The organism is Micromonospora sp. NPDC005237 (assembly GCF_040607775.1).
Lineage (GTDB): Bacteria > Actinomycetota > Actinomycetes > Mycobacteriales > Micromonosporaceae > Micromonospora.
Window position 1 is genome coordinate 1 of the sequence record NZ_JBEXHJ010000011.1, and the last position, 56,976, is coordinate 56,976.

The 56,976-nt window shown below is 70.2% G+C and carries 59 protein-coding genes and 1 riboswitch (1 of these 60 only partly in view); of the genes, 55 read left to right on the forward strand and 4 right to left on the reverse strand.

Annotation, left to right across the window (positions count from 1 at the left end; translation table 11 throughout):
• The first annotated feature begins 126 nt into the window (after positions 1-126).
• The 45 genes from ABZT87_RS27075 (at position 127) to truA (ending at position 36,477) form a co-directional block, all read left to right on the forward strand.
• Positions 127-981 carry an ABC transporter ATP-binding protein gene (locus ABZT87_RS27075; protein ID WP_355139097.1) on the forward strand — a complete coding sequence of 285 codons (855 nt, stop codon included), beginning with the start codon at positions 127-129 and terminating at the stop codon, positions 979-981.
• Positions 978-1,667: a hypothetical protein gene (locus tag ABZT87_RS27080; protein WP_354863131.1), complete on the forward strand. Its 690-nt coding sequence runs from the start codon at positions 978-980 to the stop codon at positions 1,665-1,667. The genes ABZT87_RS27075 and ABZT87_RS27080 overlap by 4 nt, the downstream gene beginning before the upstream one ends.
• A gap of 339 nt (positions 1,668-2,006) precedes the next feature.
• A complete protein-coding gene (gene rplJ / locus ABZT87_RS27085) occupies positions 2,007-2,555 on the forward strand; it encodes a 50S ribosomal protein L10 (protein WP_354863129.1) in 549 nt (182 codons plus the stop codon).
• A 51-nt stretch (positions 2,556-2,606) separates the two neighbouring features.
• Complete coding sequence (gene rplL, locus ABZT87_RS27090; RefSeq protein ID WP_007465324.1) at positions 2,607-2,990, forward strand: 50S ribosomal protein L7/L12; 384 nt, start codon at positions 2,607-2,609, stop codon at positions 2,988-2,990.
• Between the two features lie 573 nt (positions 2,991-3,563).
• Positions 3,564-6,995, forward strand: a complete 3,432-nt coding sequence (locus ABZT87_RS27095) for a DNA-directed RNA polymerase subunit beta (RefSeq protein WP_354863125.1) — start codon at positions 3,564-3,566, stop codon at positions 6,993-6,995.
• An 80-nt stretch (positions 6,996-7,075) separates the two neighbouring features.
• The gene (locus tag ABZT87_RS27100; RefSeq protein WP_354858669.1) at positions 7,076-10,963 is read left to right on the forward strand and encodes a DNA-directed RNA polymerase subunit beta'; all 3,888 of its coding nucleotides are present in this window, start codon (positions 7,076-7,078) and stop codon (positions 10,961-10,963) included.
• Positions 10,964-11,055: 92 nt separating this feature from the next.
• Positions 11,056-11,424, forward strand: coding sequence for a hypothetical protein (locus tag ABZT87_RS27105; RefSeq protein WP_354858666.1), 369 nt, complete (start codon positions 11,056-11,058; stop codon positions 11,422-11,424).
• Between the two features lie 708 nt (positions 11,425-12,132).
• The gene (locus tag ABZT87_RS27110; RefSeq protein WP_355139186.1) at positions 12,133-12,513 is read left to right on the forward strand and encodes a hypothetical protein; all 381 of its coding nucleotides are present in this window, start codon (positions 12,133-12,135) and stop codon (positions 12,511-12,513) included.
• Between the two features lie 479 nt (positions 12,514-12,992).
• The gene (gene rpsL / locus ABZT87_RS27115; protein WP_007465318.1) at positions 12,993-13,367 is read left to right on the forward strand and encodes a 30S ribosomal protein S12; all 375 of its coding nucleotides are present in this window, start codon (positions 12,993-12,995) and stop codon (positions 13,365-13,367) included.
• Position 13,368: 1 nt separating this feature from the next.
• Entirely contained in the window at positions 13,369-13,839 is a 471-nt protein-coding gene (rpsG, locus tag ABZT87_RS27120; RefSeq protein ID WP_007465317.1) for a 30S ribosomal protein S7, read from the forward strand.
• 74 nt (positions 13,840-13,913) lie between these two features.
• Entirely contained in the window at positions 13,914-16,010 is a 2,097-nt protein-coding gene (gene fusA, locus ABZT87_RS27125) for an elongation factor G (RefSeq protein WP_354858664.1), read from the forward strand.
• Positions 16,011-16,223: 213 nt separating this feature from the next.
• Positions 16,224-17,417 carry an elongation factor Tu gene (gene tuf, locus ABZT87_RS27130; RefSeq protein ID WP_007465313.1) on the forward strand — a complete coding sequence of 398 codons (1,194 nt, stop codon included), beginning with the start codon at positions 16,224-16,226 and terminating at the stop codon, positions 17,415-17,417.
• Between the two features lie 350 nt (positions 17,418-17,767).
• The gene (rpsJ, locus tag ABZT87_RS27135; RefSeq protein ID WP_007073037.1) at positions 17,768-18,076 is read left to right on the forward strand and encodes a 30S ribosomal protein S10; all 309 of its coding nucleotides are present in this window, start codon (positions 17,768-17,770) and stop codon (positions 18,074-18,076) included.
• 11 nt (positions 18,077-18,087) lie between these two features.
• Positions 18,088-18,753, forward strand: coding sequence for a 50S ribosomal protein L3 (gene rplC / locus ABZT87_RS27140; protein ID WP_354823900.1), 666 nt, complete (start codon positions 18,088-18,090; stop codon positions 18,751-18,753).
• Positions 18,750-19,400 carry a 50S ribosomal protein L4 gene (rplD, locus tag ABZT87_RS27145; RefSeq protein WP_354858661.1) on the forward strand — a complete coding sequence of 217 codons (651 nt, stop codon included), beginning with the start codon at positions 18,750-18,752 and terminating at the stop codon, positions 19,398-19,400. Before rplC ends, rplD begins: the two co-directional genes overlap by 4 nt.
• On the forward strand, positions 19,397-19,699 hold the full coding sequence (gene rplW, locus ABZT87_RS27150) for a 50S ribosomal protein L23 (RefSeq protein ID WP_088998352.1): 303 nt from the start codon (positions 19,397-19,399) through the stop codon (positions 19,697-19,699). Before rplD ends, rplW begins: the two co-directional genes overlap by 4 nt.
• Positions 19,700-19,711: 12 nt before the next feature.
• Positions 19,712-20,551 (forward strand): 50S ribosomal protein L2, encoded by an 840-nt coding sequence (gene rplB, locus ABZT87_RS27155; RefSeq protein WP_007465301.1) that lies wholly within the window; start codon positions 19,712-19,714, stop codon positions 20,549-20,551.
• 12 nt (positions 20,552-20,563) lie between these two features.
• Positions 20,564-20,845 (forward strand): 30S ribosomal protein S19, encoded by a 282-nt coding sequence (rpsS, locus tag ABZT87_RS27160; protein ID WP_007465299.1) that lies wholly within the window; start codon positions 20,564-20,566, stop codon positions 20,843-20,845.
• Positions 20,846-20,886: 41 nt separating this feature from the next.
• Entirely contained in the window at positions 20,887-21,345 is a 459-nt protein-coding gene (gene rplV, locus ABZT87_RS27165) for a 50S ribosomal protein L22 (RefSeq protein WP_007465297.1), read from the forward strand.
• Positions 21,345-22,214, forward strand: coding sequence for a 30S ribosomal protein S3 (gene rpsC / locus ABZT87_RS27170; RefSeq protein ID WP_007465294.1), 870 nt, complete (start codon positions 21,345-21,347; stop codon positions 22,212-22,214). Before rplV ends, rpsC begins: the two co-directional genes overlap by 1 nt.
• Before the next feature lie 3 nt (positions 22,215-22,217).
• Positions 22,218-22,643, forward strand: coding sequence for a 50S ribosomal protein L16 (rplP, locus tag ABZT87_RS27175; RefSeq protein WP_007465292.1), 426 nt, complete (start codon positions 22,218-22,220; stop codon positions 22,641-22,643).
• Positions 22,643-22,879: a 50S ribosomal protein L29 gene (rpmC, locus tag ABZT87_RS27180; protein WP_007465283.1), complete on the forward strand. Its 237-nt coding sequence runs from the start codon at positions 22,643-22,645 to the stop codon at positions 22,877-22,879. The genes rplP and rpmC overlap by 1 nt, the downstream gene beginning before the upstream one ends.
• On the forward strand, positions 22,876-23,154 hold the full coding sequence (gene rpsQ, locus ABZT87_RS27185) for a 30S ribosomal protein S17 (RefSeq protein ID WP_354858656.1): 279 nt from the start codon (positions 22,876-22,878) through the stop codon (positions 23,152-23,154). Before rpmC ends, rpsQ begins: the two co-directional genes overlap by 4 nt.
• A 101-nt stretch (positions 23,155-23,255) precedes the next feature.
• Complete coding sequence (rplN, locus tag ABZT87_RS27190) at positions 23,256-23,624, forward strand: 50S ribosomal protein L14 (protein WP_007073026.1); 369 nt, start codon at positions 23,256-23,258, stop codon at positions 23,622-23,624.
• Entirely contained in the window at positions 23,621-23,941 is a 321-nt protein-coding gene (rplX, locus tag ABZT87_RS27195; protein WP_007465276.1) for a 50S ribosomal protein L24, read from the forward strand. The genes rplN and rplX overlap by 4 nt, the downstream gene beginning before the upstream one ends.
• The gene (gene rplE / locus ABZT87_RS27200; protein ID WP_354858655.1) at positions 23,941-24,507 is read left to right on the forward strand and encodes a 50S ribosomal protein L5; all 567 of its coding nucleotides are present in this window, start codon (positions 23,941-23,943) and stop codon (positions 24,505-24,507) included. Before rplX ends, rplE begins: the two co-directional genes overlap by 1 nt.
• A gap of 1 nt (position 24,508) precedes the next feature.
• Complete coding sequence (locus tag ABZT87_RS27205; RefSeq protein WP_007465272.1) at positions 24,509-24,694, forward strand: type Z 30S ribosomal protein S14; 186 nt, start codon at positions 24,509-24,511, stop codon at positions 24,692-24,694.
• A gap of 116 nt (positions 24,695-24,810) precedes the next feature.
• Complete coding sequence (gene rpsH / locus ABZT87_RS27210; protein WP_007465270.1) at positions 24,811-25,218, forward strand: 30S ribosomal protein S8; 408 nt, start codon at positions 24,811-24,813, stop codon at positions 25,216-25,218.
• 16 nt (positions 25,219-25,234) lie between these two features.
• Positions 25,235-25,777, forward strand: coding sequence for a 50S ribosomal protein L6 (gene rplF, locus ABZT87_RS27215; RefSeq protein WP_354858653.1), 543 nt, complete (start codon positions 25,235-25,237; stop codon positions 25,775-25,777).
• Positions 25,778-25,841: 64 nt separating this feature from the next.
• A complete protein-coding gene (rplR, locus tag ABZT87_RS27220; protein ID WP_355068567.1) occupies positions 25,842-26,219 on the forward strand; it encodes a 50S ribosomal protein L18 in 378 nt (125 codons plus the stop codon).
• A gap of 33 nt (positions 26,220-26,252) precedes the next feature.
• The gene (gene rpsE, locus ABZT87_RS27225; RefSeq protein WP_007465263.1) at positions 26,253-26,867 is read left to right on the forward strand and encodes a 30S ribosomal protein S5; all 615 of its coding nucleotides are present in this window, start codon (positions 26,253-26,255) and stop codon (positions 26,865-26,867) included.
• Positions 26,867-27,049 (forward strand): 50S ribosomal protein L30, encoded by a 183-nt coding sequence (gene rpmD, locus ABZT87_RS27230; RefSeq protein ID WP_007465262.1) that lies wholly within the window; start codon positions 26,867-26,869, stop codon positions 27,047-27,049. The genes rpsE and rpmD overlap by 1 nt, the downstream gene beginning before the upstream one ends.
• Complete coding sequence (gene rplO, locus ABZT87_RS27235; protein ID WP_007465260.1) at positions 27,049-27,492, forward strand: 50S ribosomal protein L15; 444 nt, start codon at positions 27,049-27,051, stop codon at positions 27,490-27,492. The genes rpmD and rplO overlap by 1 nt, the downstream gene beginning before the upstream one ends.
• 231 nt (positions 27,493-27,723) lie before the next feature.
• Positions 27,724-29,052 (forward strand): preprotein translocase subunit SecY, encoded by a 1,329-nt coding sequence (gene secY / locus ABZT87_RS27240; RefSeq protein WP_354858647.1) that lies wholly within the window; start codon positions 27,724-27,726, stop codon positions 29,050-29,052.
• On the forward strand, positions 29,053-29,706 hold the full coding sequence (locus tag ABZT87_RS27245; protein WP_007465256.1) for an adenylate kinase: 654 nt from the start codon (positions 29,053-29,055) through the stop codon (positions 29,704-29,706). It abuts the gene before it with no gap.
• A gap of 88 nt (positions 29,707-29,794) precedes the next feature.
• Positions 29,795-30,646, forward strand: coding sequence for a type I methionyl aminopeptidase (map, locus tag ABZT87_RS27250; RefSeq protein ID WP_354858645.1), 852 nt, complete (start codon positions 29,795-29,797; stop codon positions 30,644-30,646).
• Between the two features lie 122 nt (positions 30,647-30,768).
• A complete protein-coding gene (locus ABZT87_RS27255; protein ID WP_355139099.1) occupies positions 30,769-31,326 on the forward strand; it encodes a DUF1707 domain-containing protein in 558 nt (185 codons plus the stop codon).
• A gap of 339 nt (positions 31,327-31,665) precedes the next feature.
• Positions 31,666-31,887, forward strand: coding sequence for a translation initiation factor IF-1 (infA, locus tag ABZT87_RS27260; protein ID WP_007073013.1), 222 nt, complete (start codon positions 31,666-31,668; stop codon positions 31,885-31,887).
• A gap of 91 nt (positions 31,888-31,978) precedes the next feature.
• Positions 31,979-32,092, forward strand: a complete 114-nt coding sequence (gene rpmJ, locus ABZT87_RS27265; RefSeq protein ID WP_043965539.1) for a 50S ribosomal protein L36 — start codon at positions 31,979-31,981, stop codon at positions 32,090-32,092.
• 255 nt (positions 32,093-32,347) lie between these two features.
• Complete coding sequence (rpsM, locus tag ABZT87_RS27270; RefSeq protein ID WP_007465236.1) at positions 32,348-32,728, forward strand: 30S ribosomal protein S13; 381 nt, start codon at positions 32,348-32,350, stop codon at positions 32,726-32,728.
• Positions 32,729-32,817: 89 nt separating this feature from the next.
• The gene (gene rpsK, locus ABZT87_RS27275; RefSeq protein WP_030329919.1) at positions 32,818-33,225 is read left to right on the forward strand and encodes a 30S ribosomal protein S11; all 408 of its coding nucleotides are present in this window, start codon (positions 32,818-32,820) and stop codon (positions 33,223-33,225) included.
• A 13-nt stretch (positions 33,226-33,238) separates the two neighbouring features.
• Entirely contained in the window at positions 33,239-33,865 is a 627-nt protein-coding gene (gene rpsD / locus ABZT87_RS27280) for a 30S ribosomal protein S4 (protein WP_354858640.1), read from the forward strand.
• 98 nt (positions 33,866-33,963) lie between these two features.
• Complete coding sequence (locus ABZT87_RS27285) at positions 33,964-34,986, forward strand: DNA-directed RNA polymerase subunit alpha (protein ID WP_007465227.1); 1,023 nt, start codon at positions 33,964-33,966, stop codon at positions 34,984-34,986.
• A gap of 34 nt (positions 34,987-35,020) precedes the next feature.
• Positions 35,021-35,578, forward strand: a complete 558-nt coding sequence (gene rplQ, locus ABZT87_RS27290; protein ID WP_354858638.1) for a 50S ribosomal protein L17 — start codon at positions 35,021-35,023, stop codon at positions 35,576-35,578.
• Positions 35,579-35,646: 68 nt separating this feature from the next.
• On the forward strand, positions 35,647-36,477 hold the full coding sequence (truA, locus tag ABZT87_RS27295) for a tRNA pseudouridine(38-40) synthase TruA (RefSeq protein ID WP_354858636.1): 831 nt from the start codon (positions 35,647-35,649) through the stop codon (positions 36,475-36,477).
• Positions 36,478-36,587: 110 nt separating this feature from the next.
• Here truA and ABZT87_RS27300 read toward each other — a convergent pair whose 3' ends face one another.
• The gene (locus ABZT87_RS27300) at positions 36,588-37,646 is read right to left on the reverse strand and encodes a hypothetical protein (protein ID WP_355139101.1); all 1,059 of its coding nucleotides are present in this window, start codon (positions 37,644-37,646) and stop codon (positions 36,588-36,590) included.
• 102 nt (positions 37,647-37,748) lie between these two features.
• On the opposite strand from ABZT87_RS27300, the gene ABZT87_RS27305 reads away from it, so the two are divergent.
• Genes ABZT87_RS27305 through ABZT87_RS27315 form a run of 3 tightly spaced genes read left to right on the forward strand, consistent with a single transcriptional unit; the run spans position 37,749 to position 41,075 of the window.
• Complete coding sequence (locus ABZT87_RS27305; protein WP_354858630.1) at positions 37,749-38,354, forward strand: methyltransferase; 606 nt, start codon at positions 37,749-37,751, stop codon at positions 38,352-38,354.
• Between the two features lie 41 nt (positions 38,355-38,395).
• Positions 38,396-40,075, forward strand: a complete 1,680-nt coding sequence (locus ABZT87_RS27310; protein WP_355068556.1) for an ATP-binding cassette domain-containing protein — start codon at positions 38,396-38,398, stop codon at positions 40,073-40,075.
• Positions 40,076-40,112: 37 nt separating this feature from the next.
• The gene (locus ABZT87_RS27315) at positions 40,113-41,075 is read left to right on the forward strand and encodes an aldo/keto reductase (protein WP_355068558.1); all 963 of its coding nucleotides are present in this window, start codon (positions 40,113-40,115) and stop codon (positions 41,073-41,075) included.
• Positions 41,076-41,169: 94 nt separating this feature from the next.
• On the opposite strand, the gene ABZT87_RS27320 is transcribed toward ABZT87_RS27315, so the two are convergent.
• Both ABZT87_RS27320 and ABZT87_RS27325 read right to left on the reverse strand, forming a co-directional pair.
• Positions 41,170-41,709, reverse strand: a complete 540-nt coding sequence (locus ABZT87_RS27320) for a hypothetical protein (RefSeq protein ID WP_355139103.1) — start codon at positions 41,707-41,709, stop codon at positions 41,170-41,172.
• A gap of 71 nt (positions 41,710-41,780) precedes the next feature.
• On the reverse strand, positions 41,781-47,627 hold the full coding sequence (locus ABZT87_RS27325; protein ID WP_355139105.1) for a ThuA domain-containing protein: 5,847 nt from the start codon (positions 47,625-47,627) through the stop codon (positions 41,781-41,783).
• A 290-nt stretch (positions 47,628-47,917) separates the two neighbouring features.
• Positions 47,918-48,027, forward strand: a riboswitch (TPP riboswitch).
• Here ABZT87_RS27325 and thiE point away from each other — a divergent pair.
• From thiE to thiC, 7 genes are all read left to right on the forward strand, one after another.
• Complete coding sequence (gene thiE, locus ABZT87_RS27330) at positions 48,022-48,645, forward strand: thiamine phosphate synthase (protein ID WP_355139107.1); 624 nt, start codon at positions 48,022-48,024, stop codon at positions 48,643-48,645. It overlaps the preceding riboswitch by 6 nt.
• Complete coding sequence (gene thiO, locus ABZT87_RS27335; RefSeq protein WP_355139109.1) at positions 48,642-49,868, forward strand: glycine oxidase ThiO; 1,227 nt, start codon at positions 48,642-48,644, stop codon at positions 49,866-49,868. The genes thiE and thiO overlap by 4 nt, the downstream gene beginning before the upstream one ends.
• Positions 49,859-50,059, forward strand: coding sequence for a sulfur carrier protein ThiS (thiS, locus tag ABZT87_RS27340; RefSeq protein WP_234583421.1), 201 nt, complete (start codon positions 49,859-49,861; stop codon positions 50,057-50,059). The genes thiO and thiS overlap by 10 nt, the downstream gene beginning before the upstream one ends.
• Positions 50,056-50,835, forward strand: coding sequence for a thiazole synthase (locus ABZT87_RS27345; protein ID WP_355139111.1), 780 nt, complete (start codon positions 50,056-50,058; stop codon positions 50,833-50,835). The genes thiS and ABZT87_RS27345 overlap by 4 nt, the downstream gene beginning before the upstream one ends.
• Positions 50,832-51,581 (forward strand): thiamine phosphate synthase, encoded by a 750-nt coding sequence (locus ABZT87_RS27350; RefSeq protein WP_355139113.1) that lies wholly within the window; start codon positions 50,832-50,834, stop codon positions 51,579-51,581. The genes ABZT87_RS27345 and ABZT87_RS27350 overlap by 4 nt, the downstream gene beginning before the upstream one ends.
• Positions 51,578-52,363, forward strand: coding sequence for a bifunctional hydroxymethylpyrimidine kinase/phosphomethylpyrimidine kinase (thiD, locus tag ABZT87_RS27355; protein ID WP_354863264.1), 786 nt, complete (start codon positions 51,578-51,580; stop codon positions 52,361-52,363). The genes ABZT87_RS27350 and thiD overlap by 4 nt, the downstream gene beginning before the upstream one ends.
• 17 nt (positions 52,364-52,380) lie before the next feature.
• Positions 52,381-53,973, forward strand: a complete 1,593-nt coding sequence (thiC, locus tag ABZT87_RS27360; RefSeq protein ID WP_355139115.1) for a phosphomethylpyrimidine synthase ThiC — start codon at positions 52,381-52,383, stop codon at positions 53,971-53,973.
• 123 nt (positions 53,974-54,096) lie between these two features.
• On the opposite strand, the gene ABZT87_RS27365 is transcribed toward thiC, so the two are convergent.
• A protein-coding gene (locus ABZT87_RS27365) for a hypothetical protein (protein ID WP_355139117.1) crosses the window boundary here: on the reverse strand, positions 54,097-56,976 show its 3' portion. Its footprint extends 153 nt past the window's final position; only the last 2,880 of its 3,033 coding nucleotides appear in the window; its start codon lies off the right edge, out of view; its stop codon occupies positions 54,097-54,099.

Consider the following 56,976-nt stretch of genomic DNA (forward strand, 5'->3'; position numbering starts at 1 on the left):
CTACTGCCCACGGTAAGTGGTGATCGTCCTCGGCGCAGCGCGGCGGGGATTGTCGGCGCGACCACGGCGGCGCGAGACTCAACGCCGCCCGCCCCGGCGCGTCTGTGGTGTGGCAAGCTCGATCGCATGCGGCTGGAGAACGTCTGGTTGCGGTATCACCGGCGTGGTCCGTGGGTGCTGCGGGGCGTGGATGTGCGGATCGGCCCGGGTGAGGTCGCGGTCGTCCTGGGCCGCAACGGGGTGGGCAAGTCCACGCTGCTCCAGGTGGCCGCCGGGGTGCTGCGGCCGGGCCGGGGTCGGGTCGTCGACCGGCCAGCCCGGGTGGGCTGGGTCCCGGAGCGTTTCCCGGCCGACCAGCCCTTCACCGTCTCCCGTTACCTGACCAGCATGGCCCGCGTTGCCGGGTTGGGGCGGTCGGCCGCCGACGAGGCGGTGACAACCTGGACGCAGCGGCTCGGCCTGGGCGCGTTCAGCTCGGTGCGGCTTCCGGAGCTGTCCAAGGGCACCGCGCAGAAGGTGGGTCTCGCCCAGGCCATGCTGCGACCGCCCGGCCTGCTGGTGCTCGACGAGCCGTGGGAGGGCCTCGACGCCGCGACCCGCGAGCTGGTTCCCGAGCTGATCGACGAGGTGCTGGCCGACGGCGGCACGGTCCTGGTCAGCGACCACCGCGGGGAAACGGTCCGGCTGCCGGGCGCGCGCCGCTGGTCGGTGGCCGCCGGCTCGCTGACCGAGGAGACCGCGTCGACCGACGAGGAGGCCATCGCGGTGGTCGAGGTAGCGGTGCCGGCCGCGCGGGCCGCCAGCACCGTCGCCCGGTTGCGCGCCGAGGGCCACCAGATTCTTCGGGTACGCGCCGACGCCTCCATGACCGCACCGCAGGCCCGGCCCGCGGCTGCACCGCTGCGGCCGGCCGGTGAACCGGCTCTCGACCAGCCCGAGGGCGTGGACGCGGTCGAGCAGGCAGCGGGGGAGGCCCGGTGAGCGCCCTGGTGCGGATGCGACTGGCGGGTTTCCTGCGGACCGGTCGGGCGTTGGCGCCGTTGCTCGCGGGTCTCGTCGTGCTCGGCACGCTCTACGGCGGCGGCCGGTCCCAGCCGGCGGAGGCGTACGGCGTCTCGGCCGTGGTGCTCTTCCCGGTGCTCGCCTGGCAGACCAAGATCCTGCTGGACATCGAGCCGGACGTGCAGCGCCGGCTCGCCCAGGTGACGGTCGGGGTGGCCCGGGAGCGCCTGGCCGGGCTCCTGGCGGCCGGCGTGGCGGCGCTGGTCGCGGTGGCGGTCGCGCTGCTCTTCCCCTGGTTGGTGGGCGGGGTCACCGGCCCGGTCGAGCCGGGGGACCGGTCGGTGCCGGTCGGCATCGCGCTGGGGCTGTGGGCGCACCTGCTGGCCGTACCCGCGGCGGTCGCCCTCGGGGCGCTGGCCAGCCGGGCGTCGGTGGGCGGTGCCGCGTACGGCGTGGCGGTGCTGGCCCTCGGCGGTGTCGGCGCGGTGGCGCTCGGTTTGCGCGGTTCGGTGGCGCCCTGGCTGGTGCCGCCGATCATGGCCACCGCGCGGACGACCGCGGGTGACGCCGCCGCGCTGACCCTGCTCGGGCTCACGCTCTGGGCGTCGGCGTGGAGCGCGGCGGTCACCGCCGGCTATTTGTGGCGGCGGCGGGCCCAGGGCTGACCAGCGACACTGCCCGTGACCCGGCTCACCGGGGGCGATTTGGCGCTGGTGGTGCAGGCGCGTAGTCTTCAACAGTCATCCGTGTTTCCATGGATGAGGAACCACCCAGAGACCGCTGGTCACCGTGCTCCGGCACGGTCGAAGGTCCCGCGACAACGGGCGACCCGCGTAGGGCGGCAAGCGTAACTCGGCAGTGAGCATGGTCCGCCGACCGTGACGATCCGCCGGCCCTCGCCCCGTGCGCCCTGCGCCGGGGCTTTTCGTTGTCGTGCTGCCTCCGCCCCCGCTCCGGCTTCGGCCGTGTCGGGGACCAGCCTCGAGTAACGAGAGAGGAGGGACATGGCGGACAAGCCGATCCGGGCCGACAAGGCCACGGCCGTCGCTGAGCTGACCGAGAGCTTCCGCAACGCGGGCGCCACCGTGCTGACCGAGTACCGCGGTCTGACGGTTTCCCAGCTCACCCAGCTGCGGCGCTCGCTCGGCGCCGAGACCAGCTACACGGTCGCGAAGAACACGCTGGCGAAGCGTGCCGCGACGGACGCGGGCATCAACGGCCTCGACGAGCTGTTCACCGGTCCTACCGCGCTGACTTTCGTTTCGGGCGACGTCGTCGAGGCGGCGAAGGGGCTTCGCGACTTCGCGAAGGCCAACCCGAAGCTCGTCATCAAGGGCGGTGTCTTCGAGGGCAGGGCCATTTCCGCGGCCGAGGTCACGAAGCTCGCCGACCTGGAGTCCCGCGAGGTGCTGCTGGCCAGGATGGCCGGCGCGATGAAGGGCAACCTGAGCAAGGCCGCGGCCCTGTTCCAGGCACCGCTCTCCAAGGCCGCCCGCGCGGCGGCCGCCCTTGCGGACAAGAAGCGCGAGCAGGAGGGCGCCGAGGCGGCCTGAGGCCGCGCGGCGCACCCACGTTCTTAACAACCTTTAGAAAGGACGCCAGACATGGCGAAGCTCAGCACCGACGAGCTGCTCGACGCGTTCAAGGAGATGACGCTGATCGAGCTCTCCGAGTTCGTGAAGCAGTTCGAGGACACCTTCGAGGTCACCGCCGCCGCTCCGGTCGCGGTTGCCGCCGCCGGTGGCGCCCCGGCCGCCGCCGAGGCCGAGCCGGAGAAGGACGAGTTCGACGTCGTCCTCGAGGCTGACGGTGGCAAGAAGATCCAGGTCATCAAGGTCGTGCGCGAGCTGACCGGCCTGGGCCTCAAGGAGGCCAAGGACGCGGTCGAGTCCGCGCCGAAGGCCATCCTGGAGAAGGTCAACAAGGAGACCGCCGAGAAGGCGAAGGCGAAGCTCGAGGGTGAGGGCGCCAAGGTCACCCTCAAGTGACCTGACGTTCCACCTGCGCGTGCCCGGCTCAGTGAGTCGGGACACGATCGCGTCGCGGCGGGCGGTGATCCGACACGGATCGCTGCCCGCCGTGTTTCGTGGATCCAGCGACAACCGTCCTGAGCTGGGCGTCGATGGTCGATGCCGGACCACCGGACGAGGGGCCCCGGTCGCCCTCAGGTGGGAAAGAACCGACGACCCGAATACCGGCCCTTGACGCGGCCCCGGCCTGCCAGGCACGCTGAACACCAGCAAGACACCGCGCTTGCGACGGCCACGACGTGGGTAATGACAGCGGCGGCACCAGCGGCCGCGGCAACCCGAGCGGCCCAGTGGGGACGTTGCGTTCTGAGCGGCCCGGCAGACCCCGGTTTACGGGGGCCGAGGCGCGTTCCGCGAACGACCTGCGGGGTGGGCTGGACAGCGGTTAGCCTCTCGGCTACACTGCTAGTTTGCGCTGCCTTCCGACTTGACCCCTGCTCGGAAATGTCCGTTTACGGATATTTCTGGTGGGGTCATTGGAGTGCACGCGTACCAGCCGTTCTGCAGCACCGGTCCTCGGAAGGACGCATCTTGGCAGCTTCCCGCCCTGCGAAGACCAGTCGTACGTCGAGCGCATTCGCTCCCCGCCGAGTTTCATTCGGCAGGATCACCGAACACCTCGAGGTCCCCAACCTCCTTGCCATCCAAAACGAGTCCTTCGACTGGCTCGTCGGCAACGAGGCTTGGCAGGGCCGGTCGGCGGACGACCCGCACGCACGCTCGGGTCTCGCGGAGATCCTTGAAGAGATCAGTCCCATTGAGGACTTCTCCGGCACCATGTCACTCTCCTTCTCGGCGCCGCGCTTCGACGAGGTCAAGGCCTCGATCGAGGAGTGCAAGGAGAAGGACCTGACCTACTGCGCTCCGCTCTTCGTGACCGCGGAGTTCACCAACAACACCACTGGCGAGATCAAGAGCCAGACGGTGTTCATGGGTGACTTCCCGATGATGACGCCCAAGGGCACCTTCGTCATCAACGGCACCGAGCGCGTCGTGGTCAGCCAGCTCGTCCGGTCTCCGGGCGTGTACTTCTCCAAGGAGCCGGACAAGACCTCCGACCGCGACCTCTCCAGCGTCAAGGTCATCCCGAGTCGGGGTGCCTGGCTGGAGTTCGACATCGACAAGCGCGACACGGTCGGCGTACGCATCGACCGCAAGCGTCGGCAGGCCGTCACGGTCCTGCTCAAGGCCATCGGATGGTCGGCCGAGCGGATCCGTGAGCGGTTCGGCTGGTCCGAGCTGATGATGACCACGCTCGAGAAGGACCACATCGCCGGCGCCGACGAGGCCCTGCTCGACATCTACCGCAAGCTGCGCCCTGGCGAGCCGCCGACGCGCGAGAACGCCCAGACCCTGCTCGACAACCTCTTCTTCAACCCGAAGAGGTACGACGTCGCCAAGGTCGGGCGCTACAAGTTCAACAAGAAGCTCGAAGTCGACGTGCCGATCACCACCGGCACGCTGACCGAGGACGACATCGTCGCCACCGTGGAGTACCTGTGCCGGCTGCACGCCGGTGAGGACGGCTACGAGGCCGACGACATCGACCACTTCGGCAACCGTCGCCTGCGCACCGTGGGTGAGCTGATCCAGAACCAGGTTCGGGTCGGCCTCTCCCGCATGGAGCGGGTCGTCCGCGAGCGGATGACCACGCAGGACGTCGAGGCGATCACGCCGCAGACCCTGATCAACATCCGCCCGGTGGTGGCGGCGATCAAGGAGTTCTTCGGTACGTCGCAGCTGTCCCAGTTCATGGACCAGACCAACCCGCTGGCGGGCTTGACCCACCGGCGTCGGCTGAGCGCGCTCGGCCCGGGTGGTCTGTCCCGGGAGCGGGCCGGCTTCGAGGTCCGCGACGTGCACCCGTCCCACTACGGCCGGATGTGCCCGATCGAGACGCCGGAAGGCCCGAACATCGGCCTGATCGGCGCGCTGTCCACCTTCGCCCGGGTCAACCCGTTCGGCTTCATCGAGACGCCGTACCGGAAGGTCGTCGAGGGTCGGGTAACCGACCAGATCGACTACCTGACCGCGGACGAGGAGGACCGGTTCGTCAAGGCCCAGGCCAACGCGCGGCTGAAGGCGGACGGCACGTTCGCCGAGGAGCGGGTGCTCTGCCGTCGTAAGGGCGGCGAGACCGAGGACGTCGTTCCTGGTGCCGTCGACTACATGGACGTCTCGCCCCGGCAGATGACCTCGGTCGCGACCGCCATGATCCCGTTCCTCGAGCACGACGACGCCAACCGGGCACTGATGGGCGCGAACATGCAGCGCCAGGCGGTGCCGCTGGTCAAGGCCGAGGCGCCGCTCGTGGGTACGGGCATGGAGTACCGTGCCGCGGTCGACGCTGGCGACGTGGTGGTCGCCGAGGTCGGCGGTGTGATCGAGGATCTCTGCGCCGACTACGTCACCATCCACCAGGATGACGGCCACCGCCGGACGTACCTGCTGCACAAGTTCCGCCGCTCCAACGCCGGCTCCTGCGTCAACCAGAAGCCGGTGGTCTTCGAGGGCGACCGCGTCGAGGCCGGTCAGGTCATCGCCGATGGTCCGTGCACCGACGAGGGCGAGATGGCGCTCGGACGCAACCTGCTGGTGGCGTTCATGTGCTGGGAGGGTCACAACTATGAGGACGCGATCATCCTGTCGCAGCGCCTCGTGCAGCAGGACGTGCTCACCTCGATCCACATCGAGGAGCACGAGGTCGACGCCCGGGACACCAAGCTCGGTCCGGAGGAGATCACCCGCGACATCCCGAACGTCAGCGAGGAAATGCTCGCTGACCTCGACGAGCGCGGCATCATCCGGATCGGCGCCGAGGTCGTCCCCGGCGACATCCTGGTCGGCAAGGTCACGCCCAAGGGTGAGACCGAGCTGACCCCGGAGGAGCGGCTGCTCCGCGCGATCTTCGGTGAGAAGGCGCGTGAGGTTCGGGACACCTCGCTGAAGGTGCCGCACGGCGAGACCGGCACGGTCATCGGTGTGCGCACGTTCTCCCGCGAGGACGGCGACGAGTTGCCGCCGGGCGTCAACGAGCTGGTCCGGGTCTACGTCGCCCAGAAGCGCAAGATCCAGGACGGCGACAAGCTCGCCGGCCGGCACGGCAACAAGGGCGTCATCTCGAAGATCCTGCCGATCGAGGACATGCCGTTCCTGGAGGACGGCACCCCGGTCGACATCGTGCTCAACCCGCTCGGCGTGCCGAGCCGGATGAACATCGGCCAGGTTCTGGAGACCCACCTCGGTTGGGTCGCCAAGACCGGGTGGAAGGTCGAGGGTGACGACGCCGACTGGAAGCGCCAGCTCCGCTCGATCGACGCGCACGAGTCCGAGGGTGACACCAACGTGGCCACCCCGGTCTTCGACGGTGCCCGCGAAGAGGAGATCTCCGGTCTGCTCGAGTCGACCCTGCCCAACCGGGACGGCAAGCAGCTGATCGGGCGTACCGGCAAGGCGCAGCTGTTCGACGGTCGTTCCGGCGAGCCGCTGCCGGACCCGATCGCGGTCGGCTACGTCTACATCCTGAAGCTCAACCACCTGGTCGACGACAAGATCCACGCTCGTTCGACCGGCCCGTACTCGATGATCACGCAGCAGCCGCTGGGTGGTAAGGCGCAGTTCGGTGGTCAGCGTTTCGGTGAGATGGAGTGCTGGGCGATGCAGGCGTACGGCGCTGCCTACGCCCTGCAGGAGCTGCTCACGATCAAGTCCGACGACGTGCTCGGCCGCGTGAAGGTCTACGAGGCCATCGTCAAGGGCGAGAACATCCCGGAGCCGGGCATCCCGGAGTCGTTCAAGGTGCTGCTCAAGGAGCTGCAGTCGCTGTGCCTCAACGTTGAGGTGCTCTCCAGCGACGGTGTGGCCCTGGAAATGCGCGAGACCGACGACGAGGTGTTCCGGGCCGCCGAGGAGCTGGGCATCGACCTGTCCCGGCGCGAGCCGAGCTCGGTCGAAGAGGTCTGAGGTGAGCGGTCGGGGGCCGGTTCGCCGGCCCCCGACCCCACCCGAGAATTAGCAGTACAGACGACGACATAGGGGACAGAGTGCTCGACGTCAACTTCTTCGACGAGCTGCGCATTGGTCTCGCCACCGCCGACGACATCCGTCAGTGGTCGCACGGCGAGGTCAAGAAGCCTGAGACGATCAACTACCGCACCCTGAAGCCGGAGAAGGACGGACTCTTCTGCGAGAAGATCTTCGGTCCGCAGCGGGACTGGGAGTGCTACTGCGGTAAGTACAAGCGCGTCCGGTTCAAGGGCATCATCTGTGAGCGCTGCGGCGTCGAGGTGACTCGCTCCAAGGTCCGTCGTGAGCGGATGGGGCACATCGAGCTCGCCGCTCCGGTGACCCACATCTGGTACTTCAAGGGCGTTCCGAGTCGGCTGGGCTACCTGCTGGACCTCGCCCCCAAGGACCTCGAGAAGATCATCTACTTCGCCTCGTACGTCGTGACGAGCGTGGACGCCGAGTCGCGTCACCGTGACCTCTCGACGATCGAGAACGAGATCCTGGCCGAGAAGCGGCAGTCCGAGAACAGCCGCGACTCGGAGATCGAGAAGCGGGCCGCCAAGCTCGAGGCCGACCTGGCCGAGCTGGAGGCCGAGGGTGCCAAGGCGGACGTCCGGCGCAAGGTCAAGGAGGGCGGAGAGCGCGAGATGCGCCAGATCCGCGACCGGGCCCAGCGCGAGATCGACCGCCTGGACGAGGTGCTGGACACCTTCCGCAAGCTGGAGCCGAAGCAGCTGGTCACCGACGAGCTGCTCTACCGCGAGCTGCGCGACCGGTTCGGTGAGTACTTCACCGGTTCGATGGGCGCGGAGGCGATCAAGGCGCTGGTCCAGAACATGGACCTCGACGCCGAGGCCGAGAGCCTGCGGGAGACCATCCGGTCCGGCAAGGGTCAGCGGAAGATCCGGGCGCTCAAGCGACTCAAGGTCGTCGCGGCGTTCCTGAACACCCGCAACTCGCCGCTCGGCATGGTGCTGGACTGCGTCCCGGTCATCCCGCCGGACCTGCGCCCGATGGTGCAGCTCGACGGTGGCCGCTTCGCGACCTCGGACCTCAACGACCTGTACCGGCGTGTGATCAACCGGAACAACCGCCTCAAGCGGCTGATCGACCTCGGCGCGCCCGAGATCATCGTCAACAACGAGAAGCGGATGCTCCAGGAGGCCGTCGACGCGCTGTTCGACAACGGCCGTCGCGGCCGGCCGGTCACCGGCCCGGGCAACCGTCCGCTCAAGTCGCTGTCCGACATGCTCAAGGGCAAGCAGGGCCGGTTCCGCCAGAACCTGCTGGGCAAGCGCGTCGACTACTCGGGCCGTTCGGTCATCGTGGTCGGCCCGAAGCTCAAGCTGCACCAGTGTGGTCTGCCCAAGCAGATGGCGTTGGAGCTGTTCAAGCCGTTCGTGATGAAGCGGCTGGTGGACCTCAACCACGCGCAGAACATCAAGTCCGCCAAGCGGATGGTCGAGCGTCAGCGCCCGGTCGTGTGGGACGTGCTGGAAGAGGTCATCGGCGAGCACCCGGTGCTGCTCAACCGGGCGCCGACCCTGCACCGTCTGGGCATCCAGGCCTTCGAGCCGCAGCTGGTCGAGGGCAAGGCGATCCAGATCCACCCGCTGGTCTGCACCGCGTTCAACGCTGACTTCGACGGTGACCAGATGGCGGTGCACGTGCCGCTGTCCGCCGAGGCCCAGGCCGAGGCGCGGATCCTGATGCTGTCGTCGAACAACATCCTCAAGCCGGCCGACGGCAAGCCGGTCACCATGCCCACGCAGGACATGGTCATCGGTCTGTACTACCTCACCCACCTCACCCCCGGTGAGAAGGGCGAGGGCCGGGTGTTCAGCTCGGACGCCGAGGCGCAGATGGCCTTCGACAACGGTGAGCTGGGCCTGCAGGCGCCGGTGAAGATCCGCCTGCGTGGCGTGGTCGGCGTCGACAACGGCACCGGCGCCGAGGCGTGGACCGCCCCGGAGGGCTGGGTCGAGGGTGACCCGCTGACCGTGGAGACCACCCTGGGCCGGGTGCTGTTCAACGAGACGCTGCCGCAGGGCTACCGCTTCGTGAACTACGAGATCCGCAAGGGTCAGCTCTCCGCGATCGTCAACGACCTCGCCGAGCGCTTCCCCAAGGTGGCGCTGGCCGCCACCCTGGACGGGCTCAAGGAGGCCGGTTTCCACTGGGCCACCTGGTCCGGCGTGACGATCGGCATGGAGGACGTCATCGCTCCGCCGCGCAAGGCGGAGATCCTGGCGAAGTACGAGAAGGAAGCCGACCGGATCGACAAGCAGTACCAGCGTGGTCTGATGACCGCCGAGGAGCGTCGCGGCGAGCTCATCGAGATCTGGACCAAGGCGACCAACGAGGTCGCCAAGGAGATGGACACCGCGCTGCCGCAGGAGAACCCCCTGTGGGTGATGATCAACTCGGGTGCCCGCGGTAACCTGCTCCAGCTCCGGCAGATCGCGGCGATCCGTGGTCTGGTGGCCAACCCGAAGGGCGAGATCATCCCGCGGCCGATCAAGGCCAGCTACCGGGAGGGTCTGTCCGTGCTGGAGTACTTCATCTCCACGCACGGTGCCCGTAAGGGTCTCGCCGACACCGCGCTGCGGACCGCCGACTCGGGTTACCTGACCCGTCGTCTGGTGGACGTCTCCCAGGACGTGATCATCCGCGAGGAGGACTGCGGCACCGACCGGGCGATCCCGATGCAGATCGGCGAGAAGCTGGACGGCAAGCTCGTCATTCACACCCACGCCGAGACCAGCGTGCACGCCCGGACCCTGGCCGACGACATCAAGGGGCCGGACGGCACCGTGGTGGCCGAGCGCGGTCAGGACATCAACTCCATCGGGGTCGACAAGATCGTCGCCGCTGGCGTGGAGACGGTCCGGGTGCGCAGCGTGCTCACCTGCGAGTCGAAGCTGGGCGTCTGCGCGGCCTGCTACGGCCGTTCGCTGCCGACCGGCAAGTCGGTCGACATCGGTGAGGCTGTCGGCATCATCGCCGCCCAGTCCATCGGCGAGCCGGGTACGCAGCTGACGATGCGTACCTTCCACACCGGTGGTGTCGCGGGTGAGGACATCACCCAGGGTCTGCCGCGTGTTCAGGAAATCTTCGAGGCTCGGGTCCCGAAGGGTAAGGCGCCCATCGCCGACACCCCCGGCCGGATCCGGATCGAGGACGGCGAGCGCTCGCGCAAGATCATCGTGGTGCCGGACGACGGCAGCGAAGAGATCGTCTACGACAAGATCTCGAAGCGGGTCAAGCTCCGGACCCACGACGGCGGTCACGTCGCGGTCGGCGAGAAGCTGACCGAGGGCACCATCGACCCGCACGAGCTTCTGCGGATCATGGGTCCGCGGGCGGTCCAGGTCCACCTGACCAGTGAGGTCCAGGAGGTCTACCGCTCGCAGGGTGTGCTCATCCACGACAAGCACATCGAGATCATCATCCGCCAGATGCTCAAGCGGGTGACGGTCATCGACTCCGGCTCGACCGAGTTCCTGCCGGGTGTGCTGGTTGACCGGGCGCTGTTCGAGTCGGAGAACCGCCGGCTCGTGTCGGAGGGTGGCGAGCCCGCCGCCGGCCGTCCGGTGCTGATGGGTATCACCAAGGCCTCGCTGGCCACCGACTCCTGGCTCTCCGCGGCCTCCTTCCAGGAGACCACCCGGGTGCTGACCGACGCTGCGATCAACTCGCGCAGCGACTCGCTGGTCGGCCTCAAGGAGAACGTGATCATCGGTAAGCTCATCCCGGCCGGTACGGGCATCAGCAAGTACCGCAACGTCCGGGTCGAGCCGACCGAGGAGGCCAAGGCCAAGGTCTACTCGATGACCGGCTACCCGGAGACCGACTACGGGTTCGGGCCGGCCAGCGGGCAGGCTGTGCCGCTGGACGACTTCGACTTCGGGTCGTACCGCTAAGCACCGACACCGACGAGGCCCCCGGCACCTGCCGGGGGCCTCGTCGTGTCCGGACCGACCCGGCCGTCGACCGGGTTGGGCATGATGGAGGCATGACGACCGCACCCGGACAGGTGTCCGTCGCGTCTCAGGGCCTGCGCCACCCGCTGGATCCGGACCCGGCCCGTGCCACGAAGGCGCGGGCGGTCTTCGCGCTGGGGCTGCTCGGCATGTTGACCGGGCTCTTCATCGGCGGGGTGGTGCCGGCGACGGTGGCGCTGCAACTGGCCCGGCAGGCCCGCCGGGAGGCGTACGCCTCGGGGGGTTTCCTGACCGGCGGCGTCTGGCTGCGGCGGGGGGAGCGGTTGGCCTGGACCGGCCTGGCGCTGGTCGCGGTCACCGTGGTCGTCGCCGTGGTGATCGGGGTGGTCCGGCTGGCTGACACGCCGTTCGGCCACGACTACCCGGCGAACATGGACTGACCGTTTCACCGGCCACGCCCAGCGCGGACGGCGCCGCTTCCGGCGGTAGCCTGGCCGGTGTCCGCCGCGCGGCGACGGCGGCCCTGTCGACAGGAGGACCTCGTGACGGAACCGGCGCGGCCCCCGGCGGACGAGCCGGCGGGGCATCCTGACGCGCCGGCCGCGAGCCCGGCCCCCTCCGGACCGGACGACCGGGCCCAACCCGATCCGGACGGGCAGCCCGCCCCACCCGCCGACGTCCCCGATCCGGGTACGCCGCCGTCGGGTTGGGGCGCGCCGCCCCCGCCCGGATGGGGTCCGCCCACGGCCGAGTGGGGCGGGGTCTATCCGCCCGGACACGGCCAGCCCCATCCCGCTTCCGGGGCGCCGCTGCCGCACGCCTGGGGTCAGCCGCCGTCGGGCCCGGGTGCGCCGACGGGCTGGGGTCAGCCGTCGGGGCCTGCCGCGCCGTCGGGCTGGGGTCAGCCGTCGGGGCCTGCCGCGCCGTCGGGTTGGGGTCAGCCGTCGTCCGGGCCTGGTGCGCCCGGGGGTTGGGGGCACCCGCCGGCGGGGGTTGGTGTGCCGCCCGGCTGGGGTCAGCCGCCATCGGGGCCCGGCGCGCCAGCGGGTTGGGGCCAGCCGGCGCAGGGCCAGCCGCCCGGTTGGGGCGTGGCTCCCGCCCGACCGGTGCCGCCGCCCACCGACGACCAGCGGCGGCCGCCGAAGCGGGTGGAGGCGGTGCCCGGCACGCCGTTCGGCGTGGTGTACCTGGACGTGCCGCCGGTCACCTCCGGACTGGCGACCGGGGCGCTGGTGGCGGGCATCGCGTCGATCCTGGTCTCGCTCCTGGTGATCTGCTTCGGGGTGGCCTTCGCAGACGACGGCGGCGTCTGGGCCTCCGGCGCCTTCACCGTTCTGGGGGTGCTGGCGGGGGTGGCGGCGATCGTCACCGGTCTGCTCGGCCGGCGGCAGATCGCCCGGCCGGCCGCGCCGTCGGCGGTACGGTTCACCGGGCGAGGGCTGGCGGTGGCGGGCATCAGCTGCGGCGCGGCGGGTGCGGTGCTCAGCCTGCTGGGTCTGGGTCTGGCGTTGCTGATCACCCTGACGTGAGGCCGTGCGCCGGGTCTGCGGTGCCTGCCCGGGGGCGACGGGTGGTCCGGCGGGGAAGCCGGTACACTTGTGTCGGTAGGTGCCCATCGCGGGCGACGAGGCGGGACGAGATCCGGCCGGCGAGTGTGAGACGGTCGCCGACCCATTCCGTTTTGACCTGGGCGGCTGTGGTAGGTACTCTTTCCCCTTGTGCCCGGGCGTGCCCGGGCAACTCGTGCGTGCGCTGGATCCGGAGTCCGGACGGCGGCACGACAAGCCAGAGATCCGGGGCGGGGCGATCCGCGTGCCGGTGACAGAAAACCCGGTACGCCTGCGAAAGCGTCCGCACCGGGACCGTGAGCTGGGCGACACGCCCGACCGCGGGTGCCGGGGCCTCCGCAAGGTGGCCCTGGTCGGAATGTAGGAGAGCCGGTCATCAGGCCGGCTAACGAGCAGACGGCGCGGCCGCGTACAGCGGCCGAAGGGAGCGGAGAAACCCGGTGCCCACCATCCAGCAGCTGGTCCGAAAGGGCCGTCAGGCCAAGACGACCAAGACCAAGACCCCGGCGCTCAAGGGGTCCCCCCAGCGGCGCGGCGTGTGCACCCGCGTGTACACCACCACCCCGAAGAAGCCGAACTCGGCGCTGCGCAAGGTCGCTCGTGTGAAGCTCAGCAGCCAGATCGAGGTGACCGCCTACATCCCGGGCGTCGGTCACAACCTGCAGGAGCACTCGATCGTGCTCGTTCGCGGCGGCCGGGTGAAGGACCTCCCCGGCGTGCGTTACAAGATTGTCCGCGGCTCGCTGGACACCCAGGGTGTCCGCAACCGCAAGCAGGCGCGCAGCCGTTACGGCGCGAAGAAGGAGAAGAGCTGACATGCCGCGTAAGGGACCCGCTCCGCGGCGGCCACTGGTCGCTGACCCGGTGTACAACTCGCCGCTGGTCACCCAGCTGGTGAACAAGATCCTGCTCCGCGGCAAGCGTCAGCTCGCCGAGTCGATCGTGTACGCGGCCCTCGAGGGCTGCCGCGAGAAGTCCGGCACCGACCCGGTCGTCACCCTCAAGCGGGCGATGGACAACGTCAAGCCGACCCTCGAGGTGCGCAGCCGTCGTGTCGGTGGCGCCACCTACCAGGTTCCGGTCGAGGTCCGCCCCACCCGGGCGACCACCCTGGGCCTGCGCTGGCTGGTCACCTACTCCCGCGCCCGGCGCGAGAAGACCATGGTCGAGCGGCTGATGAACGAGCTGCTGGACGCGAGCAACGGCCTCGGTGCCGCCGTCAAGCGGCGCGAGGACACGCACAAGATGGCCGAGTCGAACAAGGCCTTCGCGCACTACCGCTGGTAACACCCTGGTTCCGGCGCCTCCGGGCGCCGGAACCGCCACCAGTTGAGTCGAGACGACGATAAGTAGGGATTGAAGTGGCCGCCGCAGACGCGCTCGCCAAGGTACGCAACATCGGCATCATGGCGCACATCGATGCCGGTAAGACCACGACCACCGAGCGAATCCTGTTCTACACCGGCATCACGTACAAGATCGGTGAGGTCCACGAGGGCGCTGCCGTCATGGACTGGATGGAGCAGGAGCAGGAGCGTGGTATCACCATCACCTCCGCTGCTACCAAGTGTGAGTGGAAGGGCCACACGATCCAGATCATCGACACGCCTGGTCACGTCGACTTCACGGTCGAGGTCGAGCGGTCGCTGCGTGTCCTGGATGGTGCGGTCGCGGTTTACGACGGTGTCGCCGGCGTGGAGCCGCAGACGGAGAACGTCTGGCGGCAGGCCGACAAGTACAACGTCCCGCGCATGTGCTTCGTCAACAAGCTCGACCGGACCGGCGCCGACTTCTTCCGCTGCGTGCAGATGATGATCGACCGGCTGAACGCCACCCCGCTGGTGCTCCAGATCCCGATCGGGCTCGAGGGCGACCACATCGGTGTCGTCGACCTGATCGGCATGCGCGCCCTCACCTGGCGTGGGGAGACCCAGAAGGGTGAGGACTACGCGGTTGAGGAGATCCCGGCCGACCTGGCCGACTCCGCTGCCGAGTGGCGCGAGAAGCTGATGGAGACCCTCGCCGACGTCGACGACTCGGTGATGGAGAAGTACCTGGAGGGCGAAGAGGTCTCCGTCGAGGAGATCAAGGCCGCCATCCGGCGTGCCACCATCGCCGGCAAGGCCAACCCGGTGCTCTGCGGCTCGGCGTTCAAGAACAAGGGCGTCCAGCCCATGCTCGACGCCGTGGTCGACTTCCTGCCGTCGCCGCTGGACGTTCCGGCGATCGAGGGTACGGCGACCGACGGCGAGACCCCGCTGCTGCGTAAGCCGTCCAACTCGGAGCCCTTCTCCGGCCTGGCCTTCAAGATCCAGACGGACAAGCACCTGGGCAAGCTCACCTACGTGCGGGTCTACTCCGGCACGCTCGATTCCGGTTCCCAGGTGGTCAACTCCACCAAGGACCGCAAGGAGCGCATCGGCAAGATCTACCAGATGCACGCCAACAAGCGGGAAGAGCGTCCGTCGGCGCAGGCCGGCGACATCATCGCCGTGCAGGGTCTCAAGCAGACCACCACCGGCGACACGCTCTCCGACCCGGCGAACCCGGTCATCCTGGAGTCGATGACCTTCCCGGAGCCGGTCATCTCGGTGGCGATCGAGCCGAAGACCAAGTCCGACCAGGAGAAGCTGGGCACTGCCATCCAGCGCCTGGCCGAGGAGGACCCGACCTTCCGCGTCCAGCTGGACGAGGAGACCGGTCAGACGGTCATCTCCGGCATGGGTGAGCTGCACCTGGACATCCTGGTCGACCGGATGCGCCGCGAGTTCAACGTCGAGGCCAACGTCGGCAAGCCGCAGGTGGCGTACCGCGAGACCATCCGCCGCAAGGTGGACAAGGTCGAGTACACCCACAAGAAGCAGACCGGTGGTTCCGGCCAGTACGCCCGCGTCATCGTGAGCGTCGAGCCGCTTCCGCTGGACAACGACTCGCCGACCTACGAGTTCGCCAACGCCGTCAGCGGCGGCCGCATCCCCCGGGAGTTCATCCCCTCGGTGGACGCCGGTGCGCAGGACGCGCTGCAGTACGGCATCCTGGCGGGCTTCCCGCTGGTCGGCGTGAAGCTGACCCTGCTGGACGGCCAGTACCACGAGGTCGACTCGTCGGAAATGGCATTCAAGATCGCCGGCTCGATGGTGATGAAGGACGCGGCCCGCAAGGCCGACCCCGCACTGCTCGAGCCGATGATGGCCGTTGAGGTCACCACTCCTGAGGAGAACATGGGTGACGTCATCGGCGACCTCAACTCCCGCCGCGGCATCATCCAGGCGATGGAGGAGCGCAGCGGCGCCCGCATCGTGAGGGCTCTGGTGCCGTTGTCGGAGATGTTCGGCTACGTCGGCGACCTGCGGTCGAAGACCCAGGGCCGGGCTAGCTACAGCATGCAGTTCGACTCCTACGCCGAGGTTCCGCAGAGCGTCGCGAAGGAGATCATCGCGAAGGCAACGGGCGAGTAACTTCCCCGAGCAGGTGATTCGTGGTCGGTCGCGGGTGGTTTCACCCGCCCGCGGCCACCACGATCGGATCGCGTGAGACCGGGCCTGTAGGCTTCATCGCCGCAGAACCCACAAAAGCTCTCCGGCCGCCAGGCCGGAAAGGCTGTCGACAGAGTCCTAAGCGCCGACCGGCGCGCCGGGCGTACGAACCAAGAAGTCCACAGGAGGACACCAGTGGCGAAGGCGAAGTTCGAGCGGACTAAGCCGCACGTCAACATCGGCACCATTGGTCACATCGACCACGGTAAGACGACGCTGACGGCGGCCATCACCAAGGTCCTGCACGACCAGTTCCCGGACCTGAACCCGTACACGCCGTTCGACGAGATCGACAAGGCGCCGGAGGAGAAGGCCCGCGGCATCACGATCTCGATCGCGCACGTCGAGTACCAGACCGAGGCGCGGCACTACGCGCACGTCGACTGCCCCGGCCACGCGGACTACATCAAGAACATGATCACCGGTGCCGCGCAGATGGACGGCGCGATCCTGGTGGTCGCGGCGACCGACGGCCCGATGCCGCAGACCCGTGAGCACGTGCTGCTCGCGCGTCAGGTTGGCGTGCCGTACATCGTCGTGGCGCTCAACAAGAGCGACATGGTCGACGACGAGGAGCTCCTGGAGCTCGTCGAGCTCGAGGTCCGTGAGCTGCTCTCCTCGCAGGAGTACCCGGGTGACGACCTGCCGGTCGTCCGGGTTTCGGCGCTGAAGGCCCTCGAGGGTGACCCCGAGTGGACCGGCAAGCTCCTGGACCTGATGACCGCGGTCGACACCGCGATCCCGCAGCCGGAGCGTGAGACCGAGCGGCCGTTCCTCATGCCGATCGAGGACGTCTTCACGATCACCGGTCGTGGCACCGTCGTCACGGGTCGCGCCGAGCGCGGCATCCTCAAGCCGAACGAGGAGGTGGAGATCGTCGGTATCCGCGAGAAGTCGCAGAAGACGGTCTGCACCGGCATCGAGATGTTCCGCAAGCTGCTCGACGAGGCCCGCGCGGGCGAGAACGTCGGTCTGCTGCTGCGTGGCATCAAGCGCGAGGACGTCGAGCGCGGCATGGTGGTCGTCAAGCCGGGCACCACGACCCCGCACACGGAGTTCGAGGCGACGGTCTACATCCTCTCCAAGGAGGAGGGCGGCCGGCACACCCCGTTCTTCCAGAACTACCGTCCGCAGTTCTACTTCCGGACCACGGACGTCACCGGTGTCGTCACCCTCCCCGAGGGCACCGAGATGGTCATGCCGGGCGACAACACCACCATGTCGGTGAAGCTGATCCAGCCCATCGCCATGGAGGAGAACCTCAAGTTCGCGATCCGCGAGGGTGGCCGCACCGTCGGCGCCGGGTTCGTCACCAAGATCATCAAGTGAGCTAGGTAACCCCGATTAGACCCGCCGCCGGTCGTGCGGCATACTAGTCAGGTTGCGTAACGACAGTTCGTCGCCTGTGTTCGGCTTTCGCTGAACCTCCGGGTGGCGAGACAGTCGAGCGTGGGGTGGTTGGCGGCCCAGTCGCCAACCACCCTCGCACGGCGTTCAGGTCGCGGTAATGCGATCGGCGCCTTGACCCACCGCGCGGTCAGCACCACTCCGGAACCACGGGGCGGAGCCCGGCCCGAGGGCGCGACACGCCCGACCGCGGGGGTCGGCGAAGTGGGCCTGTGCCAGCCGGTACAGGCGCCCGCAACACAGCGGCATCGAGAGAAGGAACAGAAGCCACCATGGCGGGACAGAAGATCCGCATCCGGCTCAAGGCCTATGACCACGAGGTCGTCGACTCCTCGGCTCGGAAGATCGTCGAGACGGTGACGCGCACCGGGGCGCAGGTCGCGGGCCCGGTGCCGCTGCCCACGGAGATCAACCGTTTCTGCGTTATCCGCTCGCCGCACAAGTACAAGGACTCGCGCGAGCACTTCGAGATGCGCACGCACAAGCGGCTGATCGACATCATCGACCCGACCCCGAAGACGGTCGACTCGCTCATGCGCCTCGACCTGCCGGCTGGCGTCGACATCGAGATCAAGCTGTAGGGACCGGACAAATGGACAGGCAAGTCAAGGGGATCCTGGGCGCCAAGCTCGGCATGACCCAGGTCTGGGACAACAACAAGGTTGTTCCCGTGACCGTGGTCGAGGCCGGCCCGTGCGTCATCAGCCAGGTTCGTAGCGCCGAGAAGGACGGTTACTCCGCGGTCCAGCTGGCGTACGGCACGATCGACCCGCGCAAGGTCAAGAAGCCGATCAGCGGGCACTACGCGAAGGCGGACGTGGCGCCGCGCCGGCACATCGTCGAGCTGCGCACCACGGACGCCGGGGAATACTCGCTGGGCCAGGAGGTCACGGTCGAGGAGTTCCCGGCAGGCGTCACGATCGACGTCACCGGCAAGACCAAGGGCAAGGGCTACGCCGGCCCGATGAAGCGGCACGGCTTCCACGGCCTGGGTGCCGGTCACGGCGTCGAGCGCAAGCACCGCTCGCCGGGCTCCATCGGCGCCTGCGCCACTCCGGGTCGTGTCTTCAAGGGCACCCGGATGGCCGGCCGCATGGGTGGCGTGCGCTACACCGTGCAGAACCTCACCGTCCAGGCGGTCGACACCGAGAACAACCTGCTGCTCGTCCGGGGTGCCATTCCTGGTCCCAAGGGCGCGCTGGTTCTGGTCCGTACCGCGGCCAAGAGCAAGGTGAAGAAGGGCGGTGCGGCCAAGTGACCACCGTTGACGTGCGCACCGTCGAAGGCAGCACCAGCGGCTCCGTCGAGCTGCCGGCTGACATCTTCGACGTGCAGGCCAACGTCGCGCTGATGCACCAGGTCGTGGTGGCCCAGCTCGCGGCGGCCCGACAGGGCACGCACAAGACCAAGACCCGCGGCGAGGTCGCCGGTGGCGGCAAGAAGCCGTACAAGCAGAAGGGCACCGGTCGCGCCCGGCAGGGCTCGATCCGCGCGCCGCAGTTCGCCGGCGGTGGCGTGGTGCACGGTCCCGTGCCGCGCGACTACAGCCAGCGGACCCCGAAGAAGATGAAGGCCGCCGCACTCCGCGGTGCCCTCTCGGACCGGGCCCGCGCCGGGCAGGTGCACGTCGTCGAGGCGTTCGTCTCGGGCGAGAAGCCGTCGACCAAGGCCGCACTGGCCACGTTGACCACGCTCACCGAGGCCCGTCGGGTTCTCGTCGTGCTGAGCAGCACCGACGAGCTGAACTGGGTGTCGCTGCGCAACGAGCCGCGGGTGCACCTGATCGAGTCCGGCCAGCTGAACACGTACGACGTGCTGGTGGCCGACGACGTGGTCTTCACCAAGGACGCCCTGGACGAGTTCCTGGGCGTGCCCGCCGAGACCACCGAGGAGGGTGGCAAGTGAGCACGATCGCCGACCCGCGCGACATCATTGTGGCGCCGGTCGTCTCGGAGAAGAGCTACAGCGAGCTGAACCGGAACTGGTACACCTTCCTGGTGCACCCGGACGCGAACAAGACCGAGATCAAGATCGCTATCCAGCAGATCTTCGACGTCCGCGTCCTGACGGTCAACACGCTCAACCGCCAGGGCAAGCGCAAGCGCACCAAGACCGGCTTCGGTCAGCGCAAGGCGACCAAGCGGGCGATCGTGAAGCTGGCTGACGGTGACCGTATCGAGGCCTTCGGCGGCCCGGTCAGCTGAGGGGTGTAGACAATGGCTATCCGTAAGTACAAGCCGACGACGCCGGGCCGACGTGGCTCCAGCGTCGCCGACTTCGCCGAGATCACCCGGTCCACGCCGGAGAAGTCGCTGCTGGCTCCGCTGCCGAAGAAGGGCGGGCGTAACGCCCACGGCCGGATCACCACGCGGCACCACGGTGGCGGTCACAAGCGCCAGTACCGTCTGATCGACTTCAAGCGGGTCGACAAGGACGGCGTGCCGGCGAAGGTCGCTCACATCGAGTACGACCCGAACCGCACGGCGCGCATCGCGCTGCTGCACTACGCCGACGGCGAGAAGCGGTACATCATCGCGCCGAAGGACATGAAGCAGGGCGACCGCGTCGAGTCCGGTCCGGGCGCCGACATCAAGCCGGGTAACAACCTGCCGCTGCGCAACATCCCGGTCGGTACCACGATCCACAACGTGGAGCTGCGTCCGGGCGGCGGGGCCAAGCTGGCCCGTTCCGCCGGCGTCGGCATCCAGCTGCTCGGCCGTGAGGGCGCGTACGCGACCCTGCGTATGCCGTCCGGCGAGATCCGGCGGGTGGACGTGCGCTGCCGCGCGAGCGTCGGCGAGATCGGCAACGCCGACCAGTCGAACATCAACTGGGGTAAGGCCGGCCGTATGCGGTGGAAGGGCAAGCGCCCGACCGTCCGTGGTGTCGCCATGAACCCGGTCGACCACCCGCACGGTGGTGGTGAGGGTAAGACCTCCGGTGGTCGCCACCCGGTCAACCCGCAGGGTAAGCCCGAGGGCCGCACCCGCCGTAAGGGCCAGCCGAGCGACAAGCTGATCGTCCGCCGCCGCTACGCCACGCGTAAGCGCGGCTGAGGGAGATAAGACATGCCTCGCAGCCTCAAGAAGGGCCCGTTCGTAGACGACCACCTGCTCAAGAAGGTGGAAGTGCAGAACGACAAGGGCTCGAAGAACGTGATCAAGACCTGGTCGCGGCGCTCGACGATCATCCCGGAGATGCTCGGGCACACGATCGCGGTGCACGACGGACGCAAGCACGTCCCGGTGTTCGTGACCGAGGCGATGGTCGGGCACAAGCTCGGCGAGTTCGCGCTGACCCGCACGTTCAAGGGTCACGAGAAGGACGACCGGAAGAGCCGTCGGCGCTGACGCCGCGGGCATACGGATAGAGGGAACAAGGGGTTACAGCGATGCCAGGAAAGGGCGACGCTCCGGTGCTTCCGGGCGCGCGGGCGGTTGCGCGGCACGTGCGCATCTCGCCGATGAAGGCGCGCCGGGTGGTCAACCTCGTCCGCGGCCTGCCCGCGAAGGAGGCGCTCACGGTGCTGCAGTTCGCGCCGCAGGCTGCGAGCGAGCAGGTGTACAAGGTGCTCGCTAGCGCGATCGCCAACGCGGAGAACAACGAGCGGCTGGACCCCGACGCGCTGCTCGTCAGCGAGGCGTTCGTGGACGAGGGCCCGACGATGAAGCGGTTCCAGCCGCGGGCACAGGGTCGGGCGTACCGGATCCGCAAGCGCACCTGCCACATCACCGTGGCGGTCGAGGCGGTCGCGCCGGCAGCGCCGAGGAAGGCCGCGGCGAAGAAGGCCGCCCCGGCCACGGAGGCCGCACCGGCCGAAGCGCAGAGCAAGACGGAGGACGCCGAGTAATGGGTCAGAAGGTTCACCCCACTGGGTTCCGGCTCGGCATCTCGACCGACTGGAAGTCCCGTTGGTTCGCGGACAAGCTCTACAAGGACTACATCGGCGAGGATGTCAAGATCCGCCGCATGATGTCCAAGGGCCTCGAGCGTGCCGGGATCTCCAAGGTCGACATCGAGCGCACCCGCGACCGCGTCCGCGTCGACATCCACACCGCCCGGCCGGGCATCGTCATCGGCCGTAAGGGTGCGGAGGCCGACCGGATCCGCGGCGAGCTCGAGAAGCTCACCGGCAAGCAGGTCCAGCTGAACATCATCGAGGTGAAGAACCCCGAGTCGGACGCTCAGCTCGTCGCGCAGGGCGTGGCCGAGCAGCTGTCCAGCCGGGTCAGCTTCCGTCGGGCGATGCGCAAGGCCATGCAGTCGGCCATGAAGAACCCGGTCTGCAAGGGCATCCGGGTTCAGGTCTCGGGTCGCCTTGGCGGCGCCGAGATGAGCCGGACCGAGTTCTACCGCGAGGGCCGGGTTCCGCTGCACACGCTGCGGGCCAACATCGAGTACGGCTTCTTCGAGGCCCGTACCACCTTCGGCCGGATCGGCGTGAAGGTCTGGATCTACAAGGGCGACGCGGTTCCGGGCCGGGAGGCTCCGGCCGAGGCCGGTCCGTCGCGCCCGCGTCGTGGTGAGCGCGGCGACCGTCCCGAGCGTCCGCGCCGTGGCCGGTCCGGTTCGTCCGGCACGACCGCTGGTGGCACCGAGGCCGGCCGGGCTGCTGCGACCACCATCGCGCAGCAGGCCGAGACGCCGAGTGGCGAGCCGGTCGACAGCGCTGCTGTCGCCGCGGCGGCTGCTCCGGCAGAAACGCAGCAGGAGGGCTGACAGATGCTGATGCCGCGCAAGCCCCCGAAGGGCTTCCGCAAGCCGCACCACCCGGACCGCAGTGGCGCGTCCAAGGGTGGTAACCGGGTGGTGTTCGGCGAGTTCGGGATCCAGGCTCTCGAGCCGGCGTACGTGACCAACCGCCAGATCGAGTCGGCGCGTATCGCGATGACCCGTCACATCAAGCGTGGCGGCAAGGTCTGGATCACGATCTTCCCGGACCAGGCCCTCACCAAGAAGCCTGCCGAGACCCGGATGGGTTCCGGTAAGGGTTCGCCCGAGTGGTGGGTCGCCAACGTCAAACCGGGGCGGGTTCTCTTCGAGATGTCCTTCCCCAACGAGCAGATCGCGCGAGAGGCCATGCGTCGCGCGATCCACAAGCTCCCGATGAAGTGCCGCATTGTTACGCGCGAAGTGGGTGAATCCTGATGGCAGCGGGCGTTAAGGCGACCGAGCTGCGTGAGCTCTCCGAGGAGGAGCTGGTCACGAAGCTGCGGGAGGCCAAGGCGGAGCTGTTCAACCTCCGCGTGCAGGCCGCAACCGGGCAGCTGGACAACAACCGGCGGCTGCAGGTCATCCGTCGGGAGATCGCCCGGATCTACACGATCATGCGCGAGCGCGAGCTGGGGCTCTCGGCCGCGCCGACTGAGGTGACTGCATCATGACCGAGAACACCACCACTGACGCCACCCGCGCGCGCCGCAAGGTCCGCGAGGGCCTGGTGGTCAGCGACAAGATGGACAAGACCGTCGTGGTCGAGGTCGAGGACCGGGTTCGGCACGCGCTGTACGGCAAGATCATGCGCCGTACACGCAAGCTGAAGGTGCACGACGAGCAGAACGCCGCCGGCATCGGCGACCGGGTCCTGATCATGGAGACCCGGCCGCTGAGCGCCACCAAGCGTTGGCGGATCGTGGAGATCCAGGAAAAGGCCAAGTAGCGAAGGCTCGATCTCGCCCGGCGTTGCGTCGGGCGTAGGTTCCGCCAGGCTCCGGCCGGCCGCTACGGCGGCCGGAGAACCGGCAGACATAGGAGATAGACGTGATTCAGCAGGAGTCGCGACTGCGCGTCGCCGACAACACGGGTGCTCGGGAGATCCTGTGCATCCGGGTTCTCGGTGGCTCCGGTCGGCGCTACGCGAGCATCGGCGACGTCATCGTGGCCACGGTCAAGGACGCGATCCCGGGTGCCGGTGTGAAGAAGGGCGACGTCGTCAAGGCGGTCGTCGTTCGCACGGCCAAGGAGAAGCGGCGGCCGGACGGCTCGTACATCCGCTTCGACGAGAACGCCGCCGTCATCATCAAGGACGGTGGGGACCCGCGCGGTACCCGCATCTTCGGCCCGGTGGGCCGGGAGCTGCGGGACAAGCGGTTCATGAAGATTATTTCCCTCGCGCCGGAGGTGTTGTGACCGTGAAGGTCAAGAAGGGCGACACGGTCGTCGTCATCGCCGGCAAGGACAAGGGTGCCAAGGGCAAGGTCATCGCGGCCTACCCGCGGCAGGACAAGGTCCTGGTCGAGGGCGTGAACCGGGTCAAGAAGCACACCCGCATCAGCACCACCCAGCGTGGCGCCAAGACCGGCGGCATCGTCACCCAGGAGGCCCCGATCCACGTCTCGAACGTGCAGGTCCTGGACTCCGACGGCAAGCCGACCCGCGTCGGTTACCGGATCGACGACAACGGCCAGAAGGTCCGCATCGCGCGTAGCACCGGTAAGGACCTGTGATGACCACGGCTACCGAAAAGACCATGCCGCGCCTCAAGGAGCGGTACCGCAACGAGATCGTGGCCCAGCTGCGTGAGCAGAACAGCTACGGCAACCCCATGCAGGTGCCGCGGCTGGTCAAGATCGTCGTCAACATGGGTGTCGGCGAGGCTGCTCGCGACGCCAAGCTGATCGACGGCGCGGTCCGCGACCTCGCCACGATCACCGGCCAGAAGCCGCAGGTGCGGCGGGCGACCAAGTCCATCGCGCAGTTCAAGCTCCGCGAGGGCATGCCGATCGGCGCGAAGGTGACCCTTCGTGGCGACCGGATGTGGGAGTTCCTGGACCGGCTGCTGTCCATTTCGCTGCCGCGTATCCGCGACTTCCGCGGTCTGGACGGGCGCAAGCTGGACGGGCACGGCAACTACACGTTCGGTCTGACCGAGCAGTCCGTGTTCCACGAGATCGACCAGGACCGGATCGATCGGCAGCGGGGTATGGACATCACGGTGGTCACGACCGCCACGACTGACGACGAGGGTCGGGCGCTGCTCAAGCTCCTGGGCTTCCCGTTCAAGGAGAACTGAGATGGCCAAGAAGGCGCTGATCATCAAGGCGGCCGCGAAGCCGAAGTTCTCGGTTCGCGCGTACACCCGCTGCCAGCGGTGCGGGCGTCCGAAGGCGGTCTACCGCAAGTTCGGGCTCTGCCGGGTCTGCATCCGGGAGATGGCCCACCGCGGTGAGCTGCCGGGTGTGTCCAAGGCTTCCTGGTAAGGGCGACCGCGTCCCGGCTGTCAGCCGGGAACTCCTGCACCGATTAGGTATTGCTCTTCGCCGTAGGCCCGGGGCTGATGCCCCGGGAACCCCGGCGAGAAAGGCTGACGAAATCCATGACGATGACCGACCCGATCGCAGACATGCTCACGCGTCTGCGTAACGCCAACCAGGCGTACCACGATCAGGTGAAGATGCCCTACTCCAAGATCAAGGCGAACATCGCCGAGGTCCTGAAGGCCGAGGGTTACATCGCCACCTGGTCGGTCGAGGAGCCCGAGGAGGGCGCCGTCGGCAAGCGACTGGTCGTCGAGCTGAAGTACGGCCAGAACCGGGAGCGGAGCCTGGCCGGCATCAAGCGCGTGTCCAAGCCCGGTCTCCGGGTGTACGCCAAGTCGGACGGGCTCCCGCGGGTGCTCGGTGGGCTGGGCGTGGCGATCATTTCGACGTCCCAGGGGCTGCTGACCGACCGGCAGGCCCGCAAGCGGAGTGTTGGCGGGGAAGTCCTCGCCTTCGTCTGGTAACGGGAGACTGGTAGAAATGTCGCGAATTGGACGTAAGTCGATCCCGGTACCAGCCGGCGTCGACATCACGATCGACGGGCAGACCGTCAAGGTCAAGGGCCCGAAGGGCGAGCTCCAGCACACGATCGCCGACCCGATCACGATCGAGCGCGCGGAGGACGGGCAGCTGAACGTCAACCGCCCGAACGACGAGCGCAAGGCCAAGGAGCTGCACGGCCTGAGCCGTACCCTGGTCGCCAACATGATCGTCGGCGTGACCGAGGGCTACCGCAAGAGCCTGGAGATCGCCGGCACCGGTTACCGGGTCACCGCCAAGGGTTCGGACCTCGAGTTCGCGCTCGGGTTCTCGCACCCGGTGGTCGTTCCCGCGCCGGCGGGCATCACCTTCACGGTGGAGCGGCCGACCCTGTTCCACGTGGCCGGCATCGACAAGCAGCAGGTCGGTGAGGTCGCCGCCAACATCCGGAAGATCCGTCCGCCGGAGCCCTACAAGGGCAAGGGCGTGAAGTACCAGGGCGAGGTCATCCGCCGCAAGGCCGGCAAGGCAGGTAAGAAGTAATGGGCGAGGTCATCCGCCCCAGCAACGCGAAGGCTGGAAAGGCAGGTAAGAAGTGAGCGCCACGCTGCTCAAGCGCCGCCGCGGCGTCGCCGCCAAGCGCGCCGTTGGGCGTGCGCGTCGGCACTTCCGCGTCCGCAAGAACGTCAGCGGTACGGCCGAGCGTCCGCGCCTGGTCGTCACCCGTTCGCTGCGGCACATGGTTGCCCAGATCGTCGACGACACCAAGGGCCACACCCTGGCGTCGGCGTCGACCCTGGACTCCTCGCTGCGCGGTGCGGAGGGCGACAAGAGCGCCCTCGCCGGCAAGGTGGGCGCCCTGCTCGCCGAGCGGGCCAAGGCCGCCGGCGTCTCCAAGGTCGTCTTCGACCGCGGTGGCAACCGGTACGCGGGGCGAGTCGCCGCGCTTGCCGACGCCGCCCGCGAAGCCGGGCTCGAGTTCTAACAACCCCGTCACGAGAGATAAGGAAGGCTGCTGATGCCAGGTCAACAGCGCCGTGGCGGCGGGTCCGGTGGCAACGAGGGTGGTCGCCGCGACAACCGCCGTGAGGGCGGCCGCGGAAACGCGCCCGTCGAGAAGACCCCGCACCTTGAGCGGGTCGTCGCGATCAACCGCGTCGCCAAGGTCGTGAAGGGTGGTCGTCGCTTCAGCTTCACCGCCCTGGTGATCGTGGGCGACGGCGACGGCACGGTCGGCGTGGGCTACGGAAAGGCCAAGGAGGTGCCCGCGGCGATCGCCAAGGGTGTCGAGGAGGCCAAGAAGCACTTCTTCAAGGTTCCGCGGATCGGTCAGTCGATCCCGCACCCGGTGACGGGTGAGGACGCCGCTGGCGTCGTGCTGCTCAAGCCGGCCTCGGCCGGTACGGGTGTCATCGCCGGTGGTCCGGTGCGTGCCGTGCTGGAGTGCGCCGGGATCCACGACGTGCTCTCCAAGAGCCTCGGCTCGTCGAACCCGATCAACATCGTGCACGCCACCGTGGCGGCCCTGAAGGGGCTTGAGTCCCCCGAGCAGGTCGCGGCGCGTCGTGGTCTGCCGGTGGAGGACGTCGCGCCGGCCGCCATGCTGGCGTCGCGTGCGGGGGTGGCGCGCTGATGGCACGCCTGAAGGTCACCCAGCTCCGGTCCGGTATCGGGACCAAGCACAACCAGCGTGAGTCGCTGCGTTCGCTCGGTCTCAAGCGGATCAACGACGTGGTGGTCAAGGAGGACCGGCCCGAGATCCGCGGCATGATCTTCACTGTGAGCCACCTCGTGAAGGTCGAGGAGGTCGAGTAATGACGATCAAGGTGCACCACCTGCGCCCGGCGCCCGGTTCGAAGACCGCGAAGACCCGTGTGGGTCGTGGTGAGGGTTCCAAGGGCAAGACCGCTGGTCGCGGTACGAAGGGCTCCAAGGCCCGCAAGAACATCTCGGCGGCGTTCGAGGGTGGGCAGATGCCCATCCACATGCGCCTGCCGAAGATGAAGGGCTTCAAGAACAAGTTCAAGGTGGTCTTCCAGGTGGTCAACCTGGACCGGCTCGCCGAGCTGTTCCCGAACGGCGGCCAGGTTGGCCCGCTCGAGCTGGTCGAGGCCGGCGCGGTCCGCAAGGGCCAGCCGGTCAAGGTCCTCGGCACCGGGGACCTTGGCGGGGTGGCGCTCCAGGTGTCGGCGCACGCGTTCAGCGCGTCGGCCAAGGAGAAGATCGCCGCCGCCGGTGGCTCCGCCACCGAGCTGTAAGGCGTACGACCTCGGCGCCCGTCAGTTGTGAGTAACTGGCGGGCGCCTAGGTCTGCCTGGGGCGTGTGCGCCCGGTAACATCGGATTCGGTTTATGTAGCCGGGCACACCTGCCCGGAGCGGGACAGGGCTGTTAGAGTCCCATCCCAGCCATGGATTGCGGGCACTCGCCCGTGATCCACCCCCACCCGCCAGGGATCACCGGCGGCCCGCCTCGCGCAGGAGGAAGAAGTTGCTGTCCGCCTTTCTCAGTGCGTTCCGTACGCCTGACCTGCGCAAGAAGCTGCTGTTCACAGTAGGCATCATCGCGGTCTACCGGCTGGGTGCCACGCTCCCCAGCCCGGGCGTCTCGTACGGCAACGTGCAGAAGTGCCTCGACTCCATCTCCGGGCAGACGACGGGCCCGCTGAATCTGCTCAACCTCTTCTCCGGCGGGGCGCTGCTCCAGCTCTCGGTCTTCGCGTTGGGCATCATGCCCTACATCACCGCGTCGATCATCCTGCAGCTGCTGACCGTCGTGATTCCGCGCCTGGAGCAGCTCCGCAAGGAGGGCCAGGCCGGCCAGGCGAAGATCACGCAGTACACCCGCTACCTGACCCTCGGTCTCGGCGTGCTGCAGGCCTCGGCGTTCGTGGCGCTGGCCCGCTCGGGGCAGCTGTTCCAGAACCGCTGCGACCAGTTCCCGATCATCCCCGAGGGCACCGGCATCCCGGACTGGCTGACCCTGTCCATCCTGGTGATCACCATGACCGCCGGCACCGGCATGGTCATGTGGCTCGGTGAGCTGATCACCGACCGGGGCGTCGGCAACGGCATGTCCGTTCTGATCTTCACCTCGATCGCGGCCCGGCTGCCCGGCGAGGGCTGGCAGATCAAGACCAGCCAGGGCTGGGGCAAGTTCGCCCTGGTCATCGCGCTGGTTCTGGTGGTCATCACCGCGGTCACCTTCATCGAGCAGGCGCAGCGCCGGATCCCGGTGCAGTACGCCAAGCGGATGATCGGCCGGCGGATGTACGGCGGCACCTCGACCTACATCCCGCTGAAGGTCAACCAGGCGGGTGTCATCCCGGTCATCTTCGGTTCGTCGCTGCTGTACCTCCCTCAGCTGGCGCTCCAGTTCTTCGACCAGAACGACCCGGGCAAGGTCCAGGCGTGGATCCAGAACAACCTGGTCGCTCCGAACAGCCCGATCTACATCTCGGTCTACTTTCTGCTGATCATCTTCTTCACGTACTTCTACGTCTCGATCACGTTCAACCCGACCGAGGTCGCGGACAACATGAAGAAGTACGGCGGGTTCGTGCCGGGTATCCGGCCGGGCAAGCCGACGGCCGACTACCTGGACTTCATCCTCAGCCGGATCACCCTGCCGGGCGCGCTCTACCTCGGCATCATCTCCATCCTGCCGAACTTCTTCTTCATCTGGCTGGACAGCCAGCAGTACCAGAACTTCCCGTTCGGTGGCACCGCTGTGCTCATCATGGTCGGCGTCGGTCTGGAGACCGTGAAGCAGATCGAGAGCCAACTCATGCAGCGGAACTACGAAGGGTTCCTGCGGTAGATGAGACTCGTTCTGGTTGGCCCGCCGGGTGCGGGTAAGGGCACGCAGGCAGAGTTCGTCGCCGCGCACCTGTCGGTACCCAAGATCTCGACCGGAGACATCTTCCGCTCGAACGTCACCCAGGGCACGCCGCTCGGCGTCGAGGCGAAGCGTTACATGGACGCAGGCGAGCTGGTTCCGGACGAGGTCACCATCAACATGGTCCGGGACCGGCTGGCCGAGCCGGACGCCAGCGAGGGCTTTCTGCTCGACGGCTTCCCGCGGACGACTCCGCAGGCCGCCGCTCTGGACAAGCTCCTCGCCGATCTGGGCACCGCCCTGGATCTGGTCCTGGAGCTGGTGGTCGACGACGACGAGGTGATCCGGCGGCTCTCCGGCCGGCGCACCTGCCGGGGTTGCGGCAAGATCTGGCACGTCGAGTTCGACGCCACCACCCGGCCGGGCATCTGTGACCGGTGCGGCGCCGAGCTGTTCCAGCGCGACGACGACAAGCCGGAGACCATCGCCACCCGCCTGCGGGAGTACAGCGAGAAGACCGCGCCCCTGGTCGACTACTACGGCGCCCAGGGCAAGCTGGTCGGGATCGACGCCACCGGCCCGGTGGAGGACGTCACCACCCGGGCCATCGACGCCCTGCGGTCGTACGGCGGCTGAGGTTCTTCCCGCGCCGCGGCGGATAGAGTGCGAACAGCGGGGTACGCCAGACGTGCCCCGCTGAATGGCCACGAAAGGTAACCGCTCCATGCGTCGTCCCCAGCTGGACATCCAGCTGAAGACCCCTGACCAGATCGAGAAGATGCGCGCGGCCGGGCTCGTGGTCGCCGAGGCCCTGCGCCGGATGCGCGAGGCGGTGGCCCCCGGCGTGAGCACGGCGGACCTGGACGCCATCGCCGAGTCGACGATCCGCGAGGCGGGCGCCGTCCCGTCCTTCAAGGGCTACCACGGCTTCCCGGCGTCGATCTGCTCGTCGGTCAACGAGCAGATCGTGCACGCCATCCCCTCGCCGGAGCAGGTGCTCGCCGACGGCGACCTCATCTCGATCGACTGCGGCGCGGTGCTCAACGGGTGGCACGGGGACTCCGCTATCACCGTCGGGGTGGGCGACGTCGACCCGGCGCTGCTCAAGATGGCCGAGGTCGCCGAGGACGCGATGTGGGCGGGCATCGCCGCCGCAGCGCGCGGAGCGGCCAGCGGCAAGGGGCGGCTCACCGACATCTCGTACGCCGTGGAGACGGCGGTCCGCAAGGGCGGCCGGTACGGCATCGTCGACGGCTACGGTGGCCACGGCATCGGCACCGAGATGCATCAGGACCCGCACGTGCTCAACCACGGCCGGCCGGGCAAGGGGCCGCGTCTGGTCCCCGGCATGGCGCTGGCGATCGAGCCCATGATCACCATGGCGTCCCCGCGTACGGTCGAACTGGCCGACGGTTGGACGGTCGTCACCCGGGACGGTTCGGTCGCGGCGCACGTCGAGCACTCGATGGCGCTGTTGCCCGACGGCGTGTGGGTGCTCACGGCCTTCGACGGGGGCCGCGCCCGCCTGGGCGACCTGGTCACCGCCCGCCAACCCGCAGAAACCACAACCCCCTGACCCACCTCGCCGGTTGATCATGAAGTTATTGCCCTGACACGCCGGTGCGGCTGGCAATAACTTCATGATCAACCGATGTTCGAGGTCGGGCTGACTGGCGTGGCGGTGGCATGCTTGCCGGCATGGACGGGCGCGACGGGATGCGAGCCGCGGACGCGGACCGCGAGGTGGTTGCCGACCGGCTACGGGCCGCCCTCGGCGAGGGGCGGTTGGACCTGCACGAGTACGACGAGCGGGTGCAGCGGGCCTACGCGGCGCGCACGTACGCCGAGCTGGACGCCCTGCTCACCGATCTACCCCCGGTCACGCCCCCGGAGCATTCGGCCCTGCGGCCGGCCAGCGCGCCGGCTGAGCCGCCCGTCGGCCCGCTCGCGCACGGCCACGTCAATCGTTGGCTGGCCGAGGTCTGGCTGCCGTACGCGAGGGTGATCGCCATCGTGGTGACCATCTGGGGCGTGACCTCGCTGCTGAGCCAGGAACTGCTCTACTTCTGGCCGGCGTGGGTGGCCGGGCCCTGGGGCGTGGTGCTGCTGCTCCGGACAGTCGGCGGGCTGGCCGGGGGAGAGCCGCGCCGGCAGGCGATCGAGCGGGAGCGCCGGCGTGAGCGCAAGCGAGCCAAGCGTGAGCGCCGCCGGGAGCTGCGCACCGACGGGCCGGAAGACCCCGGGCCTGAAACCTGACCCACCCCGATGATCATGGACTTGGTGTCGTCGATCGCGGTGTTTCGCCTCGACAACCTCATGATCGATATTCGGTGGGGCGCGGCTCCGCGAAGATCATCCGAGGGCCGGGTGGGGGAGCGGGGGCCGACGCGAGGCTGCGGTGGGTGGCCAATTTGGCGACGGCGCGCAGGCCGGCGTACACTTTCTGTTCGGCGCACAGCGTCCACTCCGGCATGCCCACCCTGCGCTTCGGTGGGACCTGGAGCCGCGGCTGGCGCGGGCTTCTGATCTTGGTCAGTTTCCCGTGTAAGACGTTGTGGGCCGCCCGGAGCAATCGACGTCAGGACAGCGGAGGACATGCCGAAAAAAGACGGAGCCATTGAGATCGAGGGTCGGGTCATCGAGCCCCTGCCGAACGCCATGTTCCGGGTGGAGCTCGCGAACGGCCACAAGGTGTTGGCTCACATCAGCGGCAAGATGCGGCAGCACTACATCCGCATCCTGCCGGAGGACCGGGTCGTCGTCGAACTCTCGCCGTACGACCTGACCCGCGGGCGCATCGTCTACCGCTACAAGTAGTCCTGACGTCGGCCGGGAAGTCCCGTGTCCGTCTTCGACGTCCGGTCTCGCGCATCGCGCGTCCCCGGGCCAGATGGGAAGTAAGGCAACCGTGAAGGTCAAGCCGAGCGTCAAGAGGATCTGCAACAAGTGCCGGGTTATCCGCCGGCACGGCCGGGTCATGGTCATCTGCAGCGACCCGCGCCACAAGCAGCGCCAGGGCTGACTCAGCCCGTCCGGTCGGAACACGGCCGGGTGGCGTTGGTCCGGGCAGTTCCTCAGCGACACACACATCACACATGCTCGTCCCAGCCGCGAGACGTACTTCTTCGTGGCTGACCCCCGGTCGGAGGCCGGGGCCCGCTCGGGCAGCGACCGATCCCGGTCGCCGGCGCTGACAGCGTCGGAAAGACGGGACGGCCGGTAGCGGGGTGGGACGGGTCCACACCTCCGCCACACATCACGAGGAGTACGCCCGCACATGGCACGTCTAGTCGGCGTGGATCTCCCCCGCGAGAAGCGGATGGAGATCGCGCTCACCTACATCTTCGGGGTCGGTCGCACCCGCGCCCTGGAGACACTCGCCGCCACCGGCATCTCGCCGGACAAGCGCGCTCGGGACCTCACGGACGAGGAGCTCGTGCAGCTCCGCGACCACATCGAGGGCAACTACAAGGTTGAAGGCGACCTGCGCCGCGAGGTCGCCGCTGACATCCGCCGCAAGGTCGAGATCGGCTGCTACGCCGGCATCCGGCACCGCCGGGGCCTGCCCGTGCGTGGCCAGCGGACCAAGACCAATGCACGGACCCGCAAGGGCCCGAAGCGGACCGTCGCCGGCAAGAAGAAGCCCGGCAAGAAGTAGATTTTGACCGGAATTCGGGTCGATGTCGGGTCTAGGAAGACCGGACCCCGCGGCCCAATCCGGAAAGTCAACTAGGAGCGCACAGACTTATGCCACCGAAGGCTCGTGCCGGAGCCGCTGTCAAGAAGGTCCGGCGCAAGGAACGCAAGAACGTCGCCCACGGGCAGGCGCACATCAAGAGCACCTTCAACAACACCATCGTGTCCATCACGGACCCGACCGGTGCGGTCATCTCCTGGGCCTCCGCGGGCCAGGTGGGCTTCAAGGGCTCCCGCAAGTCGACTCCGTTCGCCGCGCAGCTGGCCGCCGAGGCCGCCGCGCGTCGGGCCATGGAGCACGGCATGCGCAAGGTCGACGTGTTCGTCAAGGGCCCCGGCTCCGGCCGGGAGACCGCGATCCGTTCGCTGCAGGCCGTCGGGCTGGAGGTCGGCCAGATCGCCGACGTCACCCCGCAGCCGCACAACGGATGCCGTCCGCCTAAGCGTCGTCGGGTCTGAGAGGTAGAGAGAGATGGCTCGTTACACCGGTGCTGACTGCCGCCGTTGCCGGCGGGAGAAGATGAAGCTGTTCCTCAAGGGCAGCAAGTGCGATGGCCCGAAGTGCCCGTTCGAGTCCCGGCCGTTCCCGCCCGGGCAGCACGGCCGCGGCCGCACCAAGGAGACGGAGTACCTGCTCCAGCTCCGCGAGAAGCAGAAGGCCCGCCGCGTCTACGGCGTGCTGGAGAAGCAGTTCCGTGGCTACTACGAGGAAGCCGTTGGCAAGCAGGCCAAGACCGGTGAGGTCCTCCTGCAGATCCTCGAGTCGCGGCTGGACAACGTCGTTTACCGGGCCGGCTACGCCCACTCGCGGGACATGGCCCGCCAGCTGGTCAAGCACGGTCACTTCATGGTGAACGGCAAGAAGGTCGACATCCCGTCGTACCGCGTCAAGGAGCACGACATCATCGAGGTCCGGGGCAAGAGCAAGGAGCTCACCCCGTTCGTGGTGGCGCAGGCTCAGGCCGGTTCGAAGACGGTGCCGGCCTGGCTGGAGGCAATCCCCAGCCAGATGAAGGTGCTCGTGCACTCCCTCCCGGCCCGGCAGGTCATCGACACGCAGGTCCAGGAGCAGTTGATCGTCGAGCTCTACTCCAAGTAGTCGGGCTCGTTGCGGTGGCCCGCCCTTCGGGGCGGGCCACCGGAACAGTTTGTGTCGTGGACGTCAAATAGCGGGCGTCCTGAAAGAGAAGAGACAACATGCTCATCAGCCAGCGACCCTCCCTCTCCGAGGAGTCGATCAACGAGACCCGGTCGCGGTTCGCCATCGAGCCGCTCGAGCCGGGCTTCGGCTACACCCTGGGCAACTCGCTGCGGCGCACGCTGCTGTCGTCGATCCCGGGTGCGGCGGTCACCTCGATCAAGATCGACGGCGTGCTGCACGAGTTCACCACGATCCCCGGTGTCAAGGAGGACGTGGTCGAGCTCGTCATGAACATCAAGGAGCTGTGCGTCAGCTCCGAGCACGACGAGCCGGTCAGCATGTACCTGCGCAAGCAGGGCCCGGGCGACGTGACGGCGGGCGACATCCAGCCCCCGGCCGGCGTCTCGGTGCACAACCCGGACCTCAAGCTCGCGACCCTCAACGGCAAGGGCCGGCTCGACATGGAGCTGACCGTCGAGCGGGGCCGGGGCTACGTGACGGCTGCACAGAACAAGCAGTCCGGCGCCGAGATCGGCCGCATCCCGGTCGACTCGATCTACTCGCCGGTGCTGAAGGTGACCTACCGCGTCGAGGCGACCCGCGTCGAGCAGCGCACCGACTTCGACCGGCTCATCATCGACGTCGAGACCAAGCCGTCGATGGGCCCGCGTACCGCGCTGGCCTCCGCCGGTTCGACGCTTGTGGAGCTGTTCGGGCTGGCCCGGGAGCTGGACGAGACCGCCGAGGGCATCGACATCGGGCCGTCCCCGCAGGACGCCCAGCTGGCGGCGGACCTCGCTCTGCCGATCGAGGAGCTGGACCTCACCGTCCGCTCCTACAACTGCCTCAAGCGCGAGGGCATCAACTCCGTTGGTGAGCTCATCGGGCGTACCGAGGCCGACCTCCTCGACATCCGCAACTTCGGTCAGAAGTCGATCGACGAGGTCAAGATGAAGCTCGCCGGGATGGGTCTCGGGCTGAAGGACTCGGCTCCGAACTTCGACCCGGCGCACGTCGTGGACACCTTCGGCGAGGCCGACTACGACACCGACGACTACCGCGAGACCGAGCAGCTCTAGTCCGCGCTGCCGCCACAACTGAGGAGCACCAAAAATGCCCACGCCCACCAAGGGCCCCCGCCTCGGCGGCAGCCCCTCGCACGAGCGGCTGATGCTCGCCAACCTGGCGACCGCGCTGTTCCAGCACGGCAAGATCCAGACCACCGAGACGAAGGCCCGCCGGCTGCGTCCGCTGGCCGAGCAGCTCATCACCAAGGCCAAGCGCGGTGACCTCGCCTCGCGGCGGCGGGTGCTGGGTGTCGTCAAGGACAAGGACGTTGTCTACGCCCTGTTCGACCAGATCGCGCCCCGGTACTCCAACCGCCCCGGCGGTTACACCCGGATCGTGAAGACCGGTCCGCGCAAGGGTGACAACGCGCCGATGGCCATCATCGAGCTGGTGGAGGAGCTTCAGGTCGCCGAGCCGAAGGTGAACAAGAAGACCGCCGCCCGCAAGGCCGCGCAGCAGGACAAGGTCGAGGCGCTCGCCCCGGCCGAGGAGGCCCCGCAGTCGGCCCCGGCCGACCAGGACTCCGAGGCGCCGGCGTCGGCGTCCGGTGACACCGACGCCGCCCGCGAGGACAGCGACGAGGCCACCGAGAACAAGGCCTGATCAAGGGCAACGTCGGGCCCGGCACCCCCATCGGGGTGCCGGGCCCGACCCGTAACAGGAGGTACGAGGTGGACGAGCGGATCCGGCTGCGGTTGGACGTCTCGTACGACGGCGCCGGTTTCTCCGGCTGGGCGCCCCAGCCGACCCGGCGGACCGTCGCCGGGGTGCTCGTCGAGACCCTGGACCTGGTCCTCGGCGCGGGCACGGCGACCGGTCTGACCGTCGCGGGTCGCACCGACGCGGGGGTGCACGCCACCGGGCAGGTCTGCCACCTGGACCTCCCCGCCGAGGTGTGGCGGCAGCACGACGGACGGCTGCTGCGCCGGCTCGCGCGGCTGCTCCCCACCGACGTGCGGGTACGGGCGATGTCGGAGGTGCCGGCCGACTTCGACGCCCGGTTCTCGGCCACCTTCCGGCGCTACGAGTACCGGGTGACCGACGCCCCGTACGGCGCCGAGCCGCTACGCCGGCACGAGGTGCTGGCCTGGCCGCGACCGCTGGACCTGGCCGCCCTGAACGCCGCCGCGGCCGGTCTGGTCGGTGAGCACGACTTCGCCGCGTACTGCCGGCGCAAGGAGAACGCGACGACGCTGCGCGAGGTGACCCGGCTGGACTGGCGGCGCGACCCGGACGGCATCCTGGTCGCCACCGTGCAGGCCGACGCGTTCTGCCAGGCGATGGTCCGCAGCCTCGTGGGGGCGATGCTCGCGGCCGGCGACGGCCGTCGGGCGGTCCAGTGGCCGGGCAGCCTGCTCGACCGGCAGGAGCGTTCCAGCGAGGTGACGGTGGCCCCGGCGCACGGGCTCACCCTGGTCGCGGTCGGCTACCCGGCCGACCCGGCCGACTACGCCCGCCGCGCCGACCTGACCCGCCGCCTGCGCGTGCCCGTCGAGGGCTGACAACGGCGGCCGCGACCTCGGCCGCCCGTCGAGAAGGCTGACAACGGCGGCAGCGGACGACGACGGGTGTGCCACCGGTCGGCGGCACACCGGTCGGGCGGAGGCGCGGATCAGTCTCCGGGCAGTTCGCCGTCGCCGCTGCCGCTGCCGCTCTGGGTTCCGCTGCTCTCGGTCGGCGCTGCCGTTGGTTGTCCGGCCGTGCGGCTGTCGGCCCGCCGTTGCAGGACGCCCCGGCTGAGGTGCGCCTCGATCATGTCGAACAGGATCTCCCGGATCTTGGTGTCGCCGGACTTGACCGCGGCTCCGTCCGCGCGGACCACCAGCGCGTACGCCAGGTAGTGGCCCCGGACCTGCCAGCCGACCCGTGCCGGGGCGGTGGCCAGGACATCCGCGTCGTCGCCGGCGGACAGCCCCCGGAACCGGCCCTGCCGGTCGTCGAGGAGTTGCCGGATCCGGTCCCGGGCCCGTTCGGCGCTGACCTTGTCGGTGAGGTTGAACAGGCCGGCAGTGACCAGGTGGTCGCCGCCGGGAGCCCGCAACGTCGCCCGGACGACCTGGTTGCAGCCGAGCCGGACCAGCAGGTCGGCCACCTCGTCGGTGGCGGCGACGGCGCAACTGCCGCTGGAGTGCGTCTTGAGGATCTCGTAGGCGGGCTGGCCGTCGGCGAGCTTCAACTCCTTGCCGGGAAAGAGTTCCTTCGCGGTGAGCGGCGCCTGGTCGGTGTCCCGCGAGTCGAGATCCTGCCGCTGGGTGGAAGCGGACGCGGCGACGTTCGGCTGGTACGTCGGGGTGGCCTGTGGCGCCGGCTTGTTGTCCACCAGCAGCGCGGCGGCGCCCAGACCGCAGAGCGCGAGCAGGACCAGGACGGCCGCACCGCCGACCAGCACCTGCCAGAGTCGCCCGCCGCCGCGCCGCGCGGGCGGCTCCACCGGCTGGGCCGAGGTGTAGACCTGGCTGCGGGGGGCCGCGACCGGGGTGCTGACGCGGGTGACCGGCGGCGGCTGGGTCGACGGCAGCATCAGCTGGTTGGGTCGGGGCAGCGACGGAGCGGGAAACCGGGACGGTGAGGGGCCGGCCGGCGGAGGCGGACCGGCGCCGAGCACGGCCAGGTCGGAGCCGGGCTCCGGGTCCTCGAATGCGTCCTCTTCGGACTCGTACCGATACACCATGTCGCCTAGAGTAGGAGCCATTGTCCCTTTAGGGGGTAATATTGGGAAATGCGGCTGTGGGCCGTGTCGTGGCCGACCCGGGCCGGTGCGAGAATTGCCGGCGTGACCGGCGACCATTACTTCACCGCGCAGCCCGCCAGCGACGCGCCGGCGCGCGAAGTCGAGTTCTCTGTCGCCGACCGCGACTACCAGCTCGTCTCGGCCGGCGGCGTCTTCTCCGCCAGCCGCCTCGACCCCGGCACCGCGGTGCTCCTGCGCAAGGCCGAGCTGCCCGCCGCCGACACCACCGGTGACCTGCTCGACCTCGGCTGCGGGTTCGGCCCGATCGCCTGCGTGCTGGCCGACGTGGCACCGGCGAGCACCGTCTGGGCGGTCGACGTCAACGCCCGCGCCCGCGAACTGACCGCCGTCAACGCGGCCCGGATCGGCGCCGCCGACCGGGTCCGGGTCAGCGCACCGGACGACGTGCCGGCGGACCTCCGGTTCGCGCAGCTGTGGTCCAACCCGCCCATCCGCATCGGCAAGGACGAGTTGCACGAGCTGTTGCTGCGTTGGCTGCCCCGACTCGCCCCGGACGGCGTCGGCTGGCTGGTCGTCGCCCGCCACCTCGGCGGCGACTCGCTGCACCGCTGGATCGTCGACCAGGGTTGGCAGGTCGAGCGGCACGCCAGCCAGAAGGGCTTCCGGGTGCTGCGGGTCACCCGGTAATTGGATGTCCCTCCCGGCCCTCGCTGGGGCAGGATCCCGGCGTGGGATACGTGGACGTGGCAGCGGTCGGGCACATCCTGCCCGACGGTCGGGAACTCTTCGCCGACGTGTCGTTCCGGGTCGGTGAGGGCGCCAAGGTCGCCCTGGTCGGGCCGAACGGCGCGGGAAAGACGACCCTGCTGCGGATGGTCGCCGGTGACCTGCCGGTGCGTACCGGCACCGTCGCGCGGGCCGGCGGGCTGGGCGTGATGCGCCAGTTCATCGGCATGATCGGCGACGAGACGACGCTGGCCGACCTGGCGCTGTCGCTCGCCCCGCCACCGCTGCGCGACGCCGGCCGCCGGCTCGCCGAGACCGAGACGGCCATGCGGGCGGCCGAGGTCCGCGGCAAGTTCAGCAGCGCCGCCGGAAAGGCCCAGCTGGCGTACGCCGACGCGCTCGGCGCCTGGGGCGAGGCCGGCGGGTACGACGCCGAGGTGCTCTTCGACACCGTCGCGACCATCGTGCTCAACCAGCCGTGGGACGCCGTACGGGACCGGCCGGTGCGTACCCTCTCCGGCGGCCAGCAGAAGCGCTTCGCCCTGGAGTTGCTGCTGCGCGGCCCGGACGAGGTGCTGCTGCTCGACGAGCCGGACAACTTCCTCGACGTGCCCGGCAAGCGCTGGCTGGAGGCGCGGCTGCGCGAGTCCACCAAGTCGGTGCTCTACGTCTCGCACGACCGCGAGCTGCTGGCCCAGAGCGCCGACCGGGTGGTGGCCGTGGAGGGCGGCAGCGCCTGGGTGCACCCCGGTGGCTTCGCCAGTTGGTACGAGGCGCGGGTGGCCCGGCACGCCCGTCTCGACGAGCTGCGCCGGCGCTGGGACGAGGAGCACCAGAAGCTGCGCGAGCTGATGCTGATGTACAAGCAGAAGGCCGCGTACAACGACGGGTTGGCCTCGCGCTACCAGGCCGCGCAGACCCGGTTGCGCAAGTTCGAGGAGGCCGGGCCGCCGCCCGTACCGCCGAAGGACCAGGACATCCGGATGCGGCTGACCGGCGGGCGAACCGGCAAGCGCGCGGTCGTCTGCGACCAGCTGGAGCTGGACGGCCTGACCTTCCCCTTCGACCTGGAGATCTGGTACGGCGACCGGGTGGCGGTGCTCGGCGCCAACGGCACCGGCAAGTCGCACTTCCTGCGGCTGCTGGCCCGGGGTGGCACCGATCCCGACCCGGCGAACGGACCGGTCGACGGGGCGGGCGGGCTCGCCCCGGTGACGCACGACGGCACCGCCCGGCTCGGCGCCCGGGTCCGCCCCGGCCACTTCTCGCAGACCCACGACCGACCGGAGCTGATGGGCAAGACGCTCGTCGAGATCCTGTGGCGGGGTGACGAGCACCGCACCGGGATGGACCGGCACGCGGCGATGGGGGTGCTCAGCCGCTACGAGCTGGCCGGGCAGGGCGACCAGCGCTTCGGCACGCTCTCCGGCGGGCAGCAGGCCCGGTTCCTGGTGCTGCTGTTGGAGCTGTCCGGCGCGACCCTGCTGCTGCTCGACGAGCCCACCGACAACCTCGACCTGGCCAGCGCCGAGGCGCTGGAAGCGGGCCTGAACGCGTTCGAGGGGACGGTGGTGGCGGTCACCCACGACCGGTGGTTCACCCGCTCCTTCGACCGGTTCGTGCTGTTCCGGGGCGACAGCGAGGTGGTGGAGACCCCGGAGCCGGTCTGGGACGTGGGCTGAGCGGTCGCCGGGCGGCGGTGCGTCCGGCCGGCATAGGGTGGATCTCGTGACTGAGATGACCTATCGCCGGCTGGGCGACTCCGGGCTCGTGGTGTCCGTCGTCGGGATCGGCTGCAACAACTTCGGCCGCAAGCTCGACCTCGATGGCACCCGCGCGGTCGTGGACGCCGCCCTGGACGTCGGGATCAACCTCTTCGACACCGCCGACATCTACGGCGAGCCGCAGGGCGGCTCCGAGGAGCTGCTCGGGCAGGCGCTCAAGGGACGCCGGGACGACGTGGTGGTGGCCACCAAGTTCGGCATGGACATGAACGGCCTCAACGGTCCGGACTTCGGCGCCCGGGGTTCGCGGCGGTACATCGCCCGCGCGGTGGAGGCGTCGCTGCGCCGGCTCGGCACCGACCACATCGACCTGTACCAGATGCACGAGCCCGACCCGGGCACCCCGATCGACGAGACCCTCGCGGCCCTCGACGATCTGGTCCGCGACGGCAAGGTCCGCTACCTGGGCAACTCCAACTTCGCCGGCTGGCAGATCGCCGACGCCGACTGGGTCGCCTCGTCCAACGGCCGGGCCCGATTCATCAGCGCGCAGAACCACTACAGCCTGCTGGAGCGGTCCGCGGAGGCCGAGGTGATCCCGGCCTGCGAGCGGTTCGGCCTCGGCATGCTGCCGTTCTTCCCGCTCGCCAACGGCCTGCTCACCGGCAAGTACAAGCGGGGCGGGCAGCCGCCGGCCGGCAGCCGGCTCTCCGGCGGTGGCCGGTACGCCGACCGGCTCGCCGCGGCCGACTGGGACACCATCGAGGCGATCGAGGCGTACGCGGCCGAGCGGGGTCTGACCATGCTCCAGGTGGCGATCGGCGGGTTGGCCGCCCAGCCGGCGGTGACCTCGGTGATCGCCGGCGCCACCACGCCCGAGCAGGTGTACGCGAACGCCGCCGCCGGCACCTGGGAGCCCAGCGACGACGACCTGGCGGCGCTGCGCGCCATCCTCTGAGCGCGGCGGGCGCGTGGTCGCCTGAACGACACCGGGCCGGGCCGCTCGTCGCGGCCCGGCCCGGTCGTTTCACTGGCGCCGGAGCGCCGGTCGGTCAGTCGTTCGGCGTCCAGGTGCGGCGGCGGCCGAACAGCATGGCCGCCCCCATCGCCGCGGCGACCAGCACGAGGCCGGCCGCCGCGAACGGCCACCAGCCGGCGCCCGCCCCGCGGTCGCCGGTCCCGTCCGCGGTCACCGCGACCGGTCTGGGGGCCGGAGGTGACTGCGCCGCCCGGGCCTGCACCGTGGCGGTGGCCTTGCCCTGCAGCGGAGCGGGGGAGTTCACCGTCACCTTCCACGTGCCGGTGGAGAGCACCGGGCCGCTGCTGTAGAAGCCCTGTCCCTCGGGCTGTGGCTCCAGTTGCACCGGCCCGACCCGCTGCCCGTCCGGGCCGGTGGCGGTGAGCACCAACCGCACCAGCTGGTCCAGCCGGCGGCCATCGGTGTAGGTGGCCTGGATGGTGACCCCCTCGGCGCCGTCGCCGGCCACCGTCAGCTTGAGTTTGTCGGCTTGGGCGGCCGCCGGGACCGCGGCGAACAGGGTCAGGGCCAGTCCGGCGAACACGGCGGCGACCACCTTGCGGATACCCGTCACGGACATCTCCTCACTACGGATGAGGGAGGCCCCTCCCCGACACCGTGGCGTCGGGGAGGGGCCTCGTCGGATCAGAGCTGGCGGCCCGGAGCGAGCCGGGTGACGTCGCCACTCAGTCGCCCGGCACCCTTGACGGGTTTGCCGTCGTTCGCCTTGACCCCGGCGTTGCTGGCCGGCGTTCCGCCGAGCCGCACCGTCATGGCGTCGGCGTCGCGGATCAGCACGTCCCGGATCTCCGCCTCGGTCACCAGCTTGGTGTCCGCGGCGAGCTTCCGGAATGCGGTCAGTTCCTTGAGCGCCTTGTTGTCGTTGCCCGCCGCCTCGGCCTTACGAACGGCGTCGAGCTTGTTCGTCAGATCCTTGTGGGCCTTGGCCGAGAGCCGCCCCGTCGCCTTGAACCGGTCCAGCAGGAACTGCATGTCCCGGAACGAGGTGGTGACGAAGAACCGGACCGCCGAGGTCGTCGTGTTGCCGGCCTTGTCGGTCGCGGTGACGGTCAGCTCGTGCAGGCCGAGCGGCAGCTCGTACATGGCCTGCAGGGTGCCGCTGGCGTACGCCTTGCCGTCCAGTTGGCCGACCACGGTCGCGATGCCCGAGGTCGGGTCGACGGCCTGCCAGGACACCCGAACGTCCTGGCTGTCCCCGTAGAGCTGGCCGTCGGCGATACCGGAGACCAGCAGCGTCGGCTTGGTGCCGTCGATCTTCAGGATCGCCGACTTGAGCGTCTCGGCGTTGCCCGCCTTGTCGGTGGAGCGGTACAGCAGCTCGTGCTGCCCGTCACCGGTCACCTCGACCGGCTTCGAGTACGGCGTCCACGCGCCGCCATCCAGCGACCACTCGACCGTCTTGACTCCGGAACCGGCGTCGGTCGAGGTCAGCACCACCGGGATCGTCCCGTTGTGCCAGCCGGCGTCGTTCGCCGGAGCGAACGTCGCCGTGGTGACCGGCGCGGTGGCGTCGATCTTGACCGAGACGGTCTTCGTCGACTCCACGTTGCCCGCCTGGTCCGTCGAGCGGAATCGCAGCTCGTGCGCCCCGTCGCCGCTGACCGTCACCGGAGCGGTGTAGTCGGTCCAGGTGGTGGCCCCGTCCAGCTGGTACGCCGTACCGGCCAGTCCGCTGCCGCCGGCCTCGTCGGCGGCGGTCAGGGTGACCGTCACCGGCCCGGTGTACCACCCGTCGGTGGGGGTGCCGGACACCGCCGCGGTGGTGACCGGCGCCTTCTCGTCGGCCACCTTCGTGCTCAACCGGAAGTAGTCGAACGAGGCCGTCTTCGACGCCGTCTGGTTGGCGCCGAGGGTGAACAGACCGACCTTCGGGGTGGCCCCGACCGCGCTGTTGGTCAGCGCCTCCAGCGTGGTCCAGGTCGTCCCGTCGGCCGAGTACGACGCCGTGAAGGTGTTGCCGCTGCGGGCCAGCCGCAGGTGCCACACCGCCGAGGTGAGGCTTGTGGCCTCCGGCTGCGGGTTCTGGACGACGCCGCCGATCTCGCTGCGGAACTCGATCCGCCGCGTCACCGTCTGGCCGGCCTGGTTGTCCGCGATGAAGTCGAACTTCAGGTAGTTGTCGTCGTCCGCCTGCACGAGCAGACCGGCCTGCTGGTACTGCTCGTTCAGCAGGCTGCCGTCGACAGTCGTCTCCAGGGTCCAGTCGCCCGAGGGCGCGGTCTGGAGGATGAAGTTCTTCGGCCCGGTGTTGCTGGTGCCGTAGATGTCACCGTTCGGCACGTCGATCCGCAACGCGCCACCGGTGACCCGGTAACCGTTCGGGTCCTCCCGCAGGATCGCGTCCCACCGGCACTTGTCCAGCGTGTCGCCGGTGAACTCGTCCGACGGGTCGATCGGGCCGGCCGGGGCGTCCGGCGTGACCTGGAACGAGTCGAAGGCCGCGTCGACCACGGGTGCCTCGGTGCCTCCGTTGAGCGCGAAGACCCCGATCCGCGGGTTGGTGATGCCGGCGAGCGCGGCCGACCGGCCGGCCGGGGTGAAGGTCTGCCCGTCGCCCGAGAAGGCCGCGGTCAGGTTCGTCCCGTCGCTGGTGATCCGCAGGTACACGGTGTCACCCGCCGGTGCGGCGGCGTTGTCGGCAGCGTCGTTGCGCGGCGTTCCGGCCGTCTCCCGGATGAACTCCACCCGCCGGCTGCCGTTGTAGAGCAGGTCCAGCTTGGCGTAGTTGTCGTCGTCGCCGTAGACCAGCAGGCCAGCCTGCTGGTAGTTGGCCGTCACCGGCAGGGTGACCTTGGTGGTCATCTCCCAGGCGCCGCTCGGAGCCGCCTGGAGCACCAGGTTGGTGGCGTCGTTGCGCGCGCCGTAGAGGTCACCGACCCCGGTCGGCAGCCGCAGCGCGCCGCCACTGACCGAGTAGAGCTGGTTCTCCCGGACCACGCTGGTCCACCGGCCCTTGTCGAGGCTGGTGCCGTTGAAGTCGTCCGAACGCGCCCCGAAGCAGGACGTGTCCGGCGCGTTCACCCGCACCGGCACCGTGGCGTACGACTTGGCGCCCTTGCTGTCGGTCACCGTGAGGGTGGCCGTGAAGGCTCCCACGCTTGTGTACGTGTGGCTGGCGTCCAGGGTGGACGCCGTACCGCCGTCACCGAAGTCCCAGGCGTACGTCAGCGGGGTGTCGCCCTCGGCGTCGGTGGCCGTGCCGTCGAAGGAGACGGTGACCGGCACGGTGCCGGTGGCCGGGGTCGCGGTGGCGGTGACCACCGGCGGCCCGTTCTCGGTGACGCCGCGGCCGACGAAGTCCATCCAGTTGACGTTGAACAGGGAACCCGTTCCGCCGTTCGGATCGCGGGCCACGAAGTACAGCGAGCCGCTCGCGGCACCGGTGACCGGCGCGCTCACGTCCGTGTACGTCTGCCACGCGCCGGTCGCCGGAACGGTGGCCGTGGCCACGACCGGTCCGTCGACGGCGCCCGCGTGGACCTCGATCCGACCGCCGGCGGCGGCCGAGGCGGCCCGGAACCGGATCTCGGTGATGTTCGTCAGGTTCGCCGGGACGATCGACCACCAGTCGCCGTCCTCGATGAACCCGATGTTCTGGCCGCCACCTGCGGTGTCGGCCCCGGTCTCCCGCTGCACGCCGGCGTCTCCGCCGCCGGTGCCGCCCGGCACCCGTCCGGTGGCCGTGAAGTACTCGGCCTGCTTCTGCTTGGGCTGCAGGATCTCGATGTCCCGGCCGGTGAGCGCGCCGGACCCGCCGGCCCCGCCCTTGTCGGTGTAGGTGGCCTCGAAGACCGCGAACACGTTCGCCTCGGCGCCGTGCCCGGAGGCGAGCGACGTCTGGACGGTGCCGGTGCAGCCGGTGTGCTGCTCCAGCGGGTGGGCGTGCTCGTCGTGACCGAGCAGCACCTGCAGGTTCACCCGGGCGCAGTCGATCTGCCCGTCCTCGGGGTCGGTCACCTTGACCGTGTAGCGGACCTGGTCACCCCAGTTGAAGAAGCCACCGTCCGGCGGGAACTCGATGCTCACCGTCGGTGCGGTGTTGCCCACGGTGACCGGCACGTTGGCCACCGCGGTACGGCCCTTCGGGTTGGTCACGGTGAGCTGGGCGGTGTAGTTGCCCGCCGTCGCGTACGTGTGCGTCGGGTTGGCCTCGGTGGAGGTCTGCCCGTCGCCGAAGGTCCAGGCGTAGGTGAGCGCGCCGCCGTCCGGGTCCCGGGAGCCGGCGCTGGAGAAGGCGACCGTCAACGGCGCCGGCCCCGAGGTCGGGTTGGCGGACGCCGCGGCGATCGGTGCGCGGTCGCCGGCGGTGTAGTCGATCCGGTAGATGCCGGAGTCGTCGTTGTTGCCGCCGAAGCCCGTGCCCCACTCGATCAGGTAGAGCGCGCCGTCCGGGCCGAACTCGAAGTCCATCGGCCGGATCATGCGCATACCGGTGAGCAGCTGGTTGATGTCCACCAACGACTTGCCGTCGGCGGTCATCTGCATCGTGTACATCTTGTTCTGGTTCCACTCGCCGAGCAGCGCCTTGCCGTCGTAGTAGGCCGGCCACTTGCGGGTGGAGTTGAGGTTGGCGTCGTACCGGTAGGCCGGACCGCCCATCGGGGCGCCACCGCCACCGATCTCCGGGTACCGCGCGTCACCGGCGTAGCCGTAGTCGACGGTGGCCGGGACGACCGGCGGGAGGTTGGTCAGGCCGGTGTTGTTGGGCGAGTTGTTCACCGGCGCGGCGCAGTCGAACTTCGGACCGCTCGGGCCGGACGGGAACGTGTAGTCGTTGTACGCCTCGTTCGTCCCGGTGCAGTACGGCCAGCCGTAGTTGCCGGGGGTCACGACGTTCCACTCGACCAGACCGCGGGGGCCCCGGTTCGGGTTGTCCGCGTTGGCGTCCGGCCCGTAGTCCCCGACGTACAGCGTGTCGGTCTTCGGGTCGGTGCCGATCCGGAACGGGTTGCGGAAGCCCATCGCGTAGATCTCGGGACGGGTCTTCTCGGTGCCCGGCGCGAAGAGGTTGCCGGTCGGAACGGTGTACGTCCCGTCGTCCTCCGGGTGGATCCGGATCACCTTGCCGCGCAGGTCGTTCGTGTTGGCGGAGGTGCGCTGCGAGTCGTAGTCCTGACGGCCCGGCCGCTCGTCGAGCGGCGAGTACGCGTTCGACTCGAACGGGTTGGTGTTGTCACCGGTGGCCAGGTAGAGGTTGCCGGCGCTGTCGAAGGTCATGCTGCCGCCGGCGTGGCAGCAGGTGTTGCGCTGGGTGTCGACCCGCAGCACCTGCTTCTCGCTCGCCGGGTCGATGGTGTCGCCGGTCACCGTGAACCGGGACAGCAGGTTGCGGGTGACGCCGTCGTTCGGGGCGTAGTAGAGATACACCCACTTGTTGGTGGCGAAGTCCGGGTCGAGCCGGATGCCGATGAGGCCGTCCTCGTTGCCGGTGAAGACGTCCAGGTCGACGGCGGTGACGGTGCTGCCGGTGTCGGGCTTGATGATCTGCACCCGGCCGTCGCGCTCGATGTAGAAGACCCGCCCGTCGGGGGCGATGTCCAGCTCCATCGGGTTGCTTGTGTTGCTGTCCAGCGTGACCTTCTCGAAGCTGGACGTCTTCGAGGCGCCGCAGTCGGCGTCGACCACGCCGGCCGCCGTCTGGATGCCGCCGAGCAGGTGCTTGAGGAACTCGGGCTCGGCGTACGACTCCCGGGTGTGCCCGCCGCCGGTGTACCAGGAGCGGCCACCGTCGAAGTCCTGGCACCACGCGGTCGGGTGGTCGGCGCCCATCGCGCCGGCGCCCGGGGTGTAGCTCTTCTCGTCCAGGCTGGCCAGCACGTGCACGTCCGGCCGGGGGTTGGTCTGGAAGTTGTACCACTCGTCGAACCGGGACCAGTGGTCCGGCAGTTCGGCGGTGGACGGGTGGGCGTGGTCCTCCACCTTGACGGTGGCCTGCTGGTTCTGCGGGTGGTTGGCGAAGTACGCGCCGACCAGGTCGCCGTACCAGGCCCAGCTGTACTCGGTGTCCGAGGCGGCGTGGACGCCGGCGTAACCGCCGCCGGCCCGCACGTAGCGCTCGAAGGCCGCCTGCTGGTCGGCGTCGAGGACGTCACCGGTGGTGGAGAGCCAGATCACGGCCTTGTACTTGGCGAGGTTGGCGTCGTTGAACGCGGCACCGTCCTCAGTGGTGTCCACTGTGAACCCGTTCGCCGCGCCGAGCTGCTGGATGGCGGCGATGCCGGTGGGGATGGAGTCGTGCCGAAAGCCGGCGGTCTTGGAGAAGACCAGGACGGAGTAGGGGTCGGCCGCTGCGGCCTTCGGTGCCTTCGGCACCACCTGGGTGACCGGAGCCGCGGCCTGCGCGTCTCGCGGGGGGACCTGCGCCGCGGCCGGAGCCGCCTGCGCCGGCGACCCGAGCAGGGTCGTCGAGGCGAGCGCTAGGGAGAGCAGGGTAGCGGTGAGTGGTAAACGGGTACGACGAGAACGGGACACGCCGCCTCCAATGTCGCGGTGGACAGGAATCGCGGGGGCCGGCTGCCGAAGACCGTCCCGGATGGAGCCGGCGGGGAGGCCGTGCCAGGGCGTCCCCACCGGCATTTTGTCGAATCGCTGAACAAATTAATTCTGGTGTATCCATGTCGGGCAAGATGCCGGCCGGTAACGGTTCTGCAACGGCGTGCGACATTCCGAACAGGACCGGAGAAAGTACCCCATCGATGGGACCCTGTCCGGCCGGCGGCCGCTCCCTTGGCAGACCGGCGGAACTGTCGTACGGTGACACGCAAGTAACCCACGGGAGCCCGGTGTACCGGGCTGAGAGGGGGGCTGACAGCCCCCGACCGTCGAACCTGATCCGGGTAATGCCGGCGCAGGGAGGAGTGTTGCCGTGCCGTCCCTTGGACGACTGCATCTGATCACCGACACCCGACCCGGGCGTGACCCACTCACCGTGGTCCGGGCCGCCCTCGCGGCGGCCCGCGCCGACCTCGTCGTGCAGGTCCGGGTGGAGGACTCCGCGACCGATCGCGAGGCGTACGACCTGGCCGGCCGGGTGCTGGCGCTCTGCGCGCCGTACGGAGCGACCTGCCTGGTCAACGACCGGCTGCACGTGGCGCTCGCGGTGGGCGCCGCCGGTGGGCACGTCGGGGCCGACGACCTGCCGGTCGCCGCCGCCCGGCACGTGCTCGGCCCGACCGGCGTGCTCGGCGCCACCGCACGCGCGCCGGAGACGGCGGTCGAGGCGGTCACCGCCGGGGCCAGCTACCTGGGCGTCGGCCCGTGCCACGCCACCAGCACCAAGAACGGCCTGCCGGATCCCATCGGGCCTGCGGGCGTCCGCGCCGTCGCCGACGCCGTCGACGTGCCGGTCATCGCGATCGGCGGGGTGACCGCCGACCGGGTGCCGGCGCTGCGGGCCGCCGGGGCGTACGGGGTGGCGGTGGTCGGTGCGCTCTCCGGCGCCGCCGACCCCGCGCGGGCGACCGCCGACCTGCTGCGGGCGCTGGCGTGACGCGCACCGATGTGGCGGTGGTCGGCGCGGGCCCGATCGGACTGGCCATCGCGTGGCGCTGTGCCATCCGGGGGTTGCGCGTCGAGGTGCACGACCCGGCTCCCGGGTCGGGGGCATCGGCCGTCGCCGCCGGCATGCTCTCCCCGGTCGCCGAGGCGTACTTCGGCGAGCGGCGGCTGACCGAGCTGCTGGTGGCGTCCGCCGCCCGCTGGCCCGGGTTCGCCGCCGAGCTGACCGAGGCGAGCGGCACCGAGATCGGCTACCGGACCGAGGGCACCCTGATGGTCGGGCTGACCGGCGACGACCTCGCCGAGGCACGCCGGCTCTGGGCGTACCAACAGGGGTTGGGTCTGCCGGTGACGCCGCTGCGCCCGAGCGAGCTGCGCGACCGCGAACCGGCGCTCGCCCCTCGGGTGCGCGGCGGCGCGCTCGCGCCCACCGACCACCAGGTCGATCCCCGGCTGCTGGTGCCGGCGCTGCGCACGGCCGCGCGGCGGGCCGGCGCGGTGCTCGTGCCGCAGCCGGTCCGGCGGCTGTCCGACGTGGACGCGGGGGTCACCGTGGTCGCCGCCGGCTGCGGGGCCGCCGCGCTCACCGGCATGCCCGTGCGGCCGGTGAAGGGCCAGATCCTCCGGCTGCGCGCGCCCGGCGGCGTCGCGCCGGGCTTCCGGCACGTGATCCGGGGGTACGCCGACGGCGAGCACGTCTACCTGGTGCCCCGGGCCGACGGCGAGGTGGTCCTCGGCGCGACGGTCGAGGAGCGCGCGGACGCCAGCGTCACCGCCGGCGCGGTGCTGCGGCTGCTGCGCGCCGGTGTCGACCTGTTGCCCGAGCTGACCGAGTACGACCTGGTCGAGGCGGTCGCCGGCCTGCGGCCCGCAACGCCGGACAACGCGCCGATCCTCGGGCCGCTGCCCGGCCGGCCGGACGTCCTGGCCGCCACCGGGCACCACCGGCACGGCATCGTGCTCACCCCGATCACCGCCGAGAAGATCGCCGACCTGGTGACCACCGGCGTGCCCGACCCGCTGCTCGCGCCCTTCGGCGCGGACCGGTTCGCCGTCGCGTCGTCGACCGGGACCGGCGACGCGGCACGGCTCGGCGCGGGCGACGTGAGCGGACGCCGGTTCGCCGTCGCCTCTCCGGCCGGCGACGCGGCACGGCCCGGAGCGGGCGACGTGAGCGGACCTGGACGGACGACCGAGGAGGACCTGTGGAGTTGACGGTGAACGGGGCCGGGCGCAGCGTCCCCGGCGGCGCGTCGGTGGCCGATCTGGTCCGCGACGTCGCCCCGCACCAGCGTGGCGTCGCGGTCGCGGTCAACGGCGAGGTGGTGCCCCGGGCCGGCTGGCCGGGCACGGTGCTGCGCGACGGTGACCGCGTCGAGGTGCTGACCGCCGCGCAGGGCGGGTGAGCGGCGTGTCCTTCGAACTGGGTGGGGTCACGTTCTGCTCGCGGTTGATCCTCGGCACCGGCGGCGCCGCGAACCTGCACGTGCTGGAACAGGCGATCCGGGCGTCCGGTACGGAGCTGGTCACGCTGGCGCTGCGCCGGGTGGGCACCGCCCCGGGCACCGCCGGAGGGCTGCTGGACCTGCTGGACCGGTGCGGCGTACGGCTGCTGCCGAACACCGCCGGCTGCCACACCGCCACCGAGGCGGTGAAGGTGGCCCGGCTGGCGCGCGACGCGTTCGACACCGACTGGGTCAAGTTGGAGGTGATCGGCGACGAGCGGACGCTGCTGCCCGACGGCGTGGAACTGCTCCGCGCCGCCGAGGAGCTGGTCGCCGACGGCTTCACGGTGCTGCCGTACACGAGTGACGACCCGGTGCTGGCCCGCCGCCTCGCCGACGTGGGCTGTGCCGCGGTGATGCCCGCTGGGGCGCCGATCGGCTCCGGGCTCGGCATCGGCAACCCGCACCACATCCGGCTGATCCGGCAGAGCGTGGACGTCCCCGTGATCCTGGACGCCGGCATCGGCACGGCGTCCGACGCGGCCCTGGCGATGGAGCTGGGCTGCGACGCGGTCCTGCTGGCCAGCGCGGTGACCCGGGCCGCCGACCCGGTGGCGATGGCCACGGCGATGCGGTACGCCGTCGAGGCGGGCCGACTGGCCGCCGGTGCGGGACGGATCGCCCGCCGCTTCCACGCCCTGCCGTCCACTCCCGACGAGGGAAGACCAGACCTGTGACGGGGTTGGTGCCGTCGGGGGTTGTCCTGTTGACCGATCGGCTGGTCGCCAGGGGCGGTCTTGAACGGGTCGTCGCGGGAGCGGTCGCCGGGGGAGTGCGATGGGTCGTGCTGCGGGAGAAGGACCTGCCCCGCGCCGAGCGCGCCGCCCTCGCGGTCGACCTGCGCGCGATCCTCGCCGACGTCGACGGGACCCTCATCGTGGCCGGCCCCGAACCGCTCGGCGGCGACGCCGTCCACCTGCCCGCCGCCGGCCCGTACCCGCCGCCGCCCCACCAACTGGTCGGCCGCTCCTGCCACAGCGTGGCCGAGCTGAACCGCCTCACCACCGAGCACTACGCCACGGTCTCCCCAGTCTGGCCAACAAAATCCAAGCCCGGCTACGGCCCACCCCTGAACGTCGCGGGACTGGGCAGCCTGGTGCGCGCAAGCCCGGCGCCTCTGCTGGCTCTGGGCGGGGTTGAAACCCCGGAACAGGTAACCGCGTGCGTCGACGCCGGAGCCGCCGGAGTGGCCGTGCTGGGCGCACTCATGCGAGCCGAAGACCCAGAAGAAACAGCCGCCACCCTGAGCAGCGCCTTCGTCAAGGCGGTCACCCAAAAGCTCGTAAAAAGCCGGCACGGGCGCACGGAGGCCCCCCGGTCAGGGCTGCGGCCGACCGTGCCCACGCAGGGATCAAGCCTGACCGCCCGGAGTGGGCACGGTCGGCCGCAGCCCCAAAGCGCAACCACAGAGGAAAGCCAGTGACCCCACAAACCATCCTCACCATCGCCGGCTCCGACTCCGGCGGCGGCGCCGGCATCCAGGCCGACCTCAAGGTCTTCGCGGCGCTCGGGGCGTACGGCACCAGCGTCCTCACGGCGGTCACCGCGCAGAACACCCGCGGTGTCGACGCCGTCCTGCCGCTGCCGCCGCGCACGGTCACCGAGCAGCTGGACAGCGTCCTCGCCGACTTCACCGTCGGCGCGGTCAAGACGGGAATGCTCGGCACACCCGCAGTCGCCGACGCGGTGGCCCAGGCTGCCCAGGACGGCCGGCTGCCCCAACTCGTCGTCGATCCGGTGCTGGTCGCCACGAGCGGCCACCGGCTCGGCGTGGTGGGTGCGGTGGAGCGGCTGCTTCCGTACGCCCGGGTGGCGACGCCGAACTGCGCGGAGGCCGCGGCCATCACCGGACGCGCGGTGGACGACCTGGCCGGGATGGTCGTCGCCGCGGAGGCCCTCGCCGCTGGCGGCCCGGAGCACGTGGTGGTCACCGGCGGTGACCTGGGTGGAGACGAAGCGGTCGACGTGCTGCACGGGGGCGGCGTCACGACCCTGCTGCGCGGGCCACGGGTGGACACCCGGCACACCCACGGCACCGGGTGCTCGTTCTCGGCGGCGATCGCCGTGCGGCTCGCGCTGGGCGATCCGGTGCCGGCGGCGGTGGGGGCCGCCAAGGAGTACGTGCTCCGCGCGCTGACCGGCGCGCGGGGCTGGGAGCTGGGCGCGGGGCGCGGGCCGCTGGATCACTTCGGCTGGTCCGCCTGATCACCAGGGAGGTTGTCATGCAGGCACGAGGCAAGGTGTACGTCGAGGGGTCACGGCCGGATGTGCGGGTGCCGTTCGCCGAGGTGGCGCTGACCGGCGACCATCCGCCGGTGCGGCTCTACGACACGTCCGGCCCGGGATCGGACCCGTCGGTGGGGTTGCCCGCGTTGCGGGGCCCGTGGATCGCCGAGCGGGGTGACGTGGCGCCGGTACGAGGCGCCGGTACGCCGCTCGCCGGTGTGGACGGACGACGTCCGACGCAGCTCGCGTACGCGCGGGCCGGCGTGGTGACGCCGGAGATGGAGTTCGTGGCGATCCGGGAGAACGTCGACCCGGAACTCGTGCGGGCCGAGATCGCCGCCGGCCGGGCGGTGCTGCCGCTCAACGTCAACCACCCGGAGTGCGAGCCGGCGATCATCGGCAAGGCGTTCCTGGTCAAGGTGAACGCCAACATCGGCACGTCGGCGGTCAGCTCGTCGGTCGCCGAGGAGGTGGAGAAGCTGACCTGGGCCACCCGCTGGGGCGCCGACACCGTGATGGACCTGTCCACCGGCAAGCGGATCCACGAGACCCGGGAGGCGATCGTGCGGAACTCGCCGGTGCCGATCGGCACGGTGCCGATCTACCAGGCCCTGGAGAAGGTCGGCGGCGACCCGGTCAAGCTGAGCTGGGAGGTCTTCCGGGAAACCGTGATCGAGCAGGCCGAGCAGGGCGTCGACTACATGACTGTGCACGCCGGGGTGCTGCTGCCGTACGTGCCGCTGGCCGTGGACCGGGTCACCGGCATCGTCTCCCGGGGCGGCTCGATCATGGCGGCGTGGTGCCTGGCCCACCACGAGGAGAACTTCCTCTACACCAACTTCGCCGAGCTGTGCGCGATCCTCGCGCGCTACGACGTGACGTTCTCCCTCGGCGACGGGCTGCGGCCCGGCTCGATCGCCGACGCCAACGACGAGGCGCAGTTCGCCGAGCTGCGCACCCTCGGCGAGTTGACGACGCTCGCCTGGGAGCACGACGTGCAGGTGATGATCGAGGGCCCCGGCCACGTGCCCATGCACAAGATCAAGGAGAACGTGGATCTCCAGCAGGAGTGGTGCCACGAGGCGCCCTTCTACACGCTCGGCCCGCTGACCACCGACATCGCGCCCGCGTACGACCACATCACCTCGGCCATCGGCGCCGCGATGATCGGCATGTTCGGCACCGCCATGCTCTGCTACGTGACCCCGAAGGAGCACCTCGGCCTGCCGGACCGCGACGACGTCAAGGCGGGCGTGATCGCGTACAAGATCGCGGCCCACGCGGCGGACCTGGCCAAGGGGCACCCGGGCGCGCAGGCGTGGGACGACGCGCTGTCCAAGGCGCGGTTCGAGTTCCGCTGGGAGGACCAGTTCAACCTCTCGCTGGACCCGGAGACGGCGCGGTCGTACCACGACGCGACGCTGCCCGCCGAGCCGGCGAAGACGGCGCACTTCTGCTCGATGTGCGGCCCGAAGTTCTGCTCGATGAAGATCACGCAAGAGCTCAAGGAGTACGCGGCCCGCGGCATGAAGGACAAGTCGGCGGAGTTCGTCTCCGGCGGCGGGAAGGTCTATCTGCCGCTCGCCTGACCGGTCCGGCATGGTCGACTCGGGTTCACTGAAGTCGGGGTGTCCCGGCGCGGTGGACAGCCCGGATTCAGGGAACCCGAGTCGATCAGACGGGGTCGGCGTCCCGAACGGACGTCAGGCGGGTCAGTCGCGGTGGTGACGGCCGGTGGAGCGCAGCGAGCGACGACCGTTCTCCTGCTCCGGCTCGTTGTCCGCGACCGGCTTGCCGAGCCCGGCGACCCAGTCGACGAACTCCTCGTCCTGCGTGGCCAGCGGCTCCGCCGCATCCGCCGCGGGCCGCTTCTCCTCGTCGGCCCGGGCCCGGTTGCGTCGGAACAGGCCACCGAGCCGTCCCCGCCGGGAGGGCTGCTCCGCGTCGTCCGTGGACGCCGGTGCGGCCCGCCGAGCATCGCTGTCCGGCCCGCCACTGTCGGCGGTGCCGGACGCGCGGCCCTGCTCGGGTATGCCCGGACCGGCCGACGGCGGCACGACCGGTCCCGCCGAGGCGGGCGCACCGGTAGCCTCGCCGACCCGGCCGCGCCTGCCGATGGCCCGGTCCGTCGCGTTGCTGGCCCGGTCGGTCATGCTGCTGGCCGGGTCGGTCGTGCTGTTGGCCTGGCCCGTCGTGCTGGCGGCGCGGCCTCTCGACCAGCCCCCGTCGAGCGTGGCGGCGGTCGGGCTGTCCTGGTTCGGCGTGCTGGCGGTCGGATCTGTCGGGCTGCCCTGGTCTGGTGTGCTGGCGGTCCGATCCGACGCGGCGGCGCGTCGAGTGGTGTTGAAGGCGTCCCAGGTGCTGGCGCGGCTCAGGTCCGGCAGCGGCGCCCGGTGCCGGAAGCGGGGCGTCCAGTCGGTCGACTCCTCCGCCGGGACGGGAGCATCCGAACCGGACGGTTCGGGGTCGGCCGCCCCCGTCGCCGATCCGGTGGTCCACGCCGAGGTGACCGGCCAGGCCGGTGCCGTCGGGGCCCACCCGGCGGTCCCCGGGCCGTCGGCGGTCGCCTCACCGAACAACGAAGCGCCGCCGTCGCTCTCGGCCGCGGATCGTTCGGCGCGGCCCGTCCCGGACCCCTCGACGGGTGCGGGATCCCCAACCGGGGTAGTGGTGACCGCCGGCTCGGTGCTGGCGGCCCCGTCGCGCCGGCTCTCTCCACCGGTCCCGACGGTCTGCTCCTGCGGATCCTTTCCGCCGGTCTGATTCGCCTGGCCGGGCTCGGTGTCCTGGCCGGGCTCGGTGTGCCGGTCGGGCAGGGGAGCGTCCTGGCCGGGCAGGGGAGCGTCCTGGTCGACGGGTCCGGCGGAGTCGGTGCCGGTCAGGTCGGTGGCCTTGCCGGACCGGGCCGGCCGCCTGGTGCGCCCAGCGGTCGATCCGGCGGCTGCCGCCGTGTGCTCGGCGGTCGTGCCCGGAGTGACGTCGGCGGGGGTGGACTTCGGCTTGCGCGTACGGCGCGGCTTGGGTGCGGGCGCGTCGGCCGCGCCCTCGCCCTCGCTGCTCGCGCTCGGCGTGGCCGCGTCGCCCGCGCTCGGCGTGCCCGGGGCCGTCGTGCCCGTGACCGGCGTGACCGTGGCCGGCGTGCCTGGGGCCGTCGTGCCTGGGGCCGTCGTGACCGGGGTCGTCGGGTCGCTGGTCGTCGTGCGGTCGCTGTCCCGCTTGTCCCCGCCGGCCGTGGTCGTCGTCGTGCTGCCGGTCGGGTCGTCGGCGCTCGCGTCGGGCGTCGGACCGACGGCCCCGGTACCGACGGCCCCTGTGTCGCCGGCCGCAGCGGTGGACGTCGCCGCGGTGGACGCCGGGACGGTAGGGGTCGGGTCGGCGGGGCCGATGGGGTCCGCGTCCCGGCTCGACGGGGCCGACTGTCGCCCGGCGGTGAACTCGCCGGTCGGGTCGGTCAGCCAGGAGGCGGGGGCCGGCGGGTTGGTCGCGCGGTCGTGCTGCCGGCCCGTGTGGAGCGCGTCCCGGGGCGGGGTGCCCGCCGTCGGCGCGTCCGGGGTGGTGTCGGCGTGCTGGCGGCGGCCGACCGGCCGGGGCGCCTGCCCGGGGGGCGTCGCGTCGGTGGGGACGGCGCCGTGCTGGCCGCTCGCCGTGGTCGCCGGCCAGTCCCAGTGGGCGGGAACGGTGCGTACGGTGGCGGTGTCGTCGGCGGCGCGCGGACCCGGACCGGTCTTGGTCAGGTGCCCACCGGTGGGGGCCGCGTCGGCGGCGGGCTCGGTGTCACCGTGGTCGTCGACCGGACCCGTCGACCTCGCCGCTTCGGCGCCCGGCAGGGGCGGGCCGGCGGGCAGCGGGCGCAGGATGTCGGTCGGCTGGATCGCCTGGGGATCGGCGGTGCGGGCGCCGACGGGCCAGCGCAGCAGGGCGGCGGCCGCGGCGCCGAGGGCGCCGGCGAGGATCGCGATCAGCGCGCCGTAGTAGGGGGTGGTCTGGTAGCGGTCCACCGCGTCGCCGGGGCCAGCGGTCAGGTACGCGAATGCCACCAGCACCGGACCGGCCACCCCGGTCACCCCGCTGATCAGCGGAACCTGGCCGCGCCAGCGGGCCAACCCGGCGGTCGCGGCGCCCGCGAGCAGCGCCACCACGGGCAGCAGGAGCAGCGCCAGACGCTGCGCGGCGGCGTCGTCCAGCCAGTTCGGTTCGAGTACGCCGAGTCGGACCGTGGGCAGCGGGCCGGCCGTGCCGAGCGACGGCAGGACGGAAATGAACGCCAGCAGCCAGACCGCCCCGGCCACGGCCGCCATGTTCCAGCCCAGTTCCGGTCGGAACAGTACGGCGACGGCCGCGCCCGCTCCGATGACCGCCCCGAGAATGGCGCAGATGCCGACCGCCCAGACCGGGTCCACCGAGATCAACTCGGCGGCTCGGGCGGGCTGCATGCAGAGCGGGGCCACGGCGGTGGCGCCGAGTGCGGCCGCGCCGCCGATGGCCAGTTGCCGGCCGATGCTGGCCGGCGGGGTGTCCCGGCGGGCCAGACGCCCGGTCAGGACGGCACCGGCGACGGCGGCGTTCGCGGCGAACCAGCCCACCCAGACGAG

What these genes read in the sequence shown, in the direction of transcription:
- rplP (WP_007465292.1), top strand. Translation starts at nt 22,218, where the DNA reads ATGCTGATGCCGCGCAAGCCCCCGAAGGGCTTCCGCAAGCCGCACCAC.
- rpsS (WP_007465299.1), top strand. Translation starts at nt 20,564, where the DNA reads ATGCCTCGCAGCCTCAAGAAGGGCCCGTTCGTAGACGACCACCTGCTC.
- rpsD (WP_354858640.1), top strand. Translation starts at nt 33,239, where the DNA reads ATGGCTCGTTACACCGGTGCTGACTGCCGCCGTTGCCGGCGGGAGAAG.
- rpsG (WP_007465317.1), top strand. Translation starts at nt 13,369, where the DNA reads ATGCCGCGTAAGGGACCCGCTCCGCGGCGGCCACTGGTCGCTGACCCG.
- rpmC (WP_007465283.1), top strand. Translation starts at nt 22,643, where the DNA reads ATGGCAGCGGGCGTTAAGGCGACCGAGCTGCGTGAGCTCTCCGAGGAG.
- rpsK (WP_030329919.1), top strand. Translation starts at nt 32,818, where the DNA reads ATGCCACCGAAGGCTCGTGCCGGAGCCGCTGTCAAGAAGGTCCGGCGC.
- ABZT87_RS27075 (WP_355139097.1), top strand. Translation starts at nt 127, where the DNA reads ATGCGGCTGGAGAACGTCTGGTTGCGGTATCACCGGCGTGGTCCGTGG.
- ABZT87_RS27245 (WP_007465256.1), top strand. Translation starts at nt 29,053, where the DNA reads ATGAGACTCGTTCTGGTTGGCCCGCCGGGTGCGGGTAAGGGCACGCAG.
- rplV (WP_007465297.1), top strand. Translation starts at nt 20,887, where the DNA reads ATGCCAGGAAAGGGCGACGCTCCGGTGCTTCCGGGCGCGCGGGCGGTT.
- ABZT87_RS27255 (WP_355139099.1), top strand. Translation starts at nt 30,769, where the DNA reads ATGGACGGGCGCGACGGGATGCGAGCCGCGGACGCGGACCGCGAGGTG.
- rplC (WP_354823900.1), top strand. Translation starts at nt 18,088, where the DNA reads ATGGACAGGCAAGTCAAGGGGATCCTGGGCGCCAAGCTCGGCATGACC.
- rplE (WP_354858655.1), top strand. Translation starts at nt 23,941, where the DNA reads ATGACCACGGCTACCGAAAAGACCATGCCGCGCCTCAAGGAGCGGTAC.
- rplL (WP_007465324.1), top strand. Translation starts at nt 2,607, where the DNA reads ATGGCGAAGCTCAGCACCGACGAGCTGCTCGACGCGTTCAAGGAGATG.
- rplJ (WP_354863129.1), top strand. Translation starts at nt 2,007, where the DNA reads ATGGCGGACAAGCCGATCCGGGCCGACAAGGCCACGGCCGTCGCTGAG.
- rplO (WP_007465260.1), top strand. Translation starts at nt 27,049, where the DNA reads ATGACGATCAAGGTGCACCACCTGCGCCCGGCGCCCGGTTCGAAGACC.
- rpsC (WP_007465294.1), top strand. Translation starts at nt 21,345, where the DNA reads ATGGGTCAGAAGGTTCACCCCACTGGGTTCCGGCTCGGCATCTCGACC.
- thiC (WP_355139115.1), top strand. Translation starts at nt 52,381, where the DNA reads ATGCAGGCACGAGGCAAGGTGTACGTCGAGGGGTCACGGCCGGATGTG.
- ABZT87_RS27105 (WP_354858666.1), top strand. Translation starts at nt 11,056, where the DNA reads ATGACGACCGCACCCGGACAGGTGTCCGTCGCGTCTCAGGGCCTGCGC.
- rpmD (WP_007465262.1), top strand. Translation starts at nt 26,867, where the DNA reads ATGGCACGCCTGAAGGTCACCCAGCTCCGGTCCGGTATCGGGACCAAG.
- rpsH (WP_007465270.1), top strand. Translation starts at nt 24,811, where the DNA reads ATGACGATGACCGACCCGATCGCAGACATGCTCACGCGTCTGCGTAAC.
- rpsE (WP_007465263.1), top strand. Translation starts at nt 26,253, where the DNA reads ATGCCAGGTCAACAGCGCCGTGGCGGCGGGTCCGGTGGCAACGAGGGT.
- map (WP_354858645.1), top strand. Translation starts at nt 29,795, where the DNA reads ATGCGTCGTCCCCAGCTGGACATCCAGCTGAAGACCCCTGACCAGATC.
- infA (WP_007073013.1), top strand. Translation starts at nt 31,666, where the DNA reads ATGCCGAAAAAAGACGGAGCCATTGAGATCGAGGGTCGGGTCATCGAG.
- rpsJ (WP_007073037.1), top strand. Translation starts at nt 17,768, where the DNA reads ATGGCGGGACAGAAGATCCGCATCCGGCTCAAGGCCTATGACCACGAG.
- ABZT87_RS27285 (WP_007465227.1), top strand. Translation starts at nt 33,964, where the DNA reads ATGCTCATCAGCCAGCGACCCTCCCTCTCCGAGGAGTCGATCAACGAG.
- rpsQ (WP_354858656.1), top strand. Translation starts at nt 22,876, where the DNA reads ATGACCGAGAACACCACCACTGACGCCACCCGCGCGCGCCGCAAGGTC.
- ABZT87_RS27205 (WP_007465272.1), top strand. Translation starts at nt 24,509, where the DNA reads ATGGCCAAGAAGGCGCTGATCATCAAGGCGGCCGCGAAGCCGAAGTTC.
- rpsM (WP_007465236.1), top strand. Translation starts at nt 32,348, where the DNA reads ATGGCACGTCTAGTCGGCGTGGATCTCCCCCGCGAGAAGCGGATGGAG.
- ABZT87_RS27300 (WP_355139101.1), bottom strand. Translation starts at nt 37,646, where the DNA reads ATGGTGTATCGGTACGAGTCCGAAGAGGACGCATTCGAGGACCCGGAG.
- rplQ (WP_354858638.1), top strand. Translation starts at nt 35,021, where the DNA reads ATGCCCACGCCCACCAAGGGCCCCCGCCTCGGCGGCAGCCCCTCGCAC.
- rplF (WP_354858653.1), top strand. Translation starts at nt 25,235, where the DNA reads ATGTCGCGAATTGGACGTAAGTCGATCCCGGTACCAGCCGGCGTCGAC.
- rplB (WP_007465301.1), top strand. Translation starts at nt 19,712, where the DNA reads ATGGCTATCCGTAAGTACAAGCCGACGACGCCGGGCCGACGTGGCTCC.